Here is a 57,671-nt window from a genome sequence, read left to right as displayed (position 1 = left end):
CCTCCGGGCTCGGGCTGGGATTCGGAACGGAGAGGTCGCTCGGCGTGGGGAACGTCTGCGTCGACTGCGGCGGGTTCTGCTCCGTGGTGGACGCGGGGGGAGCGGTCGTCGTCGGGACCGCCTTGGGCGTCTTGGTCTTGGTCTGCTTCGGCGTCGGCGTGATGGTGACGGTCTTGGTCACCACGGGCTCGGCCGTGGGGCTCGGATCCGCCGAGGAGGTGGCCGGCGGCGTCTGGGTGACGGTGACCGTGACCACGGCGCACTGGGGGTCCGTAGTGGGGTCGCACGGCTCCACCGGGTCGGCGTTGGCGCCGATCACCGGGCCCACGGCCACGATCGCCAGCGTGGCGATGGCCACCGACGCGACAGCCGAGGACGCGGCTCTCATGTACGCGCGTCCGATCACGGCTCGCCTCCTGTCGGCCCGGCTTCGAGGTCAAGACCGATTGTAGTTCGGTGCAAGGAGGAGCAAAGCCGGATCTTGCGAACGATTCGGCGACTATGCATCCCGGCTCGGCAACAGCTTCTCGATCGCGGCGACGACCGGCAGATCCGCCGGAAGCCAGGGGACGTCGTACAACTCGTGCGGCTCCAGCCAGCGCAGCGCGAGGTGCTCCAGCGGGCGAGGCACGCCCGTGACGACGGTGGCGAACCACACGCGCATCCTGTAGCCGTTATCCAGCGGCCAGTCCCCGCCGACACGGGGTCCGAGGACGACCTGAACCCCGAGCTCCTCGACGCACTCGCGAACCAGCGCCGCGCGCTCGTCCTCCCCCGGGTCGACCTTCCCGCCGGGGAACTCCCAGCCGCCGCGCAGCGCCGGGGGTCCGGACCGCTGGGCGGCCAGGAGGCGGCCGCCCTCGACGATCGCGGCCCCGACGACGAGCCGCGTGCCCGTCACGTCTGCGCCCGCTTCAGTTGCGCGATGACCGTCTCGTTCTCCAGCGGCCGGGTGAAGCCCACGATGTTGGGCCGGTCGCGATACGTCGAGATTTTGATGGGCCCGCACAGCGTGCATCGCGCCTCGATCATCTTGCCGGGCGACACGACCATCCCGACATGCCCTGGACTGTCCTTGGACGTGCCGGGACCGGCGTTGAAGAAGACGAGGTCGCCGGGCTGCTCCTGACCCTCCTCGATCTTCATGCCGAAGGGCCACTGGCCGAAGGTCGTGCGGGGAATGGTCAGACCCGCGTTGCGGTAGGCCATGTAGATGATCCCCGAGCAGTCGAAGGCGTCGGGGCCCGTGCCGCCCCACCGGTACGGCTTGCCCCGCTGCGCCAGAGCGTACTCGATGATCTTGCGTACGACGTCGTCGGGGGCGCTGTCGACGTAGCCGGAGTCGCAGGCCGGGTCGGCCTCGGGCGGCACGCCGATGTCCCCGGTCGCCGCGTAACGCTTGGCGATCTCCAGCACCTGGTCGACGTACCAGGTGGCCCGGTTGTAGACGAAGATCGCCCTTCTGAGGTCGTCGGGCGCGCCGTTGCGCTTGAGCATCTTGGCCGCGCCGAGGATGGCGTCCGCCGGGTTGTAGACGTCGCCGTAGCCGTCGCCGTCGCCGTCGGAGGCGTAGCCGTTGATGCCCGGCTCGATCTTCATCTTGGTCTGGCCGCCCCAGGTGCTGACGAGGAACTGCATCGGCCCCGCGGCCCCCGCGTAGTTGGTGCCGCTGCGCACCCCCGGCAGCGTCGAGCGGCCGTGGTTCGTCTCCCGCTTGCCGATCGCGGCCAGGACGTTCCACTGCACGCCGATCTGCTTGCCGAACTTCTTGTAGAGCTCCAGGTAGTCGTCCGGGATGTCCCCCTGGGCCGTCTGCGAGACGTCGGCGGCGCCCTCCCCCGTGGCCGCCTCGGCGCAGTTCTCCGCCGCGCCGCCGCCGAAGAGGATCGACGGGCTGGGGGTCATCAGGATGATCGAGCCGAACAGCGTGGCCGGGACGATCACGATGAGGGCCACGGCGATCGTCCGCCAGTCCCGCCCCGCCGACGCGAGCCTGCGTACGACGCGCGTCGAGGCGCCGGACGAAGTGATGCGCGGCGGGGCGGTCACGGCGAGCTGTCCCCGTCCTGACCGGCGTCGGCCAGTTGCAGGTCGTACACCCGCCAGTCGGTGCCCGCCTTGATCACGGTCACGGCGAACTGCTCGGGCACGTCCTTCTGGCCGTTCCTGTCCGTCACGTGACGAACCGAGTCGACGACGAACACCACCTGGGCGGCCGTCATGTCACGGATCGTCGTCACCTTCGCCGACCCCTTGGAGGTCACCTGGTCGGCCTCGTTCTGCTCCACCACCGCGGGGTCGGTGACGGTCCTGGTGAGCTGGCCGGCGAACTCGTCGGTCGCGAACCGCTTCAGCCGGTCGGCTCGCGCCGCCGGCTCCTCGCCGGGAGAGAAGGTGCCGTACGCCTCGGTGAAGCGGCGCGCCAGGTCGGCCGCCGCGCCGATCTCCTCCCTCGACAGCGGCAGGTACGCGTACACGTCGAAGGCGCCGGGAGTCGTGGCCACCGGGCTTGGCTCCCGGACCGCGGCCGTCGCCCGCGAGGTGGCCACGACGGACTGCTCCCTCGTCTGCTCGTCGGCCCCGGAGGAGGAGCTCGACGGCGGGCTCATCGTGAGGTAGGCGCCGACGGCGGCGAGCACCACGACGGCCGCCGCGAAGGCGAGGCCCTTCCCCCGATCACTGTTTCGGCTTCTCATCAGTCGCCGTCGGCGGGCTTGGCCCAGAACGGGGTCGGCGCGTCGCTGTCGCGGCGCGTGCCCTCTCCTCCCCTGCTCGGCAGCCAGAGCGGGGGCGGCTCGGCCGACCGGGGACGGCTGGAGGACGAGCCGCCGGACGAACCGGAGTCACGCGGCGGAGCGGGCCGGGAACGGCCGCCGTCGCCCCGCCGGGACGATCCGCCGAACAGGCCACCGGACGAACCGCCGGACGACCTGTTCGAGGACCTGCCGGAGGAGCCGCCGAACAGGCCACCCGAGCCCGAGCCGCCCGACCTGCTCGACCCGCCCGACGACCCGCCCGACGACCCGCGCGAACCGCCGAAGAACCCGCCCGAGCTCCCGCCGGACGGCCTGCCGGACGACGGCCGGGAGGCCCAGCCGCCGGACCTGCCGCTGAACCAGCCGCCACCGGAACCACCGCTTGAACCACCGCTGGAACCACCGCTCGACCCGCCACTCGATCCGCCGCTCGGACGGCCGCGGGACGGTGCGGGCTGTGCGGCGGCGGACGGCGCGGGCACGGCAGAGGCGCCGGTGACCCGCTGCGGCGGGGCCGCCGGGCTTGCGCCGGACGACGCCGCGGCGGACGCGGCCTGGACGGCGGAGGACCTGCCCGGGCCGGACGGCACGGCCGCCCGTACGGACCCGGCGGGCCGCACTCCCGACAGGTTGAGCGGCGGGGCCGTGCCCGGACGTGAGGCGGTGACCCCGGCCTTGCGGCGACCGGCCCCCTGGGCGTCGGCGTCGAGCGGCGCGGGTTGCGCCCCCGCACGCGCTCCGGCCTGGGCGGGCACGTTGCCCGCGCCCTCCTCGCCGCGCACGCGGCCCTGCGCCACCCCCGCCGCGGCGGCCGCCGCCGTGCCGGCGCCGGTCGCCATCGCGGCCGCGCCGATGACCGGCTCGGCCTTGCGCAGGCCCCACCGGGCCGCCCTGGCCGCCGCGACCGGCGGCAGCGCGTTGGCCGCCCGCGAGAGGGTCGGCGCGGTGGCGGCATCGCCGAGCATCCGGGTGGTGATCGTGTGCCCGTCCATCGAGGCGAACAGGTGCTGGAACGGCCGTCTGTAGAAGAAGACCGCGATCGTCAGCAGCGCCATGAACAGGATCTGCATGCCCCAGGGCAGGCTGGTCGAGATGATCAGCGCGTAGCCGTACACCAGGACGCCCAGCACCAGGGCCAGCACGGCCTGGCGCAGCAGGGTGCCGACCAGCATCTCCACCCAGCGCATGGCGATGATGCGGCCGGAGCCCGGATGCACGCCGATCAACAGGAAGATCGGCCCGAGCATCAGCAGCAGCAGGAAACCGACCTTCAGGACGAGCAGCGACACCGCGACGAGGAAGATGAGCAGACCGGCTACCATCGCCGCGATGAACGCGCCGATCGCGATGCCCAGGCGGCTGGTCCAGTCCTTGCCCTGGAACAGGAAGTACGCCGGGGTGCTCTGCATCGGCTTGGCGACCTCCGCCTCGAACCGCTGCTGATGGGAGTCGGAGGCCGGTGTCTGATCGGCGGCCTGCTCGGCGGCGTCGATGGCCTGGAGGTTGAGCAGCTTGGCGCCCAGGCCCTTCACGAGACCGGAGTTGGGGTCGGCCGTGCCGAACTCGCCCATCAGCCACGGCTTGCAGACCAGGACCGACCACAGCGCGTCGGCGTTCTGCTCCACGCCGGGCGTGCCCTGGCGGCCGTAGCCGCCCGCCGTCGGAGCGCTCGGCACCTCGCCCGGCGCGGTCTCCTTCATCGGCAGGCAGGACGCGCCGCCCGCCCCCGGCAGCCCGGAGAACGCCGAGTTCACGATCTCGCCGGTCTTGTCGGTCACGGTCTTGCCGAGGCTGGTGAAGTCACCCGGGCGGCTGAAGAACCAGATGGCGACCGTGACCGCGAGGACCATCCAGATGACGCCCTCGGTGGTCGTCGTCGCGCGCTTGCGGATCAGGCCGTACCACGCGAGCCAGATCGCGCCGAGGATGACGATCGGCCGCAGATATGGCCAGTACATCGCGTTGGCGAGGTTGGTGACGATCTCGTCGGCGACGTCCTTGATGGGCTGCAGCGGGCCCTCGGTGGCCGCCGCCTGGTAGGTGCTGATCGTCAGCCGGTCGACGGCCTTGGCCCACGAGAAGACCGTGTTGGCCCACGCGTTGCCGAGCACGGCCGTGACGTCGGAACACCCGAGGTCGTAGGTGTGCCAGAACTGGCCGGCCATGCCATACCGCTCGTAGTTGGTCGCCGGCGGCTTCGGCGCCTGGGTGGTGTTCTGCTGGGTCCCCTGGCCGGCGGCCGGCGTCTCTTCGCTCGACGGCGGCTGGACCAGCCCGTCGACGCCGCCGCCCACGATCTCGGGAGCGAGGCTGGGCGACAGGTCACAGGGCCCGACCGCGCTCGCCGTGCCGGTGGGGAAGACCAGCGGCAGCGTCACGAACGCCGCGAACGCGACGAACAGCAGCGCCAGGCTCCGGTGAATCCTCCTGCCGCGTCTGGCACCCTCCCTGGTGCGGCCCTTCGGACCGTTCCTGCCCACGCTCACGATCGCACCTCCTGCGCGACCCCCGACCGACCGGAGCCCCCGTCAAGAAGATCATGCACGTTCTCGTTGGGTTTGTCGTGTGTCGGATTGGTGTCAAGCCAGCGCAGCAGTTCCTCCGAGATAAGGTCCACCCCGATACGGCCGGCCCGGCCGTCCAGATCCCGGAAGACGCACTCCCCGTTGCCCAGGGAGCGCAGCACCGCCTTGTGCTCCTCCGACGGGTCCACGCCGAGGAGCTCCATCACGTGCTCGACCTCCACGCGTTCCGTCGAACGGAACGCGAAGACCGAGGACAGACAGTTGGTCACCTGCTCGTTGAGCAGGTCACCGGCGTTCTGCGAGACCAGGACCAGCGCCGTGTTGCGCGAGCGGCCCATCCGGGAGACCTCCGGCACGAGCTTGGCGCCCTCGGGGGTGGACGTGATCGCCCACGCCTCGTCGAGGAAGATCGCCTTCGGTGTGCGCCGGTCGAGCCCGTTCATCAGGCGGCGCGCGAACTGCGACACGAGGTAGAGCAGCGCCACCGACAGCCGCTGCTCGTAGGAGTAGTCGTCCCTGGCCGTCATCACGTCGGGCAGCGTGAGGCCGCCCAGCGTGAACACGGTCGTCCAGCCCTCGGTGTCGACCTGCTCGCCGCCCGAGGCGTCGAAGCACAGCCTGGCCAGGTGCATCTCCGACATCGACCGCAGCACGGCACCGAGGTTCTTGGACGCCGGGTCGGTGGACTGCTCCAGGTGGTCCACCACCTTGCCCAGTGAGGGGTCGGGCTCGTTGGAGATCGCGGCGACCGCCTGGATCATGGCGGACTCGCGCTCCTCCGACATCCTCGGCAGCAGCAGCCGCAGGGTCTCGGTGGCCATCGTCTTCTTCGTCGCGATGTCGTCGCCGAACGAGAACGGATCGAGCAGGCCCGGCGCCGCCGACCCCAGCGGGATGACCCTGGCCTTGCGGCCCCGGTTGCGCAGCAGCCGCACGAGCGACTCGGCGTCGCCCTTGGGGTCGATGACCGCGATCGTGACGCCGCGCAGCGCCATCTGGTAGATCAGCAGCAGCGCGAGCGTGGTCTTGCCGCCGCCCGGCTCGCCGGTGATCGCGATGGCGGTCGGGCGGTTGCGCGCCGCCGCGACGAGCGGGTCGAAGTGCACGATGCTGCGCGCCCGTCCCAGCGTCTCCCCGACGTACGGCCCGATCCATCCGGCGTTCGACTCGTCCACCCGGTCGCCGAGCTCGACGGTCGCGGTGGCCATGCCGCCCGCGATCGTGCGCAGCGGCTGCCGCTGGGCGTACGCGTTGACCCGCAGCCGCTCGCCGGGAAGGGCCTCGCAGAACAGCGAGAACTGGTCGCCCGTGGAGTTGACGACGTCGATGCCGAGGTCGCGGTAGTGCTCTACGACGGCCTCGACCCGCTGGACGCACATCTCCTCGGTCGGCGCGCTGACGCTCAGCCGGTGCCAGCCGTACACGAACGGCAGCCGTTCCTTGGTGATGCCGTGCTCCAGCATGCGGGCGGCGTCGATCTGCTCGGCCAGCGCGAGCGGCGCCTCCGCGCCCGCCTCACGGATGTGAATGTCCATGTCGCGGGCGTGGGCCAGCTTGCGCGCCACGTCCTTGCTCGCCCTGACCGGGGGGATCAGCCGCATCCGGCTGGAGACCTCCACCGGGAACGGCAACTGGTCGGCGAAGTGCAGCCACGGCTCGCCGTCGGGGAACGGCATGAGATCGGGGAACCGGGCGAACGACAGGTGCGCCGTGTAGGAGTCTCCGGCCGGCTGCTCGATCCGCAGCAGCGACCTGCCGTTGTGGATCTGCCCCTCGACCAGCGCCTCGATCTCGCCCTTCCCCCACCTGCGGCGCGGCGTGGCCGAGGCCAGCGGCTCGCCGAGGCCGCCCGCCGCCGCGTGCTGGAACAGCCAGGCGATCTCCGTGGAGGTGGCGTGGCGGGCGTACAACGCGCTGGAGGCCAGGGCCCGGCCGAGCCGCTCGGCGGCCTCGGTCCACCGGGCGATCTCCTTGTCCGGCACGTGGTCGTCGTCGATGCCGAGCGCCTTCTCGCTGCGCTGGTAGAAGCCGAAGAGCTGGGCCAGCACGCCGGTGCCGAGCTGCGCGCCGCGCGGCCCGAGCCGTACGCCGAGGTAGATCTCCTTGCTCCAGAAGTCCTTGGCCCAGACGTGGCGGTACATCTCCTCCAGGTACTCCCGCCAGCCCGGGCCCTCGTCGGAGGTCGAGTTGAGCGCCATCGCCCACTCCGCCGCCGGGTAGGCCCGGTGCGCGATCCGCAGGTGCACCTCGGCGTCGGGCATCCTGATCGCGGCCAGCGCGATCGTGACGTTGGTGGCCAGCGCCTCGCGCTCCTCGGGGGTGAGGAACTCGTAACTCACCGTCGGCAGCCGGAAGTAGGCCCAGGCCGCCGAGTCGGTGAGGAGAACGCGATCGTCGAAGTAACGCACCGCGAGGCGACTGCGCGCCCTGCTCATCGACCTCTCACCAGCTTCCTCGCTCGCCCCTCATCTGGCCACCTCCTGCTTGGCCTGGACAGCCGCCAGACCGCTCACGATCACTCCCGCAAGCGCAACGTACGCCCTGCGGCCGCCCATTCGGAGGTGATTGACGTCGACCGGTCCCGGCCGCCCGGGGGCCAGCTCGTCCTCCCAGGGCACCCGGACGATCGCCCGGCAGCGGCCGCTGGCCACCGCCTCGGCCTGCTCCACGTCGGGGAGGCTGCGGCGGCTCACACCGTTGATCACCATCACGGCGCGGCGCCGCAGGTCGGAGCAGCCGTGCCCGTCGAGCCATTCGTAGGTCATCGCCACCGCCTCGGAGGCGTCCTCGCTCGCGGGGGCGACCAGCACGAGCTGGTCGGCGTACGGCAGGAGCCGGGCCGCCAGCGCGGCCGCGGGGTCGATCACGGTAAGCCGGTAGTGCCGGTCGAGCGCGGCGAGCGTCCTGCGCCAGTCGGCCAGGAACGCGCGTTCCGCCAGGCGCTGCGTCACCCGGTCGTCGGTGTCCGCCCCGACGACCTCAAGTCCCGATTCACAGCGCGTCGTGTACGCCCGCATGCCGAGGTAGCCGGTCACCTCTTCCGAGCCCTCGATGAGCGAGCTCAGCGTCTCGGGGGACTCGGCGGCGATCCTCGTCGTGAGCGTGTCCTCTCCGGTGTTCGCGTCGAGCGCGAGCACGCGGTCCTCGCGATAACGGGCCAGCGTGTGGCCCAGCATTAACGCCGTGGTGGTCTGCCCGGCGCCGCCCGTGCAGCCGAGCACCATGATCCGCCTGCTCGTGGTGAGCGGGATGCGGGTCCGGGCCTCGTCGGCCTCCATGCCGTCCGTACGGCTGCCGCCCACGACGACCTGCGCCAGGCGCCGCCAGCCGCCCGATGTGTCGCGCCCGACGACGGACTCGACGCGGCGCAGCCGCGGCGGCTCCTCGTGCGGCGCCCTGCCGGGGGTGGTCGTTCCCGGGGTGGGCAGCGACGGCCGGGCGGGACCGGCCGGGCCGGCCGCGCGGGGCCCCGCGGGCACGGCCCGGATCGACACCCCCGCCGGACCGGCCGGAGGCGGCGTCACGTCCCCCTTGCCCATGGCGTTCTCGTACGGCCTGGACCCCGGCGCATGCGTCCTCTCCCGCGCGGGGTGCGCGGCGGGGTGCGCGGCGGGGTGCGAGGCAGGGTTCGAGGCGGGGTGCGCGCCGGAACCGGCGTGGTCCGGAACCTCCTGCGGCGCGTGGGACGGCCTGATCCAGGTGGGTGTGTCCTGCGTGGAAGCGTCGGAGGCATCGGAGGCGTCGGCCGCCGGTGCGTGCTCGGTCGTGGCGTCCGCCGGAGGAGCCGCCGCGGCCGGCACGTCCTCGTCCGTCTCCGTGTCCTCCGTGGCCGCGGGCACCTCGCCCGCCGGCTCGCCCCATGCGCCGACCGGCACACGGGGGCGCACGAGCCTCGGCGGACGGCCCTTGCGGTGCTGCTCAAGGGCCTCGGCGTCCCGCTGTGCCGTGTTCTCCCGGTCCGGGTCGTCGGCGGGCCCCCGGGGCGCGGAGTCCGCCTCGGGCTCCCGCGGCGCCGCTGCGGCGTCGGCGGTGTCGGCGTCGTGCGTACGCGCGTCGCCGGGACGCTCCTCCTGCGCCGGCTCCACCGTGGCCGGCTCGGCGAAGGAGGCCACCCCGGGCGGCCGTACGGTGAGGGGTTCGGCCGAAGCGGCGAGCCGGCGCAGGCGGCGCAGCGTCTCGGTGCCGATGGGCGGGACGGCGGGCGCCTCCGAAGCCTCGGCGGGAGCGGCAGGGAGCGCCTGCTGCACAGAGCCCTGCTCATGGCTCTCATGGCTCTCGTGGCTCTCGTGGGCGTCACGTCCCCCGCCGTGCCCCTCATGCGGCTCGTGTTCGCGATCCGGGCCGGTGACGTGCCCGATCTGCGGCTCCGCCGGGTGCGCGGGCGGTGCGGACGCTTCCGTGAGGTAGAAGACGCGGTCGCCGACGGCGCCGACCCGGGCGGCGGCACCGCTGCGGGTGGGGGTGGTGGGGGGTGCGTCGGTGACCGGCGCGGCGGCGGCCGCCGCGGCCGCCACGGCCGGGCGGACGACACGCGAGGGGTCCACCTGGTGCGCGCCCACCCGCGCGACGGCGCCCGAGGCCGCCCGTGCGCCGGTCCTGGAGACCTTCGGGACGGGCACCTTGACCGAGACCGCGCGGCGCGCCTTGCGGGCCGCCCTGGCGTGCGCCGCCGCTGTCGGCGGCGTGGTCCGCCAGACGCGCGCCGTGAGGGCGATCTCGTCCGGCTCGTCGAACGGGGCCATGCGGCACCAGGTCCTGGGCTCGCTCATGTAGCGGAGCTGCGACTGGAGCAGCTCGGTGAGGCGCTTGCTCTCGATGACGGGACGGGTGGACAGCCAGGTGAGCACACCCGGAGGAACGAGGTAGATGACGTGCCAGGGGGCCGCGAACGGCAGTCCGATCAGGTAGAGGAAGACCCACCACGGCACGGAGACACCCACGAACACACCGATCCAGACGACCGGAAGCGGCATTGGCAGCCGTAGGTCGTACAGCTTGTACAGCCGCTTCTCAATGCGCCAGATATTGGTATATGTGGGCAGATCCACCCCGAACCTCCTCTCCGCCCGATCACTTGATGCCAAGTGCGCCCGCGATCGCCTTCGCCGTCACCTCGATGATGTTGGGAACGTAGAAGATCACGCCAATCGCGATCGCCAGGATGATGAACTGGACGAACCTGGTGATCTCGCGGGTGAAGAGGAAGAAGATCGCCACGACGGAGACGACCGCGAGGAAGAGCGGAGCGAAGAACTTCCGGAGGAAATCGGCGAGACCTTCGGTGTTGATGCCCGTCGTCGGCGCCGGTGACGGCGCGGCAAGATCAAGGACGTGGTCCGCGATGGTCTTCAGTATCAACTCTCGCCCTCCCGGGGGTATGGATCAGCGATGTCTTTGCCGGGCATGCGCTACCCCACGGACCGGTTCGCACCCTGGATGTCCCTGACGAACCACTTGCCGCCCTGCTTTTCGATCGTCAACTGATAGGCCTGCTCGAGACCGGCCGGCTGCGCCGCCGGATCCTGCGACGGGCTCGCCACCGCCGTCGACTGTCCGGACGCCACCGCCCACACGACCACCGCCGTGACCTTCCTGCTGTCGGCACCGCCCGGCGGCACCACGACGTCCTTCAGCTCGGCGAGGGTGAACTCTCCGTTGAACCCGTTGACGGTCACCCCGCTCGCGACGTAACGCTGGAGGTCGACCTGGTTGCCCGCGGCGTACGCCTTGAAGAAGCCTTCGAGCTGGGGACGCAGTTCGGCCTCGGTGGCGGAGTCGCGGTCGGGGTCCGGGAGCTGCGGCAGGCCCGCCGGCCCCGGCGCGGGCAGCAGAGCCGGCTGGGCCGAGACCACGAACCCGCCGTTGTCGTAGTAGACCGGCACGGACAGCAGACCGCGGCTGCCCCCCGACTGGTACGTCACGGTCACCCGGGCGTTGTGGTCGTCGATCACGTCGATCCCGGCGAACTGGAAGGCTCCCGCCGACATGCGTCCGTACCCGTTCCAGCCGAACTGCTCGTCGGCGCCTTCCGGCAGGAACGACTTCAGCCGTTCCGCGCGCTGCTGGGGGCTGGCCGCGTCGTAGTTGAGGTAGACCGCCGCGAACTGGTTGGCGAAGGCCGCCGCCTGCGTCGCCGGAAACCCGGACGTGACCGTGCCGGTCGGCGTCGTGGTGGGCTGATCGTCCCCCGCCAGCCGTTCCAACGGGGCGCGTATGCCGTTGACCAGGATGACGACGATCAGTGCCCAGAGGATGACCCGCCCGGTCCAGACGAGCCAGCGGCCTCCACCGCCGCTCCAGCCTCTACGGCGGGGGGCCGTGCCGTGCGCGGCGCTCGCCGCCTCGAAGCCTTCCAGTGGGTACGGGTCAGGGTCGCCAGCGATCCGAGGATCCTGCTGGACGTCTGACCTGCGAGCCATCACGCCTCCGCTCGCGCCGATCCCTCCGGCTGGCGCGGTTTCCTCTTGCTCTCGATCCGGTTAACCGCATTGAAGTATTCACCCTAGCGGTCTCACCAATTCTTCCAGGTAAGCCACGCCCATGGTGCAAGCATCGCCGCGACCGAGCAAACCAGGTCTACATCCCGTAGAGGCGCCCCACATCTATCCACTCTGCGGAAAAGCACGTTACGCCTGGCCAGCGGGGGCATCGATTACCTAACCGCCACCTATTGCTGTCTTCGCAGCTCGCAGGCATAACGAAACCGACCGTACGCCCCACGACGGCCCCGCGCGGAGCGGGGCCGTCGTGTCGCGAACTACGCCTGCGCCCTCACTGGCACGCCTCAGAGGAGGACGACTCGCCCGACTTCGGCAGGATGCCCGCCGGCGGGACGCTCTCCGGACCCGAGATCGCGGGCGGGACGTTCTCCGGAGCACTGCCCAGAGCACTACCCGGAGCGCTCTCCGGCAGCGAGGAGCTCTGCGACTGGCTCGCCGACGACTGCGACTGTGACTGCGCCTGCTCCGACACCCGCTGCTGCGCGCGCTGGGACATCTGCTCGATGCGCTGCTGCGCGCTCGCCGCCTCCTGCATGATCTGTTGTGTGGCGCTGCTCGCCTCGTCCCTGATGCTCTGCCGGGCCTCCTCCGCCATCTGCTCCATCGGCGCGCCCATGCCCGGGAACGCCTCGCTCCGCAGGCTCGAACCGGTGAACCGCCCGGCGGACCACTGCGCCGGGAACTCCGCGACCGTGATGCTCGGCACGCCGATCGGCACCGTCCCGGCCATGGGTACGGCCTCGGTCACCAGCAGCGGCTCGCTGATGGTGGTCGTGTACGACGTCGCCCGCACCGAGCCGCCGGGTTCGCTCGCGGCCGCGGAGGCGGTGCCGCCGAGCAGCGCGATTCCGCCGGTCGTGAGCGTCGAGACGAAAATCGCCGCGAGAGCCAGCTGCCTGGATTTCCGATGCATGGTTCCCCCCTTGGGCCCGATCGGGCCTCGCCAGGTCAGGCCACCTGGGCTTTTCCCGGTGCCCGAATTCGGCCGCCTCCCCTTCCGCCATGCCGGATTACGGCATCGATGAGATTTGTCGCGAAAAGGGATTCAAACGGCGACTATGCGCCAAACGGCCTCATCTCGATGCTTCAACGAGCCTCACGAATGCGTCTAGGGCAGTTGGCCCAAGCGTTTCCGCCGGTCGTGGAGGATCTGACCGGAGGGAGAGGTGTGGCGGGTGATGCCGCTCACGCCATGACCGCCGCTTTGCGCGACCCGGCCGTCTCATGGCCGTTCGAGATCGTAGGTGACGTCCGCCACGCGGACCGTCCGGACCAGCGGATCCTCAATGATCTTCCGCAGTTCCCCGATCGTCGCCGACGAGTCCACGTAGGCGTAGGCCAGTCCGTCGTTCGCGGCCTTGCGCAGCCGGGCCAGGCTCAGATCGAAGTCGTGCAGGTTGTCGTCGTCGTAGTCCTTGAGGATGCCGACCCAGCGGCGGAAGTTCGCGAGGTCCGACTTGATCGGCTCGTCGGCCTCTCCCGGCATCGGGGCCCGGTCCCACATGGTCGGCCCTCCCCAGGAGATGGGGATCTCCCTGGGACGCCGCTCGAAGACCACCTTGTCGGCATGCGACGTGTGTCTGGCGGTGAAGGCGGCCAGATCCCCGATGGAGAGCGGCTTGGCGAACTCGACCACCGCCAGCGCGTTGAGCCCCTCGGGGAGCCTGGCCAGCACCTTGCGGCTGTCCTCCTTGGGCTGGTTGCCGGTGCCCACGTTGATCAGCGCCCTGCTCAGCGTGGTGCCGGCGTAGTTGCCGAGCGGCAGCCTGCCCACGTGGCCGAAGAAATCCTGGGTGACGACATGCTCCACGCCGACGTAACCCTCGACGAAGCTCCCGACGGCCCGAATCGGCCGGACGGCCACGGTGAACGACATCGACAGCGGCGTGGTGGCACCCCGCTCTCGGATCTCGACGTCGTAGCCGGGGTTGTAGATCTTGAAGGCGGTGCCCAGCACGTCGGTCATGTGCTGCTCCCGGTCGCCGCGCCGCTGGATCAGGCCGGAGCCCACCGTCGCCGCCAGGACGAGGACGAGCAGTGCCGCCAGGACGGTGATCGCGGTGCGGGCGACACCCCGCCGTACGGCCCGGCGGGTCGCCTTGGGATCGAAGTCGGGCATGGCCGGCAGCAGATCGTCGTCAGTCATGAGGACCTCCGTAGAGATCGGCGAAGGCCGCTCTGGCCCGCCACACGGCCGTCTTGACAGTGGTGTGCTTCCTGCCGGTCATCGCGGCCACCTCCACCAGCGAGAAGCCCTCGAAGTAGACCAGGGTGAGCAGCCTGCGGTGCTCCTCAGGCAGCCGATCCAGGACGTCGCGCACGGCCAGCGACTCCGCGTGCAGCGCGGGCACGCCGAGCTCGTCGGGATCAGGCAGGTCCAGCTCTCGGCGGTGGCGCCGGAGGTGGTCGACCAGGACGTTGCGGGCGATGGCGAGCAGCCACGCGGCCGGGTTCCCGCCGCGCCAGCCGAGCAGCGCCCTGGTCGCCTTGACGAACGTCTCCTGGGCGAGGTCCTCGGCGAGGTGGGGATCGCGGGTGCGGCGTAACAGGAACCCGCACACGAGCGCCCAGTGCTCGCGGTACAGCTCCTCGATGATGATGCCCCCCGCGTCTTCGTGTCTGTCACAACAGACCAGACGCGATCGGGCCGGGAATGGTCACCCACCTCTTCCGCGGATGCTCGAAAATATCTTGCGGTCCGCCGGGCTGGGCAGGAAGGGTGCGGAGGTGGCCATACCTCGGCAAGAGCACCTGGTACGGCGGGCGGCGGCGGCCGACTCCGCTGTCGTCGCCGAGTTGCTGGACGCCTTCAACCGTGAGTTCGACACGCCGTCACCGGGAACGGAGGTGCTCACGGCGCGCCTCCGCCGAATGATCGCCGAGGACCACCTCGTCGCCCTTCTCACCGGCGAACCGGCCGTCGGCGTCGCGGTGTTGTCCTTCCGGCCCAACGTCTGGCAGGAGGGTCCGGCCGCGCTCCTGGACGAGCTGTACGTGCGGCCCGGCACGCGCGGACAGCGGTTCGGGCACGCCCTGCTGGAAGAGGCGTGCCGCGTCGCGCGGGAACGCGGCGCGGAGACGCTCGAGATCAACGTCGACGGCGAGGACACCGACACCCGCCGCTTCTACGAGGCGCACGGCTTCGCCAACAGCGAGCCCGGGGCGACCGAGCCGATGTTCTACTACTACCGCGACCTCGTCTGAGAAGGGTCAGACGTCGAAGCGGGACTCTGATCGCCATCCTGGCGACGTGGGCCGGAAGGTTTGCTGCGCTGGTTGAGCGGCCTTCCGGCCTTTGATCGCGGCTGCCGCGCGCGTGCAGGCCGTCGTCCTCCACACCCTCGAAGCCGTCCGCCGGTCATGAGCAGAAACCTCGACGGCTCGCGTTCCAACAATCTCTGCCATAACCGAGCGCAACCGAACGTACGCGCACGCCTGAAACATTCATGGCAGGTGACGGTCGACAGGCACGTTTCTGCTGCACGCCAGTTCAACCATGTTCACACGCCATCTTTCCAGCCTGACAGGGTCTTGACATGTACTAACTGCTTTGACATTTTCAAACGGCTTCCAACAGAAAGCATGACGGAAGGTATTGAGCCGAGCGTGCTGGGGCCAACCGCTCTGAATCCAGCAGGGCCGGTGAACCGCCCGTCACTCATCCCCCACACGGACAGCCCCGGAGGTCCGGCATGCGCAAACGTCGACCAGTCGGCGACAGGAAATGGATCCGCATCATGATGGCGACGGTCGCGGCGGCCGTGACCGGCGCCGGCGCCGTGGTGATGACCGCGCCGGCGGCCCAGGCGGCCACGACGACCATCACGGTGAACGGCGGTTCGACGGGACGCACGTTCGACGGAGTGGGGGCGATCAGCGGCGGCGGCGGCAACTCCCGGCTGCTCATCGACTACCCGGAGACGCAGCGCTCACAGATCCTGGACTACCTGTTCAAGCCCGGGTACGGCGCGGCGGTGCAGTTGCTGAAACTGGAGATCGGCGGTGACGCCAACTCCACCGACGGCTCCGAGCCCAGCATCGAGCACACCCGCGGTGACATCAACTGCAACGTCGGCTACGAGTTCTGGCTGGGCGAGCAGGCGGTGGCGCGCAACCCGAACATCAAGCTGATCGCGCTGCCGTGGACCGCGCCGGGCTGGATCGGCGGCGGGAACTTCTGGTCCCAGGACATGATCAACTATGACATCTCCTGGCTCAACTGCGCCAAGCAGCACGGCCTGACGATCAGCTACATCGGCGGATGGAACGAGCGCGGGCACAACAAGACCTGGTACGAGAATCTTCGGTCGGCCCTCAACTCCAACGGCTACGGCAACGTGCAGATCGTCGGTGACGACAGCTTCGGCCTGTCCACCGCGGACGACATGCAGAGCGACCCCGCGTTCAAGGCCGCGGTCGGCGTGGTCGGGTCGCACTACCTGTGCGGCTACCTGGGCGACGCCACCTCGTGTCCATCCAGCGCGAACGCCGTGGCCACCGGCAAGCCGATCTGGAACAGCGAGTTCGGATCGCAGGACTACATCAGCGGCTCGGCCCCCTACATCCGCAGCATCACCCGTGGATACCTCGACGGCCAGATGACGGGCTTCGTCAACTGGCCGCTGGTGGCCGCGCTCTACCCGAACCTGCCCTTCAACACCACCGCCCTGGCGGTCGCCAACTCACCGTGGTCGGGCTCCTATCAGCTGGGCCGCAGCCTGTGGGCGAACGCCCAGGTCGCCCAGTTCACCCAGCCGGGCTGGCGCTTCCTCACCGGCTCCGCGAGCGGATACCTCGGCGGGAACCGGAGCAACGGCAGCTACATCTCCCTGAAGTCCACGAACAACACCGACTACTCGACCATCTACGAGACCACCACGTCGTCGAGCACGCAGACGGTGAACGTCAACGTGACGGGCGGGTTGAACACCGGGACCGTGCACGTGTGGGCCACCAACCTCGGCTCGAACAACCCCGCCGACTGGTTCGTCAGGCAGCCGGACATCACCCCCAGCAACGGCTCCTACTCGCTCACCATGCAGCCGAACCGGATCTACTCGGTGACCACGACCACCGGCCAGGGCAAGGGCACGGAGGCCGGCCCGGCGCGCGCGCCGCTGGCTCTGCCGTACTCCGACGACTTCGAGTCCTACGCCCCCCGCACCGAGGCCAAGTACTTCTCGGACATGCAGGGCTCCTTCGAGGTCCGGCCCTGCACCGCCGGCCGGTCCGGTCAGTGCCTCCAGCAGGTGACCCCCCAGCGTCCGATCGAGTGGCAGGACGACAGTGACGCGTTCGGCCTGGTCGGCGATCCGTCCTGGAGCAACTACAAGGTCAGCGTGGACGTCGACTTCCAGCAGGCCGGCACGATCACGCTGCTCGGGCGGGCGAACACACAGCAGCGCCCGCAGAGCCACCAGGCGGCCTACCAGCTGCGGCTGAACAGCTCCGGAGCCTGGTCCATCTCCAAGAGCACCACGTCCGGCACGGTGAGCACCCTCACCTCGGGCTCCCGGGGCTCGCTCGGGACCAACAGCTGGCACACGGTCTCGCTCAGCTTCACGGGCAACCAGATCAGCGCCACCCTCGACGACACCGCGCTCGGCTCGGTGACGGACGGCTCCTACTACGCCGGGCAGGTCGGGCTCGGAGTGGTCGGATACCAGACCGACATGTTCGACAACCTCTCCGTCACCGAGACCAGCGGCGGAAACGGCGACAGCAGCGTCGGCCCCATCAGGGGCCAGGCCTCCGGCCGCTGCGTCGACGTCCCCAACTCGTCCCAGACCAACGGCACCCAGGTCGCACTCTGGGACTGCAACAGCGGTGCCAACCAGACCTGGACCCTCACGCCGTCCAAGCAGCTGATGGTCTACGGCACCAAGTGCCTGGACGCCTACGGACAGGGCACGGCGGACGGGACCCGGGTCGACATCTACGACTGCAACGGCGGCGCCAACCAGCAGTGGACGCTCAACTCCGACGGCACGATCGTCGGGGTCGGCTCGAACAAGTGCCTGGACGCCTACGGCGCCGGCACCGCCAACGGCACCCAGCTGGTGATCTGGACGTGCAACGGCGGCGCGAACCAGAAGTGGTCGCGCAGCTGAGCCGGCGGTGACACCGGCCGGCCGCCTGAGCGGCGTCCGGCGATCCGCGCAGCCTCCAGCGCCGCGGGGAGCGTCTCGAAATGGCTTTCAGCGGGGTGGCAGTGGTGCGACCGGGCGAACCGCCGTGAACTCCGCGTGCTCGTATCGGGTGGCGGAGAGCAACAGCAGCCACTCGTCGCAGCCCTGCCACGGGTATACGTCGGCGGCTCCGCCACGTACGGTCCGAGGCCCGTCGCCGGTCCGTGGCTGTCCGTCTGCCGGCGCGCCCGCGAATCCGGGGATCCACACGTCGGCACAGAGCTCGTTCGCCGACCCCATTGCCGCCAGCCCGAACGAGTTCTCCGCCGCGGCCACCCGCGTCTCGTCGCCGAAGTCGTCGAGCAGTTGGTCCTCGCCGGGTTTCCCGTCACCGCGGAAGGTCAGCGTGGTAGTGCCGGCCCGCGCCGCGTATTCCCACTGCGCCTCGCTGGGCAGCTGGAACGGCAACAGCTTGAGCAGGTCGTCCAGGTCGTCCAGGTCGCCTTCGAGCCGGGCCGTGCCGGTGCCCGCCTCGGCGTACGGGTCCTCGTATTCGGGCAGCCAGTGCCGGACCTGCGCCACCGTCAGCGGGTGCCGCGCGATCAGGAACGGCTCGACCCGCACCTCGCGTACCGGCTGTGCGTCCCCGGCGCCCGCGAGGAACGGCTCGATGGTGTCCTCGACCCCGCCGCTGCGCTCGATGGCGCGTACCGCGTCGAGCTCCGCGTCGGACAAGCCCATCCGGAACGTGCCGCCCGGAACCTTCCGGAACACCACGCCCGACGGGGCATGCCGCCATGCCGGTCGCCCGGCCACGATCTCCTCGGTCCACATGGCGCCGAACGCTAGCAGCCCGATCGCCGGTTGGTCTTTTCCGACGGTTTCGCAGCTTGCACATTGATCAACTGCCTGGCGGTGTTCTTGGACCGGAAGCTACCGATACCCCTCCTGTCCACCCCGTGTGCCGTCGACCCACCGCGGAGCGGCAGCGGGCCGGCGACGTAGATGCAAGCCCGGCTTGACGTGTCCCTGCGCGCGTGCACCTTCCGCGGTGATTGGACGCCAACGGTCACAGCCGGGCTTGCGGCGGAGGAGGCGGTCTGCTGGGCTTGCCTGGGTCGATGGCGGGCGGGGTGGTCACCCCACCCGAGCCACCCCACAACCCGCACGTATGTTCAGATGCCACCCCGGAGCCGGAGAGCCCCCGCCGGAGGCATCACCATGCGCGGCCGGCATCTGGCGGGCACTTCCAGCTCAGCCCGAAGCCCCTGTGAGCGGACTTGTACTGTCGTCTGGCGGCCCTTCCACTCGTCCGCGCCAGCCGTCCGGCGTTGTTTGCGCGCTGTCCGCCGGGAGCGCCAGCGGGAGGCGGCGGCGTGCGCCGTGACGGCGGCGCGTGCGGCCCGGTTAGGGCCGCCTTGAGGTAGGCCGACACCTGCGTTACGACCCGGCTGCCGTTCGCGCCTGGCTCGCTAAGCAGGTGGCCTGAGATGGGCAGCGTGGAGAAACGGGTTCGTGACGGCAAGGTCACTTACCTGGCCCGATAGCGTGACGACGCACGACGCCAGCGTAAGCGTTCGTTCTCTCGGAAGATCGATGCCGAACGGTTCCTGGCTCAGGTCGAGGCCGACATCCTTCGGGGTCAGTACGTTGATCCGTCAGACAAGACGACGGTGATCGAGTACTCCCGGATCTGGGTCGCCGGTCGCGCACACCGCCCGACAACAGCCCGCCGGGTGGTCAGCCTGATCGAGACCCACATCGCTGGCACTCCCCTCGGTAGTCGCCGCCTCGCTGCCGTGGTGCCCTCCGAGGTGCAGGCGTGGGCGGCCGACCGTGCCAAGGTGCTCGCCCCAACCACCTTGCGCAACCTCGTCGGGCTGCTGCGATCGATCTACGCGGCGGCGGTGCTGGATCGTCTGGTCGGCCGCTCGCCTGTCGTCCGGCTGACGTTGCCGGCCGCGCATCGGGAACGGATCGTCCCGCTGACCGTGGACCAGGTGCGGACGCTGGCCGACGCCATGCCGAGACGAAACCGCGCGATGGTCATCGTTCAGGCCGGACTCGGCTTGAGGCTCGGGGAACTGCTGGCCTTGCGGGCGCAAGACGTCGACCTGGCGGCGCGGACCGTCCGTGTGGAGTGGCAGTTCGCCCCACAGTCCAAGGTCAGGACCGATCCCAAGACCCGCCGGTCCCGTCGTTCCGTACCACTCCCCGTTGTCGTCGCTGAGGCGATCGAGAAACACATGCAGGACTGGCCGCCTGCTGAGGACGGGACCCTGTTCACCACCCGATTCGGCACGCCGTATCGACATGACTACTACGGCACGACGATCTTCAGAAAGGCGGTTGCCGCTGCCGGGCTACCGGAGGGCACTACCTCTCACGACCTGCGCCATCACTATGCATCCTTGTTGCTGATGCAGGGTGAATCGGTCATTGTCGTGGCCGAACGTCTGGGGCACGAGAACGCCAACCTCGGTCTGTCGACCTATGGTCACCTGATGCCGGACTCCGAGAAACGGACTCGCCGAGCGGTAGATGACGCCTGGTCGTGTGCCCCAGATGTGCCCCAGAACAAGGCCTCGGAGGCATGAGCAGGGCGGACAGCGCTGATTCAGACGTTGAAGCGGAACTCCACGACGTCGCCGTCGCGCATCACGTAGTCCTTGCCCTCGATGCGGGCCTTGCCCGCCGCCCTGGCCGCGGTCATCGAACCCGCCTCCACCAGGTCGTCGAACGAGATGACCTCGGCCTTGATGAAACCGCGCTGGAAGTCGGTGTGAATGACCCCGGCGGCCTCGGGGGCGGTCGCGCCCTTGCGGATCGTCCAGGCCCGGGCCTCCTTGGGCCCGGCCGTCAGGTAGGTCTGCAGGCCGAGCGTCTCGAAGCCGACCCGGGCGAGCTGGGCGAGGCCCGACTCCTCCTGGCCGACGGACTGCAGCAGCTCCAGCGCCTCGTCGTCGGGCAGCTCCACCAGCTCAGACTCGATCTTGGCGTCGAGGAACACGGCCTCCGCCGGCGCCACGAGCGCCGAGAGCTTGGCCCGCAGGTCGGCGTCGGTCAGCTCGTCGGCGTCGAGGTTGAAGACGTACAGGAACGGCTTGGCCGTGAGGAGGTGCAGCTCACGCAGGTCGGCGAGGTCGATCCCGGCCGCCTTGCCCCCGGCGTACAGGGTCGTGCCGGTGTCGAGCAGCTTCGCGGCGGCCTCGGCGGCCTCCAGCAGGACCTTGCGGTCCTTGTTGGTGCGCGCCTCCTTCTGCAGGCGGGGCAGCGCCTTCTCGATCGTCTGCAGGTCGGCGAGGATCAGCTCGGTGTTGATCGTCTCGATGTCGCGCTCCGGCGCCACCTCGCCGTCGACGTGGGTGACGTCGGGGTCGGAGAAGACCCGGATGACCTGGCAGATCGCGTCGGTCTCGCGGATGTTGGCGAGGAACTGGTTGCCCCTGCCCTGGCCCTCCGACGCGCCCTTCACCAGGCCCGCGATGTCGACGAACTCGACCTTGGCCGGGAGGACGCGCACGGAGCTGTAGATCTCCGCCAGCTTGTCCAGACGGGAGTCCGGCACGCCGACGATGCCCACGTTCGGCTCGATCGTGGCGAACGGGTAGTTGGCCGCCAGGGCGTTCCCGCTCTTGGTCAGGGCGTTGAAAAGCGTGGACTTGCCGACGTTGGGCAGGCCGACGATGCCGATGCTCAGGCTCACGTACCACGAGTTTAGGGGCCTCGGAGGGTGCGCCTGACATCGACGGCCTCGGCCCGCTCCCAGGCGCGCCTCCCTGTTTGGCACGCCAATGCCTGAAATCATCCAGACCGTGGATGTCGTGGCTCTCGCACTGGGACTGGTGATCGGCGTCGTGGTCGGAGCGGCCCTGGCCGGGATGCGGACCGCGGGCCGCACCGCCCAGGAGGCCGCCAGGGTGGCCGAGGCCGAGGCGCGGACGCGGGCGGCCGAGGACAAGGTGGCCTACATGGAAAACCAGCTCACCGAGCGGTTCCAGGCCATCTCCGCACACGCCCTCGACGTGGCCAACCTGCGTTTCCTCGAACTCGCCGAGAACCGGCTGAACACCACGAGGGCCGAGGCGGCCGGGGACCTCGACCAGCGCAGGCAGGCGGTCGAGAACCTGGTCGCGCCGCTGCGGGAGACGCTCTCCAAGGTGGAGAGCCAGCTCAGGGAGAGCGAGTCGGGCGCCCGCGCCGCCCGCGCCGAGCTGAGCAAGCAGATGGAGTTCGTACGGGAGAGCTCCGATCGGCTCAAGGCCCAGACGGACGCGCTGGTGCGGGCGCTCCAGCGGCCGGAGGCCCGGGGACGGTGGGGTGAGCTGCAGCTGCGCCGGGTGGCGGAGATCGCCGGGATGGCCCGCTTCTGCGACTTCGACGAGCAGGTGAGCGCCGTCACCCGCGACGGCGTGGTCCGGCCCGACATGGTCGTACGGCTCAGCGGCGGCAAGAACGTCATCGTGGACGCGAAGGTCTCGCTCGCGGCCTACCTGGAGGCGGCCGAGGCCGCCGATCCCGAGTTCGCCTCGGCCCGGCTGGACGCCCACGCGCGGCACGTGCGCGAGCACGTGGACCGGTTAGCCGCCAAGTCCTACTGGCAGGCGTTCAATCCGTCGCCCGAGTTCGTGGTCCTGTTCATTCCCGGCGAGGCGTTCCTCGCGCCCGCGTTGGAGCGCGACCCGGGACTGCTGGAGTACGCGATGCGCAGGCGCGTCCACATCGCCACTCCCACGACGCTCGTCACGATGCTCCGCACCGCGCAGTACGCCTGGCAGCAGACCGCGGTCAGCGAGAACGCCAAGGCCGTCTTCGATCTGGGCAAGGAACTGTACGAGCGGCTCGGCGGCCTCGGACGGCACGTGGACGCTCTGGGCAAGGCGCTCACGAGAGCGGTCACCGCGTACAACCAGACGGTCGGCTCGCTGGAGAGCAGGGTCCTGGTCAGCGCACGGAGGATGAACGACCTCGGTCTGGTGGACTACCCGCTCGACGCCCCGTCGGCGGTGGAGGAGGTCCCCCGGCCGGTCGCCATCCCCGAACTCGAAGGTGAAGAGCGGGTAAGCCCCCCTCCCCCGCATCGTCAGAACGGTAAATTGACGCGAGACTTGTCGTAAGGGGGCCCGATGACAGGCACCGGTCGAGCGGGGGTGCGGCTGACCGCTCGGGGGGCGATCGTCATGCTCTTCGTGATCACTCTGGTGGGCATGCCGTTCCTGCCCGGGCCCGCGTTCGTGGCCGGTTGCCTCGCCGCGGTCCTGCTGGTGCGTCCCCGGGACCTGCTGCCGCTGGTGGTGACGCCTCCGCTGGTCTTCTTCGTCGCGGCGCTGCTGGTGGAGCTCGTGCGGGCGCTCCGCTCGGGCTCGATGCTCCAGACGTTCGGGCTCGGGATGTTCACCGCGCTGTCGTCCGGCGCGCCGTGGCTGTTCCTCGGGTCCGCGCTGGCGCTGGGCGTCGCGTGGGTGCGCGGCCTGCCCGCCAGCCTGAGGGAGATGCGCGGCGCGCCCGCGCCCGCGCCCACGCCGACTCCGGCCTCCCGTTTCCGTTCGCGCCGTGGGCGCGTCCGCACGTTCGACCCGGAGCCGGAGGGCTACTTCGAGCCCCGCGTGTACGGCAGGGCCGCCGACGAGTGAACCCGGATCAGCGCCGCACCCGGGCTAGACCGTGCGGAGGTCCTTGCGGAGTTCGTGGGGCAGGGCGAACCGCATGCTCTCCTGCACCGACTCGACCTCCTCGACCTCGGTGAAACCGTGGCCGGCGAGCTTGGCGAGCACTCCCCGCACGAGTTCCTCCGGGACGGAGGCGCCACTGGTCAGGCCGACCGTGCGCACGCCCTCCAGCCACTCGTCCCGTACGAACGAGGCGTCGTCGACGAGGTAGGACGCGGCGGCGCCGTAGTCCTTGGCGACCTCGACGAGCCGCTTGGAGTTGGAGGAGTTGGCCGAGCCGACGACGATGACCAGGTCCGACTCGGCGGCGATCTGCTTGACGGCCGTCTGCCTGTTGGAGGTGGCGTAGCAGATGTCGTCGCTCGGCGGGTCGATGAGGTTGGGGAACCGCCCCCGCAGCCGGGCGACCGTCTCGGTGGTCTCGTCCACCGAGAGGGTCGTCTGGGAGAGCCAGACCACCTTCTCCGGGTCCCGTACGGACACGTCCTCGACGCCGTCGAGCCCGTCCACGAGCTGGATGTGCTCGGGCGCCTCACCCGCGGTGCCCTCGACCTCCTCGTGCCCCTCGTGGCCGATGAGCAGGATGTCGTAGTCCTTGGCCGCGAACCTCTTGGCCTCGTTGTGCACCTTGGTCACCAGCGGGCACGTCGCGTCGATCGTCCGGAGACCGCGGCTCGCGGCCTCCTCGTGCACGGCGGGCGCGACACCGTGAGCGGAGAAGACGACGATGGCGCCCTCGGGGACCTCCTCGGTCTCCTCCACGAAGACGGCGCCGCGCTCCTCCAGCGTCTTCACGACGTGGGTGTTGTGCACGATCTGCTTGCGAACGTAGATTGGCGCGCCATACTGCTCCAGCGCCCGCTCCACCGCTTGCACCGCACGGTCGACACCCGCGCAGTAGCCGCGGGGCTTGGCGACCAGGACACGGCGGGTCGCTGAGGTCTGCACGTCCATGTTCCTATGCTATGTGGAACGCGAGCCGCCCCTTGACCCTGGTCTTGCAAGACTGGGTGTACCAGATACGCATCTCCCCGGGAGCAGAAATGTCCGTCCTTAGAGCAATAACGACAGTGCTACAGACCGCTCTGAACGGGGTCGGACAGGCGCTGCTGGTCGGCGACAAGATCAAGACCACCATCAAGGAGCGCTTCGCCGGTGGCGAGGCGCAGGACGGCGAACGTCCCGAGACCGCCGAGGCCCCTCGGACCGAGGAGGCCGCCGAGCAGGCCGCCGGGGAGCGGCCCGCGCGCCGGGAGCCCGTCATCTTCGCCCCTCGCCCGAGCAAGACCGAGAAGCCCGAGAAGGCTGAGCAGCCCGAGAAGGCTGAGCAGGCTGAGCAGGCCGAGGCGGTGACGGCCGAGGCGCCGGCCGCTGAGACTGCGTCCGTCGAGGCCGTCGAGGCCGTCGAGGCCGTCGAGGCTCCGGCCGAGCCGAAGCCCGAGGCCGCCCCTGCCGTCGAGGCGGAGAAGCTCGACCTGCCCGCCGCACCCGTCGAGGCCGAGCCCCCGGCCGTCGCCGAGGTAGCGGACGGGACCGCCGCACCCAAGAAGCCGCGCACCCGCCGCAAGGCCACCGCCGGAACCGCCGAGACGACCGAAACCGCTGGAACCGCGGAGACCGCGGAAGAGGTCGCGCCCGCCGAGGCCAAGAAGCCGCGCACGCGCCGCAAGGCCACGACCGAAGCCGCCGAGGCCGCCGAGGCCGCGGGCGGTGCCGAGGGCACGACCACCGCCGCGCCGAAGGCCACCAGGACCCGCAGGAAGCCCGCCGCCGCGAAGGCGCCGGAGAGCCCTGCCGAGGCGCCGGCGGAGCAGCCCGCCGCGGCAGCGGCCGAGCCGGCTCAGCAGCCCGTGGAACAGCCGGCGACGGGCGAGACGACCGCCGAGACGGCGGAGCCGATGCCGGGCTACGCGAACCTCTCCGTGGCGTCGCTGCGGGCGCGGATGCGCGGCAAGTCGGCCGAGCAGGTGCACGCGCTGCTGGACTACGAGCAGGCGCACCTGAACCGCCCCGAAGTGGTCCGGATGTTCCAGAACCGGCTGTCCAAGCTCCAGTCCGAGTCCTGATCCCGGGTCGCGCCCGCCCAGCCGTACGCCGGGCGGGTGGGTGAGGCGTCCTCCGCCTGGCCGTCTGCGGATTGTCGGCAGGTACGGCTAGCCTGCAGGTGCGAGCCGGGCCAGGCGAGGAGGGCATTTGAGCGCGAAGACGTCCCCGGAGGCGCCGCTGCCGATCAGGTCGGTGCTGCAGATGGTGGCCCAGTGGATCGGCAAGCTGGGCACCGTCTGGGTCGAAGGGCAGATCACCGAGCTGACCGCCAGGGGCGGCACCGTCTTCCTGACGCTGCGCGATCCCGTGGCCAACGTCTCGGCGCGGATCACCTGCGCGCGGGCGGTCTACGAGGCGAGCGTGCCGCGTCCCGTCGACGGCGCGCGCGTCGTGATGCACGTCAAGCCGGACTTCTGGGTCAACAAGGGCTCGTTCGCGTTCACGGCCCTGGAGATCCGTCCGGTCGGCATCGGCGAACTGCTGGCCCGGCTCGAACGGCTCCGCCAGGTACTGGCGGGCGAGGGCCTGTTCAACGTCGACAGGAAGAGACGGCTGCCGTTCCTGCCGGGCACCGTCGGGCTCATCTGCGGGCGCGACTCGGCGGCCGAGCGTGACGTGCTGGAGAACTCCCGCCGCCGCTGGCCCGCCGTCCGTTTCAAGGTGGAGCAGGTCGCCGTCCAGGGGTCGTACGCCGTGGGCGAGGTGACCGAGGCGCTGCGCAAGCTCGACGCCGACCGCGAGGTCGACGTGATCATCATCGCCCGGGGCGGCGGCTCCCTCGAGGACCTGCTGCCGTTCTCCGACGAGTCGCTGGTGCGGGCCGTCGCGGCCTGCCGCACGCCGGTGGTGAGCGCGATCGGCCACGAGCAGGACAGTCCGCTGCTCGATCTCGTGGCCGACGTGCGCGCCTCGACCCCCACGGACGCGGCCAAGAAGGTCGTGCCCGACGTGGGCGAGCAGCTCACGCTCGTCCACCAGCTCAGGGACCGGGGCCGCCGGGTGCTGCGGGGCTGGGTCGAGCGCGAGATGTCCTGGCTCGACTCCGTACGCTCCCGGCCGTCGCTCGCCGATCCCGTCCGGGAGCTCGACCGGCGGGCCGAGCAGGTCGACGCGCTGCGCGAGCGGTCCAGGCGCTGCCTTTCGGCGTCCCTGGACCGCTCGGCCGACTCGCTGGAACATCTCAGGGCCCGGCTCGTGGCCCTGTCCCCCGCAGCGACCCTGGAGCGGGGTTACGCCATCGCGCAGCGTCCCTCCGGAGAGGTCGTCCGCCTGGCCGGGGACGTCAAGCCGGGTGACGAGCTCACGATCCGCTTCTCCGACGACCGCGTGACGGTGACCGCCCAGGACGCCTGAACCGGGGCCGCGCGGGCCACGGGCCGCGGCGGGTCAGATGGCGAGACGCACGTCGTAGGCGCCGAGCCACGCGTTCATCTGCAGGATGCCCTCCAGCGACGTCCGGGCGCCCTGCAGGCTGACCGCGCCCATGGGCTGGTCGAGCATCGTGCGCACCTTGCCCGCGTCCACCAGGCAGCCGATGGCCGGGTCCCCGGCGAGCACGCGGGTCACCTCGGCACGCAGCGCACGCTCGTACGCCGGGTCCTGTGTCGAGGGGTACGGCACCTTGCGGCGCTCGACCACCGACCGGGGCAGCACGTCGGCCGTCGCCGCGCGCAGCAGGCTCTTCTCGTGCCCGTCGAAGGTCTTCATGGCCCAGGGCGCGTTGAAGACGTATTCGACCAGGCGGTGGTCGCAGAACGGCACCCGGACCTCCAGTCCGACGGCCATGCTCATGCGGTCCTTGCGGTCGAGCAGGATCTGCACGAACCGGGTCAGGTGCAGGTAGCTGACCTCCCGCATCCGCTTCTGCAGCCCGGTCTCCCCCGGCACCCGGGGCACCTCGGCCAGCGCCCGCTGGTAGCTGTCCGCGCGGTAGGCGGGGATGTCGAGCTTCCCCAGCAGTTCCTCGTTCAGGAACTCGCCCCGGCTGGACAGGCCCGTCTGGCCCTGTGTGGCGAGCCACGGGAAGGTGCCGGAGTTGACCGCCTCGGGATCGTGGAACCACCGGTAGCCGCCGAACACCTCGTCGGCGGACTCCCCCGACAGCGCCACCGTCGAGTGCCCCCTGATCGCCTTGAAGAGCAGGTAGAGCGAGGTGTCCATGTCGCCGATGCCGAGCGGGAGGTCCCTCGCCCGCAGGACGGCCGCACGCACGGCGGGATCCATGAGGTCGGCCGAGTCCAGCACGATGTCCGTGTGATCGGAGCCGACGTGCCGCACGACGTCGTGGACGTACGGCGTGTCCGGGGTGTCGCGCATGTCGTCGGCCTGGAAGTTCTCGCTGTAGCCGGCGAAGTCGACGGAGAACGACCGCACCCCGCCCTGACCGGCCAGCGCGCGGGCCGCGAGCGCGGTGACCGCGCTGGAGTCGAGCCCGCCGGACAGCAGGGTGCACAGCGGCACATCGGAGATGAGCTGCCGCTCGATGATGTCGTCGAGCAGCTCCCGCACGGTCCGGATGGTGGTCTGCAGGTCGTCGGTGTGCTCGCGGGCCTCCAGTTGCCAGTAGCGGCGCTTGCTCAGGCCCTCGCGCCGCACCTTCACCACCTGGCCGGGCCGCACCTCGTACATCCCCCGGAAGACGGCGCTCTCCGGCGTCTTGACGAAGGCCAGGATCTCGCGCAGGCCGTCGGCGTCGATCACCCGCTCGGCGAGCGGGTTGGCCATGACGGCCTTGGGCTCGGAACCGAACAGCACCCCGTTGGGCGTCGGGTAGTAGTACAGGGGCTTGATCCCCATACGGTCGCGCACGAGCAGCAGCTCCTCGCGGCGCGTGTCCCAGATGGCGAAGGCGTACATGCCGTTGAGGCGGGAGACGAAGTCCTCGCCCCATTCGAGGTACGCCTCCAGGACGACCTCGGTGTCGCTCTGGGTCCGGAACCGGTGCCCGCGCCGGGTGAGCTCGGCGCGCAGTTCCCTGAAGTTGTAGACCTCGCCGCTGTAGGTGAGCGCGGCCACGACATCGCCGCCGGTTTCGGCGGCCATGGGCTGGCGCCCGCCCTCGATGTCGATGATGGCCAGCCGCCGGTGGCCGAACGCGGCGTGCGGAGCGAGCCACATCCCCTCGGCGTCGGGCCCCCGGCACGCCATCGTGTCCGTCATGGCCTGCACGGTCTCCCGTTCGCGACGAAGGTCACGTCCGTAGTCCACCCAGCCGCTGATTCCACACATGAAGATGACCCCCCGATCATCGCCCCCGAAGATGGTTAGTACACCTAAGTAACGGACGAATCACCTCTTTTATGCCCAAAGCGGACACGGCTAAGAGGCCACGGAGTGTCGGTCCCGGCCTCTAAGGTGGGGACGTGGCTGAGGACAAGCAGACCCCACCGGACAGGCAGACCCCGTCGTACGAGCAGGCCCGCGAGGAGCTGACCGAGGTGGTGCGCCGTCTGGAGACCGGCGGGCTCACGCTGGAGCAGTCGATAGAGCTGTGGGAGCGGGGAGAGCGGCTGGCGGCGATCTGCGAGGAGTGGCTCCAGGGCGCCCGCGCGAAGCTGGCCGCCGCGATGGCCCAGCGCCAGGAGCCTCAGCCGAACGGCCCCGAAGAGGCGCCCTTCTGACACCGGGCAGGCGGCTAGGCGTGCCAGAGGGCGGCGAGCTGCCGGGCGGCCAGGCGGGACGGCACGGCCCGCAGCAACGTGTCGCGTAGCCACGCGGCGACGCCGGTCTGGGAGGTCAGCCGCGACTGCCGGGACGCCGCCAGCATCATGCGATTGGCCCTGGGCCTGCGCTCGGTGTCGTAGCGCAGGAGCCGCTGGGCGACGTCGGCCGGCTCGGCGCCGGCCAGATGGCGGGTCAGTGCGGCGGCGTCTTCGAATGCCTGGCCGGCGCCCTGGCCGAGGTCCGGTGACATGGCGTGCGCGGCGTCGCCGAGGAGCGCGATCCTGCCGGTCGCGAACGAGGGCAGGGGTTCGGCCAGGCGGGCGATCGGGTCGACGTAGATGTCGGCGGGCGGGGTCGCCTCGATCAGTGCCGTGACGACAGGGTGCCAGTCGGCCATCAGGGACAGCATCTGCCGGCGTGCCTCGTCCGCGCCTGGCGGTGTGCCGTGCAGGACAGAGTCGGTGAACCAGTACAGGCGGTCCTCGCCGACGGGGAAAAGGCCGAACATCGCCCCGCTACGACGGTCGACCAACTGGCTGACGAGCAGGTCCTGCGCCATTCCGGGAGGGCGGGGCAGCATGCCGCGCAGATCCATTCGGCCGGTCCGTCGCAGCCCGGGGTGACCGGGGAAGAGCTGCGCGCGCAGCGTGCTGCCGATGCCGTCGGCCACGATCACGGCGTCCGCTCTCGCGACGGGCTCGCCTCCGCTGATCACGGTCACTTCGGCGGGGCCGGACTCCAGGCGCTCGACCGGGGTCGCGGTCCGCACCAGCTCGGACGGCAGCGGGGCGCGGAGCGATCGGTGCAGTTCCGCTCGCTCGATCATGGCGGGCGCCCCGACCTCCTGCCGCGCTCCACCTTCCTGCTGCGCCCTGACCAGGTCGGTGACCAGCAGCGGCCGTCCGCGCCAGTCCCGCAATCCCCCGCGGGCGGCACGGATGACGTGCCCGCGAACGTCTTCGGCCAGCCCCAGTGCGTCCAGCGCGCGAAGCCCGTTGGGCATGACCACGATCCCGGTGCCCGCTTCCCTGAGCTCGGCCCCCCGTTCGAGGAGTGTCACCTCATGACCCAGGCGATGCAGCCCCACCGCCGCCGCCACTCCTCCGAGCCCGGCGCCGACCACCACGATCCTCATGAGACCTCCGCCCGTTCACTACGATCGTACTAGTACGGCTATTGGTACCATCTGCCCATGCCGCCCACTAATCCGGCCCGTCGCCGGGCCCTGACCGATGCCGCCATCGAACTGCTGGCGTCGTCGGGCGTGCACGGCCTGACCCACCGGGCGGTGGAGAAAGCGGCGGACGTCCCGCCGGGAACGGCTTCCAACTACTTCCGCAGCAGGGAAGCGCTGCTGGTGGCCGCCGCGGAGCGCATCGCCGAGTTGCATCACGCGGACACCGCTCAGGCCGTCAAGCAGCCGGCGACGCTGGTCGACCTGCTGACGGAATCGTTGTTCACAGCGGCGACCACGCTGCGCACCCGCTACCTCGCGATCTTCGAACTGCAGTTGGAGGCCGCGCGCCGGCCGGTGATCGCCTCGGCGCTCGCGGGACTGCGGGACACGGCGTCGCTGGTCACCGCCGGGCACCACGACGAACTCGGCCTCGGCATTCCACGCCGGAAGATCCCCGCCATGATCGCGCTCTACGGTGGCGCGCTGTTCACCTTGGTCAGCGCACCACCGGAGCACGTCAGCAGGGACGTCGTCCGGCACATCGTCGAGGTCATCGTCTACGGCTGCGATCCGCCGACGTGAGTGTGCGTCCGGCGTGACGGCACGGTCCGTCAGACGCCGGGCCGCCGCGCGTCAACCTCTATTTCGATCTTCATGCGGGGGTCGGCCAGACCGCACTCCATCATCGTGGCCGCCGGCCGCACGTCGCCGAAGCGGCGGCGCAGGACCGGCCAGCACGGCTCGAAGTCGGCCCGGTCGGGCAGCAGGTAGCGCACCCGCACCACATCGGCGAAGCCGCACCCCGCCTCGGCCAGCGCGGCCTCGATGTTGCGCAGACACTGTTCGGCCTGCTCCACCACGTTCTCGGAGATCGTCATGGTGGTGTAGTCGAAACCGGTCGTCCCGGAGACATGCACCCGGTCACCGTCCACCACGGCCCGGGCATAGCCGATCTGCTCCTCGAACGTCGAGCCGCTGAGGATCACGCGTCGCTCCGTCATGCGCCGAACGCTAGGCCGACGCCCATCGATACGTCTAATACATCCTCAGGCATGGTCTGATATCTCTGTGCGTATGGCGCGCCCCGAACTCCCCCTGGCGCAGTTGCACGCCTTCGTCGTGCTCGCCGAGGAACTGCACTTCGGCCACGCCGCGGCCCGCCTGGGCATCGCCCAGCCGCCGCTCAGCCAGCAGATCCGCCGCCTGGAGGACAAGGTGGGCCACGCGCTGTTCACCCGCGAACCGGGACGTGTCGCCCTGACCGCGGCGGGTCGCGAACTGCTGCCCGCCGCCCGGCGCGCCCTCACCGATCTCGCCGACGGGCTGGCCGCCGCCCGGGCCGTCGGCAGCGGCCGGGCCGGGCACCTGCGGATCGGCTTCGCCGCCTCCCTCGCCCTGACCGTCCTGCCCGGTCTGCTGCGCGCGTTCCGGGAGCGTTTCCCCGACGTCCGCCTGGACATCCGCGAGATGACCACCGCGCCGCAGATCGCCGCCCTGCGCGACAAGGCCATCGACGTCGGCCTCCTGCGCGAGCCCCCCGCCGACGACGCCGCCGACGACGAGGCGGAACTCGCCTTCAGGACGGTGCTCACCGAGCCCTTCGTGGCCGTGCTGCCGTCCGCCCACCCGCTGGCCGCCCTGCGGACCGTACGGCTCGCGCGGCTGGCGCACGAGCCCTTCGTGCTTCTGCCCCGCGAGGCCGGCCCGCGGCTCCACGACCAGATCACCGGCCTGTGCGCGGCGGCGGGCTTCACCCCCTGGGTCGCCCAGCGGGCGGTGGAGTGGCAGACCGTGTGCGCCCTCGTGGAGACCGGCCTGGGCGTCTCCCTGGCTCCGGCGAGCATCCGGCGCATCCGGCTCAAGGGCGTCGCCTTCCGCACGGTCGAGCCCAACGCGCGCACCCGGGTCGCCGTCGGCTGGCGTAAGGACGACCCGAGCCCCCTGGTCGCGCACCTGCTGGCGACCGTCAGCCGGAACCCGGATTCAGCCCGATGACGGCACCGGAGAGGGCTTGGGCTGCGGCGTGAGCGTCCGGGCGAGGGCGGTCAGCTCGTCCCAGTCGGCCGTTCCGGTGACGACCATCGCGTGATCGGGGAAGACGCGGACCAGCGTCCGCTGGTTCTTGTCCTGGCGGAACCGCTCCTGCCAGGTCACGCCGTCGATCTGGCGGCTCCCGCCGGCCTTGTCGGTGTTGGCCATGCGGTTGACGAAGTCCGCGGACGGTCTCTCGTCGCTCTGGGCGAGCATGGCGTGCTGCCGCTTGGCGGTCGCGAACCCCAGCCGCCACGTCACGGCGCCGTTCTTCTGGGTCAGCGACGAGCTGTTGGGCACCCAATTGGGCAGCACCCGGCTCGGGGCGACGACCTCGTACGCCGCCGTGCGCGCCGCGTTGGCCCGGTCGATCGAGAACTCCACCCGCGGGATGTGCTCGGTGCGGCTCTGCGGCGTGATGAGCAGGAACACTCCGACGGCGGCGAGGCAGACGAAGAGCGCGAACGCGTAGCCGTAGAAGCCCTGGGTGAATCGTCCCACGTAATGCGAGATTAGTCGGTGGAGCGGGTGGTGGCCGTACCGGCCGTCACGGGTGCCGAATATCGCCGATGATGCGAAGAGCGTCCTCGGCCATCTTCCGGGCCCGTTCCGGGTCGTCGGACAGCGTGACCTCCTGCACGACGGCCGCCAGGGCGCCGGTGACGACGACGACCAGGGCGTCCTCGTGCTCGAACAGCGCGGCGGTGCGCCTGGCCCACTGCCGGAGGCGATCGCGCATGATGACCTCGAACCCGGGCGGGGCGTCGCCGCGCAGGAAGAGCGCGGCGAGATCGCGCTCGGCGAGGCAGCCCTCCAGGTAGGCCCGCGCGGCGGCGAGGAACTGGGGCATCGGGTCGGTCTCCCCGTCCGCCCGGGCCTCCTGCACGGCCTGCCGGGTGCGCTGGGTCTGCCGCTTCTGGAACTCCTCGAACAGCGTTAGGTAGAGGTCGGCCTTGCCGGAGAAGTGGTGGTACAGGCTGCCGACGCTGGCGCCGGCCCTGGCCACGACGTCGGTGACGCCCGCCTCGGCGAAGCCGCTCGTGATGAACGTCTCCTTCGCGGCGTCCAGGAGAGCTCCCCGGGTCGCCGCGCCGCGCTCCGACGTGCGCGTCGTCACTGGTCGTTCGGTGTCGCCGCTCATGCGGCGACGATATCTCCGACCCGTCCTTTCCGGGGGTCCGCGCCCGCAAATGGCCTTCTACCTGGCCCAACAGGTTCAGACCAATCGGACAAGAAGGGCTTCGCGAACTACGATCGCTAGAACGGCACCTACCTAAAAGGGGATCAATGGCTGATCACGTACCGGCCGCTCTGGCGACGGGGGAACACGCACCCGACCGCAACCTGGCTCTGGAACTGGTCAGGGTGACCGAGGCGGCGGCGATGGCGGCCGCGCGCTGGGTGGGACGCGGCGACAAGAACGGGGCGGACGGCGCCGCCGTGAACGCCATGCGCCAGCTGATCAACACGGTCTCGATGAAGGGCGTCGTGGTGATCGGCGAGGGCGAGAAGGACAACGCCCCGATGCTGTACAACGGCGAGGAGGTCGGCGACGGGACAGGCCCCGAGTGCGACGTGGCCGTGGACCCGATCGACGGCACCCGGCTGTGCGCGCTCGGCATGAACAACGCGATCTCCGTGATCGCGGTCAGCGAGCGCGGCTCGATGTACGACCCGTCCGCGGTCTTCTACATGGAGAAGCTCGTCACGGGCCCGCAGGCGGCCGAGCATGTGGACATCGACGCCCCGGTGGCCGACAACATCCGCGCCGTGGCCCGGGCCAAGGGCGCCAAACCGTCGGACGTCACCGTGGTGATCCTGGACCGGCCCCGGCACGAGCGGATCGTCAAGGAGATCCGGGAGACCGGCGCCCGGATCCGTTTCATCACCGACGGCGACGTGGCCGGCGCGATCATGGCGGCGCGCAACGGCACCGGCGTCGACCTGATGCTCGGCATCGGCGGCACGCCCGAGGGCATCGTCGCCGCCTGCGCGCTCAAGTGCATGGGCGGCGTCATCCAGGGCAAGCTGTGGCCGCGCGACGAGGAGGAGCGCCGCAAGGCCCTCGACGCCGGGCTCGACGTCGACCAGGTGCTCATGACCGACGACCTCGTACGCTCCGACGACGTGTTCTTCGCCGCGACCGGCATCACCGACGGCGAACTGATGCACGGCGTGCGGTTCCAGGGCGGGGCGGCGGTCACGCACTCCCTCGTCATGCGGGGACGGTCGGGCACGATCCGCAAGATCGAGAGCGAGCACCAGCTCTGGAAGCTCGGCGCCTACAGCGCCATCAACTTCGACACAGCCATGTAAGACCTAAGACCTCAACGGCCGAACAGGCGGCGACGGGGCCGCTTCGGCGAGCGGGCGACGACCCTGCCGCCGAAGACGAACCCGGCGAGCTCGATCACGGGCGCGTCCGGCGCGAAGCCGGTCGCGCCCGGCGGGAGCCGCACCTCGTTCCTGAGTGACCGGACGCGGGCGTCCGGGGCGGTCACGATCCGCACGCCCTCGGGGACCGTCAGGTTGACCGTGCCGGCCATGACGGCGAGCTGCACCACCACGTGCCGCGACTGGAGCAGCGCCTCGCACAGGTCCATCGTGACCGTGCCGCCCAGGGACGTCACCGGCACCTGGGAGGGCACGACCCACCGGCCGCCACGGGTCTCCGTACGGAAGAAGGCGGTGACAGGACGGCTGTCCACCCGGAACGGCTGGCTCTCCGGCGGCAGCAGGTCCACGGTCAGCTCGGCCAGCTCGCCGAGGGTCCGCGCGGCCCAGACGCGCTCCACCCGTTCCTCGTGCTCCAGCGGCGTGAGCCGCCCGTCGGTGACGGCGTCCACGAGCACCGCGACGATGCGCTCCCGATCGGCGTCGGAGGCCCGCAACAGGGAGGGGTCGGGCGTGTCCGGGGTGCGCGGCGAGAGGAAGGCGGAGATCCACTTCACGGCTGAGGACTCGCTGCTGCTCACACCATCGAGAGTAAGCGGTCAACGCGCGCCGGTCACCACGCGACGCGGCGCCGACGTCGCACCCGACATTGACCAGGGACTTCGTGGCCGCTTAGCGTGAGGAGGTGGTCGCGGGGGCGGTGACACGGCAGGTCGGCAACCTTCCGGCCGACTTGACGAGTTTCGTCGGCCGGAGGCGTGAGCTGGCCGAGATCAGGCGGCTGCTTTCGGCGTCGCGTCTGGTGACCCTCACGGGTGTGGGCGGCGTCGGCAAGACCCGGCTGGCCCTGCGGGCGGCCGCCGAGCAGCGCCGCGCGTTCGACAGCGTCTGGCTGGTGGACCTCAGCACCGTGACCGATCCCGCGCTCGTGGCGGAGACCGTGGCGGCGACCATGGGCGTGCGGGACGAGCCGGCCGCCTGCCCGGTGGACGCGCTGGAGCACGTGCTGTCCTCGCAGCGGACCCTGCTCGTGCTGGACAACTGCGAGCACCTGCGTGACGCCTGCGCCGTGCTCGCCGACCGGCTCCTGCGCACGGCCCCCGAGCTGCGCATCCTCGCGACGAGCCGGCAGTCGCTCGGCATCACGGGCGAGCATCAGATGAAGATCTCGCCGCTGCCCGTCCCCGAGCCGGACCGGCCGCTCAGCCGCAGGTCTCTGGAGTTGTACGACGGGATCAGCCTGCTGACGGAACGGGCGGCGGCGGTCCTGCCCGGCTTCACCGTCACCGAGGACAACCAGGCGGCCGTCGCCGAGCTGTGCCGCCAGCTCGACGGCATCCCCCTGGCCATCGAACTCGCCGCCGTGCGGCTGCGGGCCCTGTCGGTGAACGCGCTCGTCGAGCGCCTGCGCGACCGCTACCGCATGCTCACCGGGGGCAGCAGTACGGCGGTGCCGCGTCAGCAGACCCTGCACGCGCTGGTCGACTGGAGCTTCCAGTTGCTGCCCGGCGCCGAGCGGACGCTGTGGACCCGGTTGTCGATCTTTCCCTCCCACTTCGACCTGGACGCCGTCGAGGCGGTGTGCACCGGCGGCGGCATCGAACGGGACGACGTGCTCGACCTGCTCGACGCGCTGCTGGACAAGTCGCTGCTGCTGCGCGAGGAGCACTCCGACACGGTCCGCTACCGCATGCTCGACACCCTGCGCGAATTCGGCCGCAAGCGGCTCGGCGGGCCGGCGGAGCGCCGGTCGCTCCAGCGGCGGCACCGGGATCACTATCTCCTGCTGTCGCGGCAGGTGGCCGGCGAGTGGTTCGGCCCCGACCAGTTCTCCTGGCGCAGGCGGCTCGACCTGGAGCAGGCGAACCTGCGCGCCGCGATGGACTTCTGCCTGCAGGAGCCCTGCGAGGCGGAGGCCGGGCTGCGGATGGCCGTCTGCCTGACCGACCCCTGCTGGCTGGCCAACGCGTACTACAACGAGGGCCGTCACTGGCTGGACCGCATGCTGTGGGCGGCGCCCGAGCCCACCGTCCTGCGGGCGCTGGCGCTGTGCGCCGACGCGGAACTGGTGCTCACCCAGGGCGACACCGACAGGGGCCGGCGTCTGCTGGCCGAGAGCCGGGCGCTCGCCGAGAGGCTGGGCGATCCGGAAGCGCTCGCCCAGACGTCCCTGGTCGCCGGGATGGCGGAGCACTACGCAGGCGACTACGCGAGGGGCATCCCGCTGCTGGAACGGGCGGTCGCGGAGGAGGAGGCCGTCGGCAACCTGAGCGGCCTGCTGGCCGCCCTGATCACGCTCGCGGCCGGCGTCGGCTACCTCGGCGACCGGGCCCGCGCCACGGAGCTGTTCGAGCGCGCTCTCGCGCTGACCGAGGCCCACGGCGAGCGCTCCGGCCGGGCCTGGGTGTTCACGATCTTCGCCGTCCACCTGTGGCAGAGCGGGGAGAACGCCCGCGCGCTGACGATGGCACGCGAGGCCCTCCTGCTCGGCCGCGACCTGGGCGACCGGATGAACATCGCGTTGAACCTGGAGGTCATCGCCTGGGTGCAGACCGGCGAAGGCCGCCACCCCTGCGCCGCCCGGCTGCTCGCGGCCTCGGAGGAGATCGGCCGTACGGTGGGCCTGGCGCCGCGCCGCGACAAGCGGTTCGCCGAGTTCCACGAGCGGTGCCTCACCGGTCTCCGTACGAGCCTGGGCGACCGGGCCCTGAGCCGCGAGACCCGCAGGGGGAACCGGCTCACGATGGACGAGGCGATCGATGAGGCGCTCGGCGAGCGGGCCGCGCGCGGGCCTGCGCGCGCGGACGAGACGGCCGCGGAGGCCGAGCCCACGCCGCCCGGTCGCCCCACGACGGCGGTCCCGGCGGCCGAGCCGTCCCCGCTCACCCGGCGTGAGCGGGAGATCGCCGAGCTGATCGCCCAGGGACGGAGCAACAAGGAGATCGCCTCCGCCCTCGTCATCTCGCAGCGCACCGTGGAGGGCCACGTCGAGCACATCCTGGACAAACTCGGCTTCGCCTCCCGGGCCCAGATCGCCGCCTGGATGGCCGCACGCGAAGCGGGCGGCCGGTCCTGACCCGCTCACCCCATTGACCGGGCGGGTGGCGGCTCCTACGCTGGCGAAAACTTGAACCCCCCTCATGTTCGTGGAGGACCGGTGCCCACTCCTCGCGACCGGCAGGCGCGGCTCGCCACGTTCGCGGTGTTCTTCGTCCAGGGCCTCACCTTCGCCACGCTGCTCACCCAGGTGGCGGCGCTGCAGAAGAAGCACGGCCTGTCGGACGGCGAGCTGACCATCCTGCTCCTCGTCGTCCCGCTCATCGCGGGGGCCGGGAGCGCGCTCGCCGGCGCCGCCGCGTCCCGGTGGGGCAGCCGCCTGATCCTGCGCCTGGTGCAGCCGCTCGCCTGCGCCGCCGTCGTGCTCGCGGGCCTCGCCCCGAACGTCCCCATGCTGGTGGCGGCCAACGTCCTGTTCGGCCTCGGCCTGGGCGGGGTGGACGCGGGCATGAACATGCAGGGCGTCGCGGTCGAACGCGAGTACGGCCGGGCGGTGCTCACCGGGTTCCACGCGCTGTGGAGCGTGGCGGCGGTCATCGGGTCGCTGTGGGCCTCCGCGGCGGCCACGCTCGGCCTCGGCCTGCCCGTCACGTTCTCGATCGCCCTCGTCCCGGCCGCCGCCGTCGCCGTCCTGTCCTCGCTCTGGCTCTACCGGCCGGAGGAGGAGCATCGCGCGGCCGCAGCCGCGGTCCGGGCGCAGGACGCGGGCGCCGGCAGGCCGGCCGGGGTCGCGTGGCGCCCGATCATCCCTCTCTGCCTCGCGATGGCGTTCCTCTACGTCGGCGACTCGTCGGTCTCCAACTTCGGCACCGTCTTCATGGACAAGGTCCTGCACGCCTCGGCGACCGTGATCCCGCTGGCCCTGGGGGCCTACCAGCTCACCACGTTCCTGGTGCGCGTCGGCGGCGACTTCGCGGTGCGCAGGTGGGGCCCGGCGGCCATCGTGCGCGCCGGAGGCGCCGTCGCGACGCTGGGCTTCGTCGCGATCGTGGCGGCCCCGACGGTGCCGCTGGCGATCGCGGGCTTCGCCCTCACCGGGATCGGCCTGTCCGTCGTCGCCCCGCAGTCGTTCTCGGCCGCCGGCCGCCTCGACCCCGCGGGCACGGGCGTGGCGATCGCCCGGGTCAACATGTTCAACTACGTGGGGTTCATCGTCGGAGCCGCGCTCGTCGGCGGCCTTGCCGACGCCTCCGGCTTCCGTGTCGCCTTCGCCGCGCCGCTCGTCCTCGCCGCCGCGATCATCCTGCTCGCGCGCGGCTTCCAGCCGCGTACGGCCGACCCGGCCACCGCGACCACCGTCGTCACCCCCTGACATCCCCCTCGACGTTCCCCTTGACGTTCCCCGCCAGGGTGCGTACGGCCTCGGCGACACGGTGGGCGGGCAGGCGGGCGAAGCCGAGCACCAGCCCCGGCGATCCGTGGGCCGACGTCACGACCTCTGCGGACAGGCCCGCGGCGCGGGCGGCCTCGGCCAGGCCGGACGGGTCGCCCCCGTCGTCCACCTCGGCGTACAGGTGCAGCCCGGCCGAGATGCCGCGCACGTTCATCCAGGGCAGGTCCTCGGCCAGGGCGCCGACGAGAGCGTCCCTGCGCCGCCGGTACTCCCGGCGCATCCGGCGCAGGTGCCGGTCGTACGCCCCGCCGTCGATGAGGTGGGCGAGCACGTACTGGTCGATGACCGGCGAGCCGAGGTCGAACTCCCCGCGCGCGATCCGTACGGCACGGGCGACGCGCGGGGGCGCCGCGATCCAGCCGAGCCGCAGCCCCGGGGCGAGCGCCTTGCTCACGCTGCCGGCGAGCACGACCCGGTCGGGCGCGAGGCCCTGCAGGCACCCGACGGGGTCGCGGTCGAAGCGGAACTCCGCGTCGTAGTCGTCTTCCAATACGAGGGCGCCCGTCCGGGCCGCCCAGTCGACCAGCGCGGCGCGGCGGGCCGGGGACAGGACCACGCCGGTCGGGTACTGGTGCGCGGGAGTGACCACCACGGCGTCGGCGTCGCCCGGCAGGGCCCCGACGACGATCCCCTCGCTGTCGACGGGCACGGGGACGATGTCCGCCCCGGCCCGCCGGAGCAGCGGAAGCTGACGCGCGCTCGTCGGGTCCTCGACGGCCAGGACGATGCCGCGCCCCCGGTCCCGCGCCAGGGCCTGGACGACGAGGCTGAGCCCCTGAGCCACCCCGGTCACGACCACGACGTCGTCCGGTGACGCGTCGGCCGCGCGCACCCTGCCGAGGTACGCGGCGAGTTCGCGGCGCAGGGCCGGCACACCGCCGGGGTCGCCGTAGTCGAGCGCGTCGTTGGGCAGCGTGGCCAGGACGTGACGGACGGCGGCGAGCCATGCCTGCCGGGGAAACAGGCCGAGATCCGGCGACGTGGGCCGATGGCCGTAGTGGGGCCAGCAGCTCTCCCGCTCGTCCCCGGGGCGCCCGGGGGCGGCCTGCCGCCCGGCCCCCGCCGCGACCCTGGTGCCCGCGCCCGTTCTGGATTCGAGGACTCCCTCGGCCACCAGCTGCTCGTACGCCTCGACCACCACGCCGCGCGACAGGCCGAGATCGCGGGCGAGGTCGCGGGTGGCGGGCAGACGGACGCCGGGGACGAGCCGCCCGGACCTGACGGCCTCGCGCACCTCGCGGGCGATCTGCCCGGCGAGCCCCCCGGCGGCTCTGTCGACCATGAGATGAAGATCGGCCATTGGCCCACACTAACGGCCACCGATTGGACCATGAACCAGGACCAAGCCGTCCCTAGCATCACCTGACATGAACACTCATGCGGCCGGAGCGGCGGGTGCGATGTTCCTCGTGGGAACGTTGGCGGCGGTCTCCGGCGTTATCGCGGACTATCCGGTCTACGGGGGTCAGGCGCTCCGCTACGCCCTCGCCGCCGTGATCCTGCTCGCCGTCGCCCGGGCGCGCGGCCTCGGTTTCGTGCGGCTCCGGCCGCGGCAATGGGCGCTGCTCGCCGCGCTGTCGCTGACCGGGCTCGTGCTGTTCAACGTCTGCGTGGTCGAGGCCACCCGTGCGGCCGGGCCCGCGCTGCCCGGCATCGTCCTCGGCACCGTGCCGCTGGCGCTCGCCCTCGTGGGCCCGATCTTCACGGGGGCCCGGCCGTCTCCGCGCGTCGTGGCGGCGGGTCTGGTGGTGGTCGCCGGGGCCTCGCTGGCGACCGGCGCCGGCAGCGGCAACCTGACCGGGCTGTTGTGGTCCCTTGGCGCCCTGGTCTGCGAGCTCTGCTTCTCGCTGCTGGCCCTGCCGCTGCTGCCGCTGATCGGTCCCGTCAGGCTGTCGGCCTGGACGGCCGCGATCGCGGTGCCGTTCCTGCTGCTCGCCGGCGTCGCCCTGGACGGCCGTCACGTGCTGCGCACGCCGACCGCCGCGGAGGCGGGCGGCCTCGCCTACCTCGCCCTGGTGGTGACGACCGTGGCGTTCTTCCTGTGGTACCGCTCGCTGCCCCATCTGGGCGCGGACCGGGCCGGGCTGTTCGCCGGGATGATCCCCGTCGGCGCGCTCGCCACGGCCGCCCTTCTGGGGATCGCCGTCCCCTCCGTGGCCGACCTGGCGGGAGCGGCCCTCGTGATCAGCGGGATCGCCCTCGGGCTCCGCTCGCCCTCACCTCGTCTGCCCGCTCGGCCACCCGCTCAGCCGCCCGCTCGGCAGGCTGCTCAGCCGGCCGCGGCTCCTCGCGTGGCGTCGCTCGCGCCCCGGGAGGGGACAACCACGTGATGTCGCCGTCCTTGACCTGCCGCAGCACGAGCGTGAGCAGCGACACCGCCAGGGCCACGAGAATGCCGATCGCGAAGATGACCATGACCCATACTTCGGCGTTCATGACCCCTCCCCTCTACTGTCCTATGTCTTAATTATCCCGCTTTGTGGTCGAATATTCAGTATGAAGTTCTTCAAAACCTACTCATAGCCCGGACATGATGACCGCCGCCCGCGCGCCGTACGCTGTGCAAAGACCATGGGCGGTCCGCACGGCGGGCGCGCCCCACCGGGCAGACCACGAGGAACCGAGGACGATGCCGGAGTTCGACTACACCGACCTGCTCCCGCTTGGACCGGACGAGACGGAGTACCGCCTGATCACCAGCGAGGGGGTGCGGGTCACCGAGGCCGCCGGGCGCAGGTTCCTGGAGGTCGAGCCGGAGGCCCTGCGGCTGCTCACCGAGACCGCGATCCACGACATCTCGCACTACCTGCGGGCATCCCACCTGGCCCAGCTCCGCAAGATCGTCGATGACCCCGAGTCGAGCGGCAACGACCGCTTCGTCGCCCTCGACCTGCTCAAGAACGCGAGCATCTCGGCCGGCGGCGTGCTGCCGATGTGCCAGGACACCGGCACCGCGATCGTCATGGGCAAGCGCGGCCGGCACGTGCTGACCGACGGGCGCGACGCCGAGCACCTCAGCCGGGGCGTCTACGACGCCTACACCAGGCTCAACCTGCGCTACTCGCAGATGGCGCCGCTGACGATGTGGGACGAGAAGAACACCGGCTCCAACCTGCCGGCCCAGATCGAGCTGTACGCCGAGGACCCGAACGGCCACCCGGACGAGTACAAGTTCCTGTTCATGGCGAAGGGCGGCGGCTCGGCCAACAAGTCGTTCCTCTACCAGGAGACCAAGGCGGTGCTGAACGAGAAGCGCATGCTCGCCTTCCTGGAGGAGAAGATCCGCTCTCTCGGCACCGCCGCCTGCCCGCCGTACCACCTGGCGATCGTCGTGGGCGGCACCAGCGCGGAGTACGCCCTGAAGACGGCGAAGTACGCCTCGGCCCGCTACCTCGACTCCATCCCCACCGAGGGCTCGCCGAGCGGGCACGGCTTCCGCGACCTGGAGATGGAGAAGAAGGTCTTCGAGCTGACCCAGAAGCTGGGCATCGGCGCGCAGTTCGGCGGCAAGTACTTCTGCCACGACGTGCGCGTCATCCGGCTGCCCAGGCACGGCGCGTCCTGCCCGGTCGCCATCGCGGTGAGCTGCAGCGCGGACCGGCAGGCGCTGGCGAAGATCACACCGGAGGGCGTCTTCCTCGAGCAGCTGGAGACCGACCCCGCCCGCTTCCTGCCCGACACCACCGACGAGCACCTCGGCGGCGACGTGGTCAGCGTCGACCTCAACCGCCCGATGCCGGAGATCCTCGCCGAGCTGAGCAAATATCCGGTGAAGACCCGGCTGTCGCTCACCGGTCCCCTCGTCGTGGCCCGCGACATCGCCCACGCGAAGATCGCCGAACGGCTCGACGCCGGCGAGGACATGCCGCAGTACATGAAGGACCACGCCGTCTACTACGCCGGCCCCGCCAAGACCCCCGAGGGCTACGCGTCCGGCTCCTTCGGCCCCACCACCGCCGGGCGGATGGACTCGTACGTCGAGCGCTTCCAGGCGGCGGGCGGCTCGATGGTGATGCTGGCCAAGGGCAACCGGTCGAAGCAGGTCACCGAGGCGTGCCGGCAGCACGGCGGCTTCTACCTCGGTTCGATCGGCGGCCCGGCCGCCCGGCTGGCCCAGGACTGCATCAAGAAGGTGGAGGTCCTGGAATATCCGGAGCTGGGCATGGAGGCGGTCTGGAAGATCGAGGTCGTGGACTTCCCGGCCTTCATCGTCGTCGATGACAAGGGCGACGACTTCTTCGCCGACACGACCGGTCCCGTCCTTACCATCGGGCGGCGGTGATCTACAGGGAGGTTGTCAGGATCTTTGACAGAAGATCTCAACAATTTCCCGGCATGGTCTCTACAGGTCGCACTACACAAATCGGTAAGCTGCCACCCATGCGTGCGCCGTCCGGATACCTGTTAGCCGCGCGCTATCGGCTGATCGAGCCGGTCGGGCGCGGCGGGATGGGCACTGTGTGGCGCGCGCGTGACGAGCTGCTCGACCGCGAGGTGGCTGTCAAGGAGGTGCGGCTCCCCCTGGTCCTCGACGAGGACCTGCGGGCGGAGCTGTGCGCGCGCACCGAACGCGAGGGCCGGGCGACCGCCATGGTCGCCCACCCCTCGGTCATCACGGTCTTCGACGTCATCACCGAGGACGACCGCCCCTGGATCGTGATGGAGCTGCTCAGGGCGCGGTCGCTGGAGGAGCTCATCCGCCAGGAGGGCCCGCTGCCGCCGCGCCGGGTGGCCGACATCGGCAGGCAGGTGCTCGGCGCGCTGCGCGCCGTCCATGCCAAGGGCATCCTGCACCGGGACGTGAAGCCCAGCAACGTGCTGGTGACCGACGACGATCGGGCGGTGCTGACCGACTTCGGGCTGGCCGCACTGGAGGGCGACGCCTCCATCACCCAGGCCGGGATCGTCCTCGGCTCCGCCGGGTACATCGCCCCCGAACGCGTCCTCGGCGACAAGGCGAGCCCGGCGGCCGACCTGTGGTCGCTGGGGGCCACCCTCTACACCGCCGTCGAGGGCCGCGGCCTGCACGGCCGCCGTACGGCGGCGGCCGCGCTCGCGGCGCTGACCAGCGGCGCTCCGATCCCCATGGACAAGGCGGGGCCGCTCGCCCCGGTCCTTCGCGGCCTGCTCCAGATCGACCCCGCGGCCAGGCTCGACGGCGTCCGCGCGGCCCACGCGCTGTCCAGGATCGCGGCCGGAGGTGCCGCCGAGGACCCGTTCGCGTCCCCGTTGCGGGCCGGCCGGCCCACGCCGCCGCCCACCGCCCCGCAGCCCACCGCTCCCGAACCCCGCAAGCCGCCGCAGCGCGGCCAGCGGGGACAGCACCGGGCCGACTCGCGGCCCACGCCCAAGGTGACCCCGCGCGACCGCGACTCCGGGCCCCACCGCCAGCAGGGGTCGTACGGCCAGCCGCACCGGCCCGGGGACTACGGCCAGCCGCACCGGCCGGGGGAGTACGCCCAGCCCCATCCGTATGACCCGTACACCTCCGGGCGATACGACCTGTACACCTCGGGTCGGTACGACCTATACGGCCCGCACGGGCAGTCCGGACAGTATGGACAGTTCAGCCAGAGCGGTCAGCTGCGGCACAGCGGCCCGCACAGTGGCCCACACAGTGGCCCATACAGCGGCTCTTTCAGCGGCCCGCACCAGCAGTCGGGGCAGCCGGGGCAGTCCGGCCACCACCGCGGCTATCCACGCGACTTCGGCTACTCGCGGGAGACGCCGGCCGTGCCGTCCCAGCGGCGGCGGCCGAGCGAGGGCCTGCACCGCAAACCGCCGGAGCCCGCCCTCCACCACGTCGTACGCATCCCCATGATGCGGCACGTGGCAAAGATGATCAAGATCCTGCTCCCGCGCCGGTATTGGCCGAGAATCTTCATCAAGTAACCAGAAAGCGATTTCCAAGGTGGAATCGCTATCTTTCTAGATATGCCGGAACAGCACCCTCGGCCGCTCGCCGACCGCTACGAGCTGCGCACCCGCATCGGCCGGGGCACCATGGGCACCGTCTGGCGGGCGTACGACCGGTCACTGGGCCGGGAGATCGCGGTCAAGGAGATTCGCCAGGACCCCTCGCTCAGCCCACGGCAACGGCAGGAGCTGCGCGAACGCATGATGCGCGAGGGCCGCATGGCGGCGCGCGTCAGCCATCCCTCCGTCGCCACCATCCACGATGTGATCGTGTCCGACGGCATCCCGTGGATCATCATGGAGCTCGTCGAGGGCCGCTCGCTGGAACAGGTGATCGACGAGGAGGGGCCGCTGCCGCCGCGTCTGGTCGCGGAGATCGGCTACGACCTGCTCGGCGCGCTGCGGGCGGCCCACGCCCAGGACATCCTGCACCGCGACGTCAAACCGGCGAACGTGCTGCTGACCGAGACCGGCAGAGTGGTGCTGACCGACTTCGGCATCGCCAAGGCGCTGGGCGACCACGCGCTCACCCAGACCGGCATGGTGATCGGCTCGCCGGGATACACCGCGCCGGAGCGGGCCCGGGGCGATTACACCGGCCCCGAGTCCGACCTGTGGTCGCTCGGCGCGACGCTGTACTTCGCCGTCGAGGGACGACCGGCCTATGAGCGCTCGACCGTCGGCGAGACGCTGGCCGCGTTGATGACGGAGGAGGCCGACCCGCCCGCCCAGGCCGGGCCGCTGCGGCCGGTCCTGGACGGGCTGCTGGTGAAAGACCACACCGCGCGCCTCACACCGGAGCGCGCCGCCGCGATGCTGCGCCTGATCGCCGACACCCCCACGGGCACCATTCCCGCGGTGCCCCCGGCACCGCCACCCACGCCCGCCCCGGCTCCCCCGGGTGATGCGAAGGCGCGCCCCGACGGTAACGGCTCGGCCGACCGGTCCCACGTCGCGGAGTCTCGCGGCGGCACCCCGACCGCCACTGGGGCCGCCACTGGGGCGGCCGCCCGACCCCCCGGAGGGAACATGACCGGAGACGACGAGGACGACGCGAACCGCACCATGGTCGTCCCCCGCCCCGCAGGCGGCCTCCGCCTCCCCTCCCCGCCCCCGGGCGGCTCCCGGAACGGTGCCCCGGGCGAGCCCGAGCACGTCCCCGAGGCCGCCGACAGGCACAGCACCACGGTGCCCGGCAGGCTGCCCGGCCGGGGACCGGCGGCGCCCCCGCCCCCCGGCCCCGTCGCCGGGAACCGTCCCGCGCCCGTCATGCCGGGGCCTCCCGCCGGCCCGCCCGTCCCGGGGAGGCCGCCCAGCCTGGGCACGGACCTGTTCACAATGCAAGGACCCACCGGCCCGGACGCCAAGACGCAGGCCCGGGTGCTCGTGACGATGGGAATCGTGCTCGTCGGCGTCCTCGCGCTGATCCTCCTGGGCGTCTTCATCTTCGCCAAATGATTCGTAAAGGGATCAGCTACGCCGATGCCGTCCGCCTGCTCGGACAGGAGAGCAAGGTCGTGAAGGCCCTCACCGGCACTCTGATCGATGCCGTACCGGTGTTGTCCCTGTTCGACATCAAGGACGAGGCCGTACGGCTTGCGGGCGAGGCGACCGGCGTGCTTCGCGACCGGGTGACGGGCCTGAACCGGTATGACCGTACGGCCCGGCTGGAGGCGGCCCAGGCCGTCCTCGTCGTCGTGGCGTTCTTCGAGGCCCTCGACGAGCTGCGCCTGCCGTTCGATCCGAAGGAACTCCGCCTCACCGGGGCCGAGGAGGGAATGCTGGCGGGAGCCGGCCCACGACCGGGATCGATCGTCGACACGTTGATGAGGATCGCGCCTGCCGGTTTCCGGGCCGATCGCTCCTACGCGGACATGCTCGACTCGATCGAGGCCTACCACCACGGGCTCGCGTCGGCGCTGACCAGGTTCATCTCGGGGCTGGCGGTCCGCGACCGGCTGGACGCGACCGAATGGGCACGCGCCAGGACGGCGATCGAGCGGGAACTGCCCGAGGCCGCCTGCCGGAGATACGAGGAACTCCACCGGCGGCTGGCTTCGGACATCCCCGAGTTCGCACTGTGGCGCGACGCGATCGAGCGGAGGCACGTGACCACGGGCCTCGGCGAGCTGGAGAGGCTGCTCACCGAGATCGCCGCCCGCACCAGGACGCCGGAGCACCGGCACACGCTGTCGCGCGCCCATCGGGCCGTCCTCGATCGGCCGATCGCGCAGTCCGGAGAGGTCCCCCCGGGTATGCGCATGCCCACCCTCGTCGAGGCGTACGTGAACCCGCGCTTCCGGCCGGCCGAGTACGGAGTGCAGGACGATCCCAGCGCCGAATCATGGTGGGACCAGAGGGAGCCGAGCGACGACATCACAGGCTTCCTGGCCCGCCACTTCACTTCGCCCGAGGCCACCAGGATGCCGCTGGTCGTGCTGGGCCAGCCCGGTGCCGGGAAGTCCGTGCTCACCAAGGTCCTGGCCGGTCGCCTCCCGGCGGGCGATTATCTCCCGGTGCGCGTGCCGCTGCGGGAGGTGCCCGCCGACGGGACGATCCAGGAGCAGATCGAGGCCGCGGTGCGGGAGACCACCGGTGAGCACGTCAGCTGGCCCGAGCTGACGCGCTCGGCGGACGACGCGCTGCCGGTGATCATGCTGGACGGGCTGGACGAGCTGCTCCAGGCCACGGGCGTCCACCGGTCCGACTATCTGAGCCGGGTGGCCGACTTCCAGCGCCGGGAGGCGGAGCTGGGCCGCCCGGCGGTCGTGCTCGTGACCACACGCACGGCCGTCGCCGACCGGATGCGCTTCCCGCCGGGGTGCCTGACGATCCGGCTCGAACCCTTCAGCGCGGAGCAGGTCCGCCGCTGGCTGGCGGTGTGGAACGCCGCGAACCAGGACTACTTCACCGCGCACGGCCTGCAACCGCTGCCGCCGGAGACGGCGCTGGCGCACGGCGACCTGGCGTCGCAGCCGCTGCTGCTGCTGATGCTCGCGCTGTACGACGCCGACGCCAACGCCCTGCGGCGCGGCGAGACCGGGCTCGGCCAGGCCGAGCTGTACGAGCGGCTGCTGACCCGCTTCGCCCGCCGTGAGGTGGACAAGCACCAGCCGGGGCTGCCGGAGACGGCGGCGGCGCAGGCCGTGGAGCTGGAGTTGCGCACCCTGGCCGTGGCGGCGTTCGCGATGTTCAACCGCGGCAGGCAGTGGGTCACGACCAAGAGCCTCAACAGAGACCTGACCGCGCTGCTCCCGGCCCGGGCGGCCCAGACCACGAGCTTCCAGGCGCCCCTCTCCCGAGCCGACCGGGTGATCGGGAAGTTCTTCTTCGTCCATCAGGCGTCCGCGGAAAGGGACGGCGCCAAACTCCAGACCTACGAGTTCCTGCACGCCACCTTCGGCGAGTACCTCGTCGCGCGGATGACGCGCGATGTCCTGCGCGGCATGGTCGCCCGCGAGACGGCGGCCGCGGCCGACCCGTTCTTCGCTCCCCCGCAGCCGGACGACGGGCTCCTCCACGCGCTGCTGTCGTTCTCACTGCTGACCGAGCGGCAGCCGACCGTGGAGTTCCTCCGCGACCTGCTGCCCGCCCTCGACCGTGAGCCCGCAACGGACCTGCTCGTCCGGCTGCTGCACGGCGCCGAGACCCGGACCGACCAGAGCTACGCCGACTACCGGCCCGGGAGGAACACGTTCGTCACCCGGTGCGCCTACTACACGGCCAACCTGGTCATCCTCGCCTCCCTCGTCGCCGGCGGAATCACCGCCGGCCGGCTGTTCCCCGGCGACGGACATCCCGTCCGCTCCTGGCCTCACCTGACGTCTCTCTGGTACGCGCGCCTGAGCGGAAAGGCCTTCGAGAGCCTGGTCCGGCATTTCCATGTCGAGCGGATATCCCAGCATGGCAACCGCGATCTGATCGTCCGGTACATCGGCGACGGCGGCTACCGGCGAGTAGGCGGCTTCGAACCCGGTTGGGATGAGGAGGGGACCCCGCCGAGCCCGCACACACTCGACATGGTGCATTTTCGCGGCGATCGGGAACTCGACGGGCTGGCCAGGGCCGCCGAGCCGGCGATCATGGCCGCGGATCTCCGCTCCGCCGCCCAACTCTTCAGCTACAGCGAAGAAGCGGTGGAGCACCTGGCCGACGCGTGGCGGATCACCAGGGGAATGCGGGAGACGATCGAGGCGATCACGGCAGACCTGCGTGATGAGTACCGGAACGATCCCGCAAGAGTCGCGGCGGCCTTTCGCAGGGTGACGGGCTCTGAGCTGCCCGACGCGGTGGTCGAGACCGACCGTTCAGAAGACGCGGATCCGGGCAGGAACGTGCCGTAGGAAGAGCCGAAGGACTGAGGCATGGACGAATTCCGCATCGAGCACGACTCCATGGGCGAGGTCCGGGTGCCCGCCCGTGCCAAGTGGCGGGCCCAGACGCAGCGGGCGGTGGAGAACTTCCCGGTGTCCGGCCGGGGGCTCGAGCCGGCGCACATCGCGGCGCTCGCCCGCATCAAGGCCGCCTGTGCCAAGGTCAACGCCGAGTACGGCGTCATCGACAAGGACATGGCGCAGGCCGTCCAGGAGGCGGCCGAGGAGGTCGCCGGGGGACGCTGGGACGACCAGTTCCCTGTGGACGTCTTCCAGACCGGCTCAGGCACCTCGTCGAACATGAACATGAACGAGGTGGTCGCCACGCTGGCGCAGGAGCGGCTCGGCCGGGCCGTCCACCCCAACGACCACGTCAACGCCGCCCAGTCGTCCAACGACGTCTTCCCGTCCTCCATCCACATCGCGGCGACGTACGCCGTGGTGCACGAGCTGACGCCCGCGCTGGAGCACCTGGCGACCGCGCTGGAGGAGAAGGCGACCGAGTTCGCCGACGTGGTGAAGTCGGGCCGCACCCACCTGATGGACGCGACGCCGGTCACGCTCGGCCAGGAGTTCGGCGGCTACTCCACCCAGATCGAGCTGGCGCTCGAACGGCTTCAGGCGGCGCTGCCGCGCCTGGCCGAGCTGCCACTGGGCGGCACGGCCGTGGGCACCGGCGTGAACGTGCCGGGTCCCGGCTGGGCACAGGCCGTGATCGCCGAGCTGAGCCGGACGACCGGCCTGCCGTTCACCGAGGCCAGGGACCACTTCGAGGCGCAGGGCGCGCGTGACGGCCTGGTCGAGCTGTCGGGCATGCTCAAGGTGATCGCCGTCTCGCTCAACAAGATCGCCAACGACCTGCGCTGGATGGGGTCGGGCCCGCGCGCCGGGCTGGCCGAGATCAACCTGCCCGACCTGCAGCCGGGCTCGTCGATCATGCCGGGGAAGGTCAACCCGGTGATTCCGGAGGCCGTCACGATGGTGGCCGCGCAGGTCGTGGGCAACGACGCCGCGATCACGATGGCCGGGGCCTCGGGATCGTTCGAGCTCAACGTGATGCTGCCGGTGATGGCCCGCAACGTGCTGGAGTCGATCCGGCTGCTGGCCAACGTGTCGCGGCTGCTCGCCGACCGGTGCGTCGGCGGGATCACCGCCAACGTGGAGCGCCTGCGCGAGTACGCCGAGTCGTCGCCCTCGATCGTCACACCGCTCAACCGATATGTGGGGTACGAGGAGGCCGCGAAGATCGCCAAGCAGGCGCTGAAGGAGCGCAAGACGATCCGGGAGGTCGTCATCGAGCGCGGTCACGTGGCGAGCGGCGCGCTGACCGAGGAGCAGCTCGACCAGGCGCTGGACGTGCTGTCCATGACCAGCCCCACATAGGAAGGCGGGCATCTATGTCGCCGGCCGCCATGTGCCCGGAAGAGCGTGGTTCCTATCGTGAGGCAGCATGAGCCTTGAAGGGCGTACGGCCCTCGTCACCGGCGCGGGGAGCGGCATCGGACGGGCGTGTGCCCGGCGCCTGGCCGCCGAGGGCGCGCACGTCGTCGTCGCCGACATCAACGCCGAGGCCGCGGGCAAGGTGGCGGCCGAGATCGGCGGCACGCCGGTGGCCGTCGACCTGTCCGATCCGGAGTTCCTGGTGGCCTGGCGGGGTCAGCTCCCGCCCTCGCCGGCCACCCACCTCCGGGCCGACATCGTCGTGAACAACGCGGGCTTCCAGCACGTGGCCCCGATCGAGGAGTTCCCGCCCGAGATCTTCAGCAAGATCATGCGGGTGATGGTCGAGGCGCCGTTCCTGCTCGTGCGGGACGTGCTGCCCGGGATGTACGAGCGCGGCTGGGGCCGCGTCGTCAACATCTCCTCGGTGCACGGCCTGCGCGCCTCGCCGTTCAAGGCGGCCTACGTGACGGCCAAGCACGCGCTGGAGGGCCTGTCGAAGGTGATCGCCCTCGAAGGGGCGCCGCACGGCGTGACCTCCAACTGCGTCAATCCCGCGTACGTGCGGACGCCGCTGGTGGAGAACCAGATCGCCGACCAGGCGCGCACCCACGGGATCAGCGAGGACGAGGTGGTGGAGCAGATCATGCTCGCCCCCGCGGCGATCAAGCGGCTGATCGAGCCGGACGAGGTGGCCGAAATGGTCGCCTACCTGTGCGGCCCCCAGGGATCGTTCGTCACCGGCGTCTCGATCCCCATCGACGGAGGATGGAGCGCGCGCTGACCACTCCGGCTCCCAAGAACACGGCGGCCCCCAGAAACACGGACGGCGCCTACGCCTACCTCGACCTGCTCGCCCGGGAGGCGTCGGCGGTCGAGTTCGAGGGCCCGATCCTGCAGGCCAGGGCCGCCGGGGCCGACTCCGCGACGCTGGAGGAGCTGGAGCGGGCCAAGGTCGCGGCGCTGCAGGTTCGGGCCGTGCTGCGCCGGCGGGCCAAGCGCGAGGCGGAGCTGTCGGCGCTGTTCGACACCGCCAGCGACCTGGCCGGGCTGCGCGACCTCGACGCGGTGCTCGAGGCCATCGTGCACCGGGCCAGGCAGCTGCTCGCGACCGACATCGCGTACATGACGCTGAACGACCCCGAGCGCGGCGACACCTACATGCGGGTGACCGACGGGTCGATCTCGGCCAGCTTCCGGCGGCTGCGGCTGCCCATGGGCGCCGGGCTGGGCGGGCTGGTCGCGCAGAGCGGCACGCCGTACAACACGGCGGACTACTTCGCCGACCCCAGGTTCCGGCACACGAACACGATCGACGTGGCCGTCCACGAGGAGGGCCTGGTGGCGATCCTCGGGGTGCCGCTGCGGCTCGGCACGCAGGTCATCGGCGTGCTGTTCGCGGCCAACCGCAGCGCCAGGCCGTTCGTGCAGGAGGAGGTGGCGCTGCTGTGCTCGCTGGCGGCGCACGCCGCCGTGGCCATCGACACCGCCCGGCTGCTGCAGGAGACCCGGGCCGCGCTGGCCGAGCTGAGCGAGGCGAACACGCTGATCAGGGCGCACAGCGAGTCGATCGAGCGGGCCGCCGACGCGCACGACCGGATGACCGGCCTCGTGTTGCGCGGCGGCGGGGTCGAGGACGTCGCCGCGGTCGTCACCGAGGTGCTGGGCGGCCGCCTGACCGTGCTGGACGACGAGGGCCGCCCCCTCGTGGGCGAGTCCGGCGACCTGGACACGGGTGTCTTCGACGCCGCCCAGTCCTCGCGGGCGCTGGGCCGCACGGTGAAGCGGGGCGACGCGTACGTCGCGTCGGTGGACGTCGGGGCGGCGCCGCTGTGCACGCTGGTCCTGCGGACCGACCACCCGGTGTCCGACACCGACCAGCGGATCCTGGAGCGCGCCGCGATCGTCACCGCGCTGCTGCTGCTGTTCCGCCGCAGCGTGGCCGAGGCGGAGGGACGGGTGCGCGGTGAACTGCTCGACGACCTGGTCTCCCGCCCCGAGCTGCGCGGGCTGGGCGACCGGGCGCGGCGGCTCGGCGTCGACCTCGACGCGCCGCACGTGCTGGTCGTGGCGCGGCACGACGGCCAGCGGGAGCGCGGCGCCTTCTGGGCGTCGTCGCAGGCGACGCTGGCGCACGGGCTGGCCACCGCCCGGGGCGACGAGGTCGTGCTGCTGCTGCCCGGCGACCGGCCCGGCGCGCTGGCCCGGCGCGTCGCGGCCGAGCTGAGCGCCTCGCTCGGCCGCCCGGCCACGGCGGGGGCCGCGCCGGCCTCCGGGCCGGTGACGGCGGTGGCGTCCGCCTACCAGGAGGCCCTTCGCTGTGCGGGTGCGCTGGTGGCCCTCGGCCGTACGGGTGACGGCGCGAGCGCCGAGGAGCTGGGCTTCGTCGGCCTGCTCGTGGGCGAGCGGCGCGAGGTGTCCGGCTTCCTGTCCGGCGCGCTCGGGCCGGTGCTCGACTACGACGCGCGCCGGGGAACCGCCCTGGTCAAGACGCTGAGCTCCTACTTCGGCACGGGCGGCTCGCTGTCGCGTACGGCCGAGGCCCTGCACATCCACGTCAACACGGTGACCCAGCGGCTCGACCGGGTGGGGCAGTTGCTCGGCGAGGACTGGCAGGAGCCCGAGCGCGCCCTGGAGATCCAGCTCGCCCTGCGGCTGCACCGGCTGCGCACCCACATGCCGGACGCCTGAGGTGTGTGGCGGCGCCCCATAGGAGTGACCTCGGTCACTGCATACCGTGTGCGGAACCCCCCATCGGAGGAGTTCCCATGGCAAACACCCCACCTGCCCGGATCGGAAAGGTCGTCGGGGCCAGCCTGATCGGCACCACCATCGAGTGGTACGACTTCTTCCTGTACGGCTCGGCCGCCGCCCTGGTATTCAACAAGCTGTTCTTCCCCACCGAGGACGAGCTGACCGGCACACTGCTGGCGTTCCTCACCTACGCCGTCGGCTTCGTCGCCCGGCCCCTCGGCGGGCTGGTCTTCGGCCACTACGGCGACCGGCTCGGCCGCAAACGGCTGCTGGTCATCAGCCTGCTCATGATGGGCGGGGCGACGTTCCTCATCGGCTGCCTGCCGACGTACGCCGCGCTCGGCGCCGGCGCGCCCCTGCTGCTGACCTTGCTCCGCCTGGTGCAGGGTTTCGCCCTCGGCGGCGAGTGGGGCGGCGCGGTGCTGCTGGTCTCCGAACACGGCGACCCCCGCAACCGCGGCTTCTGGGCGTCCTGGCCGCAGGCCGGCGCTCCCGGCGGCAACCTGATCGCCACCGGGGTGCTGGCGCTGCTGGCCGCGGTGCAGCCCGACGACGCCTTCCTCGCCTGGGGCTGGCGCATCGCGTTCCTGCTGTCCGGCGTGCTCGTGCTGATCGGCCTGTGGATCAGGCTGACGGTCACCGAGTCGCCGGTGTTCCAGGAGGCGCTGGACCGGCAGGAGCCCGCTCCGAAGGCCCCCATCGCCGGCGTGCTGCGCCATCACTGGCGCGACGTCCTGGTGGCGATGGGCGCCCGCATGGCGGAGAACGTCTCCTACTACGTGATCACCGCGTTCGTCCTCGTGTACGGCACGACGGCGGCGGGCCTGCCCAAGGGAACCGTGCTCAACGCCGTGCTGATCGGCTCGGCGTTCCACTTCGTCACGATCCCGCTGTGGGGCGCGCTGTCGGACCGGATCGGCCGCAGGCCCGTCTACCTTCTCGGCGCCGTCGGCGTCGGCCTGTGGGCCTTCGCGTTCTTCCCGCTGATCGACACCAAGAACTTCGCCCTGGTCACCCTGGCGGTGACGGTCGGCCTGCTGCTCCACGGCGCGATGTACGGCCCGCAGGCGGCGTTCTTCTCCGAGCTGTTCGCCACCCGGATGCGTTACTCGGGCGTGTCGATCGGCTACCAGCTCGCCTCGATCGCGGCCGGCGGCGTGGCCCCGCTGATCGCGGTCGCCCTGCTCGACGCGTACGGATCGAGCGTGCCGATCTCCGTCTACGTGGTGGCGGCGGCGATCCTCACGATCATCGCGGTGATCGCCTCCAGGGAGACCCGCGACCGCGACCTGTCCGCCATCGAGCCGACCTCGGGCGCCGCCCAGGCCGCCGCGATCGTGAAGGAGGCCTGATGCGCGCCGGTGCCGTCGTGCTGGCGGCCCTGGCGCTGGCCCTCCCCCTGGCCGCCGCCGTCCCGTCCGAGGCCGCCGCCTGCCCGGGGGTGACCGTGCCGGGCGCGCAGAAGCAGGTGATCGCCTGCCTCGACGATCTCACCACGAAGGGCGCGCTGGCCTCCGGCCACACCGACCAGTCGGACTGGTCGGGCCTCAACTCCCCCGGCGCCGTGAACCCCGGCGGCGTGCCCGGCATGCAGGTCGACGGCTACTTCCCCGACACCTCCACCGGGAACACCAACCACGGCTGGAACCACGACGCGCAGTTCGTCATCCGGCTGCCCCAGCACTGGAACGGCGGCCTGGTCGTCGCCGGGTCGCCCGGCAACCGGGAGACGTACGCCAACGACTTCACGATCTCCGACTGGGCGCTGGCCAAGGGCTACGCGTACGCCGCGACCGACAAGGGCAACACCGGCGTCTACTTCTACCGCGACGGCGTACGGCCCGGCGACGCGGTGGCCGAGTGGAACCGCCGGGTCAGCGAGCTGGCGGTCGCGGCCAAGGCCGTCGTCCGGCAGCGGTACGGCAGGCCGGCCCGCACGACGATCGCGGCCGGCCAGTCCAACGGCGGCTACCTGGTCCGCTGGCAGATCGAGAACCGTCCCGACCTGTTCGACGGCGGCGTCGACTGGGAGGGCACGCTCTTCACCGCCGACGGACCCAACCTGCTGACGTTCCTGCCGCCCGCGCTGCGCGCGTACGCGAAGGGCGACACGGCCGGCGTCGCGGCGGCGGGCTTCGCGCCCGAGTCCGACTTCCTGTGGCCGTTCCACTACCAGTACTACTGGGACCTCACCCAGCGCCTCTACCGTGAGGAGTTCGACCCCGCCTATGACGGCGACGCCGAGGCGGGCACGCCGTTCTGCGCCTCCGGCACGCCCGGCTGCGACACCGACTACGACTACGCCTCCAGGCCCGCGGCCGTGAAGCAGGCGGTCGCGCGGGTGAGCCTCACCGGGAAGATCAAGCGGCCGCTGGTCATCGTCCACGGCACTCTGGACACGCTGCTGCCGATCCGCGAGGATTCCGACGTCTACGCCAAGATGATCGCCGACCGGCACCGCGACCGGCTGCTGCGCTACTACCGCGTCGAGGGCGGCAACCACGTCGACAGCCTCTACCCGGCCTTCCCCGACCGCCTGCGGCCCCTGCTCCCCTGCTTCCGCAGCGCGTTCACCGCGCTGGAGGCGTGGATCGGCACGGGCACGCCGCCGCCCCCGGACGCCACCCTGCCTCGCCCGGCAACGGGCGACCTCGAGAACACCTGCACCCTGGGAGCAACACCATGACCCTGCCCATATCCGCCGAGCGCGTCAGCACGCCCCGCCTGACCCTCAACGTCCTGTCCGTGCCCGGCTCGGCGGGTGACTCAGTGGTGTTCGTGCACGGCAACGTCTCCTCCAGCGCGTTCTGGCGCTCGACGATGACCGCGATCGCGGCGGAGGGGTTCCGGCCGTACGCGCTCGACCTGCGCGGCTTCGGCGACTCCGACCCCGAGCCGGTGGACGCGAGCCGGGGCGTGCGCGACTACTCCGACGACCTGCTCGCGCTGCTCGACCGGATCGGGCCCGCGCACCTCGTGGGCTGGAGCCTCGGCGGCGGGGTCGTCATGCAGGCCATGCGCGACCGGCCCGAGGCGGTCCGCAGCGCCACGCTGGTCAACCCCGTCTCGCCGTACGGCTTCGGCGGCACCGTCGGCCCGGACGGCGTGCTCACCGGCCCCGACGGGGTGGGCTCCGGCGGCGGCGCGGCCAACCCCGAGTTCGTGGCGGCGCTCCGGGCGGGCGACCGGTCGGCCGACTCCCCCGTCTCGCCCCGGAACGTGCTGCGCGCCACGTACGTCGCCGCCGGAACCGACCTGGGCGAGGAGGAGGACGCGTTCGTGGAGTCGATGCTGTCCACCCGGATCGGCGAGGACCACTACCCGGGCGACTCCCTGCCCTCGGACGCCTGGCCGGGCGTGGCCCCCGGCAAGCGGGGCGTGCTCAACACGATCGCGCCGACCAACTTCCGGATCGACGACCTGCACGAGATCGCCCCGAAGCCGCCCATCCTCTGGATCAGGGGCGACCAGGACGTGATCGTCTCGGACACGTCGCTGTTCGACCTGGCACACCTGGGGGCGATCGGCGCCGTGCCCGGCTGGGACGGCACGCCCGCCCAGCCCATGGTGACCCAGACGCGGGCCGTGCTGGACCGCTACGGCGCCTACCGGGAGGTCGTCGTCGAGGGCGCCGGCCACGGCCCGCACCTCGACAAGCCGGCGGAGTTCCGCGCGGCGCTGCTCGCACACCTGCGCGGATAGTCGGCGCGGTTAGTCGGCGCGGACAGCCCCGCGCGATCTGAAGTCAGCGGCGCTCGCGCAGGACGCGGACGGCGATGCGCCGCAGCAGCGAGGGGGCCTGCGGCGCCGCCCCGGCGGGCAGGACGTGCACCTGCCCGCCGCGGCGCA

Annotated in this window: 47 protein-coding genes (2 of these 47 running past the window's edge); 24 read left to right on the top strand and 23 right to left on the bottom strand. The window is 71.3% G+C overall.

Annotated elements, in window-relative coordinates:
* The 12 genes from HHX35_RS18070 to HHX35_RS18015 form a co-directional block, all read right to left on the bottom strand.
* A protein-coding gene (locus tag HHX35_RS18070; protein WP_182899953.1) for a hypothetical protein crosses the window boundary here: on the bottom strand, nt 1–406 show its 5' end (the start). 629 nt of this gene lie to the left of the window's left edge; 406 of the gene's 1,035 nt are visible here — the first part of the coding sequence; the start codon lies at nt 404–406; the stop codon falls past the left edge of the window.
* 93 nt (nt 407–499) lie between these two features.
* Complete coding sequence (locus tag HHX35_RS18065; protein WP_182900099.1) at nt 500–901, bottom strand: (deoxy)nucleoside triphosphate pyrophosphohydrolase; 402 nt, start codon at nt 899–901, stop codon at nt 500–502.
* Nucleotides 898–2,049, bottom strand: coding sequence for a bifunctional lytic transglycosylase/C40 family peptidase (locus HHX35_RS18060; RefSeq protein WP_310739154.1), 1,152 nt, complete (start codon nt 2,047–2,049; stop codon nt 898–900). Before HHX35_RS18060 ends, HHX35_RS18065 begins: the two co-directional genes overlap by 4 nt.
* A complete protein-coding gene (locus HHX35_RS18055) occupies nt 2,046–2,696 on the bottom strand; it encodes a hypothetical protein (protein ID WP_182899952.1) in 651 nt (216 codons plus the stop codon). Before HHX35_RS18055 ends, HHX35_RS18060 begins: the two co-directional genes overlap by 4 nt.
* Nucleotides 2,696–5,242, bottom strand: coding sequence for a type IV secretion system protein (locus HHX35_RS44630; RefSeq protein ID WP_310739153.1), 2,547 nt, complete (start codon nt 5,240–5,242; stop codon nt 2,696–2,698). Before HHX35_RS44630 ends, HHX35_RS18055 begins: the two co-directional genes overlap by 1 nt.
* Nucleotides 5,239–7,716 carry an ATP-binding protein gene (locus tag HHX35_RS18045; protein ID WP_182899951.1) on the bottom strand — a complete coding sequence of 826 codons (2,478 nt, stop codon included), beginning with the start codon at nt 7,714–7,716 and terminating at the stop codon, nt 5,239–5,241. Before HHX35_RS18045 ends, HHX35_RS44630 begins: the two co-directional genes overlap by 4 nt.
* A 30-nt stretch (nt 7,717–7,746) precedes the next feature.
* The gene (locus HHX35_RS18040) at nt 7,747–10,329 is read right to left on the bottom strand and encodes a TcpE family conjugal transfer membrane protein (RefSeq protein ID WP_182899950.1); all 2,583 of its coding nucleotides are present in this window, start codon (nt 10,327–10,329) and stop codon (nt 7,747–7,749) included.
* 22 nt (nt 10,330–10,351) lie between these two features.
* Nucleotides 10,352–10,639 (bottom strand): hypothetical protein, encoded by a 288-nt coding sequence (locus tag HHX35_RS18035; RefSeq protein ID WP_139577384.1) that lies wholly within the window; start codon nt 10,637–10,639, stop codon nt 10,352–10,354.
* Between the two features lie 50 nt (nt 10,640–10,689).
* Complete coding sequence (locus HHX35_RS18030) at nt 10,690–11,700, bottom strand: conjugal transfer protein (RefSeq protein WP_182899949.1); 1,011 nt, start codon at nt 11,698–11,700, stop codon at nt 10,690–10,692.
* Nucleotides 11,701–12,052: 352 nt separating this feature from the next.
* Nucleotides 12,053–12,694: a hypothetical protein gene (locus tag HHX35_RS18025; protein WP_182899948.1), complete on the bottom strand. Its 642-nt coding sequence runs from the start codon at nt 12,692–12,694 to the stop codon at nt 12,053–12,055.
* Nucleotides 12,695–13,003: 309 nt separating this feature from the next.
* Nucleotides 13,004–13,927, bottom strand: coding sequence for a hypothetical protein (locus HHX35_RS18020; protein WP_182899947.1), 924 nt, complete (start codon nt 13,925–13,927; stop codon nt 13,004–13,006).
* Entirely contained in the window at nt 13,920–14,366 is a 447-nt protein-coding gene (locus HHX35_RS18015) for an RNA polymerase sigma factor (protein ID WP_259405175.1), read from the bottom strand. The genes HHX35_RS18020 and HHX35_RS18015 overlap by 8 nt, the downstream gene beginning before the upstream one ends.
* Before the next feature lie 142 nt (nt 14,367–14,508).
* Between HHX35_RS18015 and HHX35_RS18010 the strand changes: the two genes are divergently transcribed.
* A complete protein-coding gene (locus HHX35_RS18010; RefSeq protein ID WP_220505554.1) occupies nt 14,509–14,985 on the top strand; it encodes a GNAT family N-acetyltransferase in 477 nt (158 codons plus the stop codon).
* Nucleotides 14,986–15,518: 533 nt separating this feature from the next.
* The gene (locus HHX35_RS18005) at nt 15,519–17,891 is read left to right on the top strand and encodes an RICIN domain-containing protein (protein WP_220505553.1); all 2,373 of its coding nucleotides are present in this window, start codon (nt 15,519–15,521) and stop codon (nt 17,889–17,891) included.
* Between the two features lie 87 nt (nt 17,892–17,978).
* Here HHX35_RS18005 and HHX35_RS18000 read toward each other — a convergent pair whose 3' ends face one another.
* The gene (locus HHX35_RS18000; protein ID WP_182899944.1) at nt 17,979–18,743 is read right to left on the bottom strand and encodes an SUMF1/EgtB/PvdO family nonheme iron enzyme; all 765 of its coding nucleotides are present in this window, start codon (nt 18,741–18,743) and stop codon (nt 17,979–17,981) included.
* An 839-nt stretch (nt 18,744–19,582) separates the two neighbouring features.
* Here HHX35_RS18000 and HHX35_RS17995 point away from each other — a divergent pair.
* Nucleotides 19,583–20,506 (top strand): tyrosine-type recombinase/integrase, encoded by a 924-nt coding sequence (locus HHX35_RS17995; protein ID WP_220505552.1) that lies wholly within the window; start codon nt 19,583–19,585, stop codon nt 20,504–20,506.
* A 20-nt stretch (nt 20,507–20,526) separates the two neighbouring features.
* Here the strand turns inward: HHX35_RS17995 and ychF are convergent, their stop codons facing one another.
* Nucleotides 20,527–21,615, bottom strand: coding sequence for a redox-regulated ATPase YchF (ychF, locus tag HHX35_RS17990; RefSeq protein WP_182899943.1), 1,089 nt, complete (start codon nt 21,613–21,615; stop codon nt 20,527–20,529).
* Between the two features lie 109 nt (nt 21,616–21,724).
* Between ychF and HHX35_RS17985 the strand changes: the two genes are divergently transcribed.
* Both HHX35_RS17985 and HHX35_RS17980 read left to right on the top strand, forming a co-directional pair.
* Entirely contained in the window at nt 21,725–23,026 is a 1,302-nt protein-coding gene (locus HHX35_RS17985; RefSeq protein ID WP_182899942.1) for a DNA recombination protein RmuC, read from the top strand.
* A gap of 9 nt (nt 23,027–23,035) precedes the next feature.
* Entirely contained in the window at nt 23,036–23,542 is a 507-nt protein-coding gene (locus HHX35_RS17980; protein WP_182899941.1) for a DUF6542 domain-containing protein, read from the top strand.
* Between the two features lie 24 nt (nt 23,543–23,566).
* Here HHX35_RS17980 and HHX35_RS17975 read toward each other — a convergent pair whose 3' ends face one another.
* The gene (locus tag HHX35_RS17975; RefSeq protein ID WP_182899940.1) at nt 23,567–24,532 is read right to left on the bottom strand and encodes a 4-hydroxy-3-methylbut-2-enyl diphosphate reductase; all 966 of its coding nucleotides are present in this window, start codon (nt 24,530–24,532) and stop codon (nt 23,567–23,569) included.
* 116 nt (nt 24,533–24,648) lie between these two features.
* On the opposite strand from HHX35_RS17975, the gene HHX35_RS17970 reads away from it, so the two are divergent.
* Both HHX35_RS17970 and xseA read left to right on the top strand, forming a co-directional pair.
* Nucleotides 24,649–25,644, top strand: coding sequence for a hypothetical protein (locus tag HHX35_RS17970; RefSeq protein WP_182899939.1), 996 nt, complete (start codon nt 24,649–24,651; stop codon nt 25,642–25,644).
* A gap of 127 nt (nt 25,645–25,771) precedes the next feature.
* Complete coding sequence (gene xseA / locus HHX35_RS17965; RefSeq protein ID WP_182899938.1) at nt 25,772–26,977, top strand: exodeoxyribonuclease VII large subunit; 1,206 nt, start codon at nt 25,772–25,774, stop codon at nt 26,975–26,977.
* A gap of 33 nt (nt 26,978–27,010) precedes the next feature.
* On the opposite strand, the gene asnB is transcribed toward xseA, so the two are convergent.
* Complete coding sequence (gene asnB, locus HHX35_RS17960; protein ID WP_182899937.1) at nt 27,011–28,852, bottom strand: asparagine synthase (glutamine-hydrolyzing); 1,842 nt, start codon at nt 28,850–28,852, stop codon at nt 27,011–27,013.
* Between the two features lie 134 nt (nt 28,853–28,986).
* On the opposite strand from asnB, the gene HHX35_RS17955 reads away from it, so the two are divergent.
* A complete protein-coding gene (locus HHX35_RS17955) occupies nt 28,987–29,244 on the top strand; it encodes an exodeoxyribonuclease VII small subunit (protein ID WP_139577372.1) in 258 nt (85 codons plus the stop codon).
* Between the two features lie 14 nt (nt 29,245–29,258).
* Here HHX35_RS17955 and HHX35_RS17950 read toward each other — a convergent pair whose 3' ends face one another.
* Nucleotides 29,259–30,422, bottom strand: a complete 1,164-nt coding sequence (locus HHX35_RS17950) for an FAD-dependent monooxygenase (protein ID WP_182899936.1) — start codon at nt 30,420–30,422, stop codon at nt 29,259–29,261.
* Between the two features lie 57 nt (nt 30,423–30,479).
* On the opposite strand from HHX35_RS17950, the gene HHX35_RS17945 reads away from it, so the two are divergent.
* A complete protein-coding gene (locus tag HHX35_RS17945; protein ID WP_182899935.1) occupies nt 30,480–31,046 on the top strand; it encodes a TetR/AcrR family transcriptional regulator in 567 nt (188 codons plus the stop codon).
* 29 nt (nt 31,047–31,075) lie between these two features.
* Here the strand turns inward: HHX35_RS17945 and HHX35_RS17940 are convergent, their stop codons facing one another.
* Entirely contained in the window at nt 31,076–31,465 is a 390-nt protein-coding gene (locus HHX35_RS17940) for a RidA family protein (protein ID WP_182899934.1), read from the bottom strand.
* 73 nt (nt 31,466–31,538) lie between these two features.
* Between HHX35_RS17940 and HHX35_RS17935 the strand changes: the two genes are divergently transcribed.
* A complete protein-coding gene (locus tag HHX35_RS17935; RefSeq protein WP_182899933.1) occupies nt 31,539–32,459 on the top strand; it encodes a LysR family transcriptional regulator in 921 nt (306 codons plus the stop codon).
* Here HHX35_RS17935 and HHX35_RS17930 read toward each other — a convergent pair.
* Nucleotides 32,448–32,996: a DUF4245 domain-containing protein gene (locus HHX35_RS17930; protein WP_182899932.1), complete on the bottom strand. Its 549-nt coding sequence runs from the start codon at nt 32,994–32,996 to the stop codon at nt 32,448–32,450. The genes HHX35_RS17935 and HHX35_RS17930 overlap by 12 nt on opposite strands.
* Before the next feature lie 46 nt (nt 32,997–33,042).
* Nucleotides 33,043–33,636, bottom strand: a complete 594-nt coding sequence (locus HHX35_RS17925; protein ID WP_182899931.1) for a TetR/AcrR family transcriptional regulator — start codon at nt 33,634–33,636, stop codon at nt 33,043–33,045.
* Between the two features lie 146 nt (nt 33,637–33,782).
* On the opposite strand from HHX35_RS17925, the gene glpX reads away from it, so the two are divergent.
* Complete coding sequence (gene glpX / locus HHX35_RS17920; RefSeq protein WP_182899930.1) at nt 33,783–34,811, top strand: class II fructose-bisphosphatase; 1,029 nt, start codon at nt 33,783–33,785, stop codon at nt 34,809–34,811.
* A gap of 11 nt (nt 34,812–34,822) precedes the next feature.
* Here glpX and HHX35_RS17915 read toward each other — a convergent pair whose 3' ends face one another.
* Nucleotides 34,823–35,470 (bottom strand): DUF1707 domain-containing protein, encoded by a 648-nt coding sequence (locus HHX35_RS17915; protein ID WP_182899929.1) that lies wholly within the window; start codon nt 35,468–35,470, stop codon nt 34,823–34,825.
* 104 nt (nt 35,471–35,574) lie between these two features.
* Here HHX35_RS17915 and HHX35_RS17910 point away from each other — a divergent pair, with 104 nt between their 5' ends.
* Together HHX35_RS17910 and HHX35_RS17905 are read left to right on the top strand one after the other, a co-directional pair.
* Nucleotides 35,575–37,965 carry a LuxR C-terminal-related transcriptional regulator gene (locus HHX35_RS17910; RefSeq protein ID WP_182899928.1) on the top strand — a complete coding sequence of 797 codons (2,391 nt, stop codon included), beginning with the start codon at nt 35,575–35,577 and terminating at the stop codon, nt 37,963–37,965.
* 81 nt (nt 37,966–38,046) lie between these two features.
* Nucleotides 38,047–39,258, top strand: coding sequence for an MFS transporter (locus HHX35_RS17905; RefSeq protein ID WP_182899927.1), 1,212 nt, complete (start codon nt 38,047–38,049; stop codon nt 39,256–39,258).
* Here the strand turns inward: HHX35_RS17905 and HHX35_RS17900 are convergent.
* On the bottom strand, nt 39,248–40,639 hold the full coding sequence (locus HHX35_RS17900) for a PLP-dependent aminotransferase family protein (protein ID WP_182899926.1): 1,392 nt from the start codon (nt 40,637–40,639) through the stop codon (nt 39,248–39,250). The genes HHX35_RS17905 and HHX35_RS17900 overlap by 11 nt on opposite strands.
* Nucleotides 40,640–40,706: 67 nt before the next feature.
* Here HHX35_RS17900 and HHX35_RS17895 point away from each other — a divergent pair, with 67 nt between their 5' ends.
* The 11 genes from HHX35_RS17895 (at nt 40,707) to HHX35_RS17845 (ending at nt 57,524) form a co-directional block, all read left to right on the top strand.
* Complete coding sequence (locus HHX35_RS17895) at nt 40,707–41,669, top strand: DMT family transporter (RefSeq protein ID WP_182899925.1); 963 nt, start codon at nt 40,707–40,709, stop codon at nt 41,667–41,669.
* 299 nt (nt 41,670–41,968) lie between these two features.
* Nucleotides 41,969–43,621 (top strand): fumarate hydratase, encoded by a 1,653-nt coding sequence (locus HHX35_RS17890; RefSeq protein ID WP_182899924.1) that lies wholly within the window; start codon nt 41,969–41,971, stop codon nt 43,619–43,621.
* A 98-nt stretch (nt 43,622–43,719) separates the two neighbouring features.
* A complete protein-coding gene (locus HHX35_RS17885; protein WP_182899923.1) occupies nt 43,720–45,231 on the top strand; it encodes a serine/threonine-protein kinase in 1,512 nt (503 codons plus the stop codon).
* Nucleotides 45,232–45,273: 42 nt separating this feature from the next.
* Nucleotides 45,274–46,713 carry a serine/threonine-protein kinase gene (locus HHX35_RS17880; protein ID WP_182899922.1) on the top strand — a complete coding sequence of 480 codons (1,440 nt, stop codon included), beginning with the start codon at nt 45,274–45,276 and terminating at the stop codon, nt 46,711–46,713.
* Complete coding sequence (locus HHX35_RS17875; protein WP_182899921.1) at nt 46,710–49,598, top strand: NACHT domain-containing NTPase; 2,889 nt, start codon at nt 46,710–46,712, stop codon at nt 49,596–49,598. Before HHX35_RS17880 ends, HHX35_RS17875 begins: the two co-directional genes overlap by 4 nt.
* Nucleotides 49,599–49,619: 21 nt before the next feature.
* Nucleotides 49,620–51,011, top strand: coding sequence for an aspartate ammonia-lyase (locus HHX35_RS17870; RefSeq protein ID WP_182899920.1), 1,392 nt, complete (start codon nt 49,620–49,622; stop codon nt 51,009–51,011).
* A gap of 67 nt (nt 51,012–51,078) precedes the next feature.
* Nucleotides 51,079–51,852, top strand: a complete 774-nt coding sequence (locus tag HHX35_RS17865; protein WP_182899919.1) for a 3-hydroxybutyrate dehydrogenase — start codon at nt 51,079–51,081, stop codon at nt 51,850–51,852.
* Nucleotides 51,837–53,759, top strand: coding sequence for a helix-turn-helix domain-containing protein (locus HHX35_RS17860; RefSeq protein ID WP_182899918.1), 1,923 nt, complete (start codon nt 51,837–51,839; stop codon nt 53,757–53,759). Before HHX35_RS17865 ends, HHX35_RS17860 begins: the two co-directional genes overlap by 16 nt.
* Nucleotides 53,760–53,836: 77 nt before the next feature.
* A complete protein-coding gene (locus HHX35_RS17855) occupies nt 53,837–55,174 on the top strand; it encodes an MFS transporter (RefSeq protein WP_182899917.1) in 1,338 nt (445 codons plus the stop codon).
* Nucleotides 55,174–56,508 (top strand): 3-hydroxybutyrate oligomer hydrolase family protein, encoded by a 1,335-nt coding sequence (locus HHX35_RS17850; RefSeq protein ID WP_182899916.1) that lies wholly within the window; start codon nt 55,174–55,176, stop codon nt 56,506–56,508. Before HHX35_RS17855 ends, HHX35_RS17850 begins: the two co-directional genes overlap by 1 nt.
* The gene (locus tag HHX35_RS17845; RefSeq protein ID WP_182899915.1) at nt 56,505–57,524 is read left to right on the top strand and encodes an alpha/beta fold hydrolase; all 1,020 of its coding nucleotides are present in this window, start codon (nt 56,505–56,507) and stop codon (nt 57,522–57,524) included. The genes HHX35_RS17850 and HHX35_RS17845 overlap by 4 nt, the downstream gene beginning before the upstream one ends.
* Before the next feature lie 43 nt (nt 57,525–57,567).
* Here HHX35_RS17845 and HHX35_RS17840 read toward each other — a convergent pair whose 3' ends face one another.
* On the bottom strand, nt 57,568–57,671 hold the final stretch of the coding sequence (locus HHX35_RS17840; RefSeq protein WP_182899914.1) for a glycosyltransferase family 2 protein. Its footprint extends 1,861 nt past the window's final position; the window shows 104 of its 1,965 coding nt (coding positions 1,862–1,965); its start codon lies beyond the right edge, outside the window — the gene reads right to left on this strand; its stop codon occupies nt 57,568–57,570.

The sequence above is a fragment of the Microbispora sp. H10830 genome, from assembly GCF_014161375.1.
Classification (GTDB): domain Bacteria; phylum Actinomycetota; class Actinomycetes; order Streptosporangiales; family Streptosporangiaceae; genus Microbispora; species Microbispora catharanthi.
This window is presented reverse-complemented; position numbering and strand designations above follow the sequence as displayed.

Bases quoted from the DNA above. Each gene is read 5' to 3' on its own strand.
- HHX35_RS17925 (WP_182899931.1), bottom strand. From the start codon at position 33,636: ATGAGCGGCGACACCGAACGACCAGTGACGACGCGCACGTCGGAGCGC.
- HHX35_RS17895 (WP_182899925.1), top strand. From the start codon at position 40,707: ATGAACACTCATGCGGCCGGAGCGGCGGGTGCGATGTTCCTCGTGGGA.
- HHX35_RS17865 (WP_182899919.1), top strand. From the start codon at position 51,079: ATGAGCCTTGAAGGGCGTACGGCCCTCGTCACCGGCGCGGGGAGCGGC.
- HHX35_RS18000 (WP_182899944.1), bottom strand. From the start codon at position 18,743: ATGTGGACCGAGGAGATCGTGGCCGGGCGACCGGCATGGCGGCATGCC.
- HHX35_RS17870 (WP_182899920.1), top strand. From the start codon at position 49,620: ATGGACGAATTCCGCATCGAGCACGACTCCATGGGCGAGGTCCGGGTG.
- HHX35_RS17855 (WP_182899917.1), top strand. From the start codon at position 53,837: ATGGCAAACACCCCACCTGCCCGGATCGGAAAGGTCGTCGGGGCCAGC.
- asnB (WP_182899937.1), bottom strand. From the start codon at position 28,852: ATGTGTGGAATCAGCGGCTGGGTGGACTACGGACGTGACCTTCGTCGC.
- HHX35_RS17875 (WP_182899921.1), top strand. From the start codon at position 46,710: ATGATTCGTAAAGGGATCAGCTACGCCGATGCCGTCCGCCTGCTCGGA.
- HHX35_RS17940 (WP_182899934.1), bottom strand. From the start codon at position 31,465: ATGACGGAGCGACGCGTGATCCTCAGCGGCTCGACGTTCGAGGAGCAG.
- HHX35_RS17885 (WP_182899923.1), top strand. From the start codon at position 43,720: ATGCGTGCGCCGTCCGGATACCTGTTAGCCGCGCGCTATCGGCTGATC.
- HHX35_RS17975 (WP_182899940.1), bottom strand. From the start codon at position 24,532: ATGGACGTGCAGACCTCAGCGACCCGCCGTGTCCTGGTCGCCAAGCCC.
- HHX35_RS17890 (WP_182899924.1), top strand. From the start codon at position 41,969: ATGCCGGAGTTCGACTACACCGACCTGCTCCCGCTTGGACCGGACGAG.
- HHX35_RS18005 (WP_220505553.1), top strand. From the start codon at position 15,519: ATGATGGCGACGGTCGCGGCGGCCGTGACCGGCGCCGGCGCCGTGGTG.
- HHX35_RS18055 (WP_182899952.1), bottom strand. From the start codon at position 2,696: ATGAGAAGCCGAAACAGTGATCGGGGGAAGGGCCTCGCCTTCGCGGCG.
- HHX35_RS17900 (WP_182899926.1), bottom strand. From the start codon at position 40,639: ATGGCCGATCTTCATCTCATGGTCGACAGAGCCGCCGGGGGGCTCGCC.
- HHX35_RS18025 (WP_182899948.1), bottom strand. From the start codon at position 12,694: ATGCATCGGAAATCCAGGCAGCTGGCTCTCGCGGCGATTTTCGTCTCG.
- HHX35_RS17945 (WP_182899935.1), top strand. From the start codon at position 30,480: ATGCCGCCCACTAATCCGGCCCGTCGCCGGGCCCTGACCGATGCCGCC.
- HHX35_RS17980 (WP_182899941.1), top strand. From the start codon at position 23,036: ATGACAGGCACCGGTCGAGCGGGGGTGCGGCTGACCGCTCGGGGGGCG.
- HHX35_RS17880 (WP_182899922.1), top strand. From the start codon at position 45,274: ATGCCGGAACAGCACCCTCGGCCGCTCGCCGACCGCTACGAGCTGCGC.
- glpX (WP_182899930.1), top strand. From the start codon at position 33,783: ATGGCTGATCACGTACCGGCCGCTCTGGCGACGGGGGAACACGCACCC.
- HHX35_RS17935 (WP_182899933.1), top strand. From the start codon at position 31,539: ATGGCGCGCCCCGAACTCCCCCTGGCGCAGTTGCACGCCTTCGTCGTG.
- HHX35_RS18030 (WP_182899949.1), bottom strand. From the start codon at position 11,700: ATGGCTCGCAGGTCAGACGTCCAGCAGGATCCTCGGATCGCTGGCGAC.
- HHX35_RS17950 (WP_182899936.1), bottom strand. From the start codon at position 30,422: ATGAGGATCGTGGTGGTCGGCGCCGGGCTCGGAGGAGTGGCGGCGGCG.
- HHX35_RS17845 (WP_182899915.1), top strand. From the start codon at position 56,505: ATGACCCTGCCCATATCCGCCGAGCGCGTCAGCACGCCCCGCCTGACC.
- HHX35_RS17850 (WP_182899916.1), top strand. From the start codon at position 55,174: ATGCGCGCCGGTGCCGTCGTGCTGGCGGCCCTGGCGCTGGCCCTCCCC.
- HHX35_RS18020 (WP_182899947.1), bottom strand. From the start codon at position 13,927: ATGACTGACGACGATCTGCTGCCGGCCATGCCCGACTTCGATCCCAAG.
- HHX35_RS18045 (WP_182899951.1), bottom strand. From the start codon at position 7,716: ATGAGCAGGGCGCGCAGTCGCCTCGCGGTGCGTTACTTCGACGATCGC.
- HHX35_RS17860 (WP_182899918.1), top strand. From the start codon at position 51,837: ATGGAGCGCGCGCTGACCACTCCGGCTCCCAAGAACACGGCGGCCCCC.